Here is a 57,671-nt window from a genome sequence, read left to right on the forward strand (position 1 = left end):
CGGATGCGCCAGCACTGCAAGTGTCACTATCGAACCAAGCCAGACTGCTGTCTCTCCTATTTTGCAGATTACGCAGCCTTCTTGTTTTTCTACCACAGGAACAATAAAAGTAACTTCGCCAGCATCTCAATATAGTTTTGATGATGGCGCTACTTGGCAGACAAGCAGCATAAAGAACAATTTATATCCTGGAACCTATTTAGTAAAAATAAAAACCGTAAATGGATGTACTTCCTATTCTCAAAGTGTAACTATTACAGCTGCTTCTACTTTGTATCCAAATTACAATTATACTAATCCTTTATTTTGCGGAGATACCGGCAGTATTACCATTATAACTCCAGCTGCATATTATAGCTTTGATGATGGTGTAACCTGGGTAACTAACCCTACTGCTAATAATCTTTTACCGGCAAATTATAAAATTCGTACCAAAGATTTACAAGGTTGTATTTCGTCGGCAAACAATGTACTTATTAGTAGTAATACGCTGGAAACTCCAACTTATACAATCGAATTACCCGCTTGTACTGTAAAAGGAAGTATTACGATCCATACTCTTTCAGATTTTTACACTTTTGATGGAGGAACTACATGGGTTACAAATAACAAAATGAGTAATTTAGATGCAGGAAGCTATTCTTTAGGAATCAAAAATGCTTTAGGCTGTACTTCCTACTATACTTACGCTTATTTAACTGATTTTACAAATTCATATCCTGAATATACAACTGAACAGCCTGTGTGTGGCACAGATGGCAGCATTACTATAACTACAGTTGCAGATTCTTATAGTTTTGATAATGGCGCAACTTGGACTACTAATAATGTTAAAACCCTTCCTTTTGGAAATTATCAAATAAAAATTAAAAACAGTGCTGGATGTATAAGTGGTACAAGTTATGTTTCTTTAAATCAACCTTACTTGAGTCAGCCAGTTATTAGCACGGAACAGCCAACTTGCGGTACAAATGGAAAAATCACTGTCAACTCACTATCTGATTTTTATAGTTTTGACAATGGTGTAACTTGGACAACTCTAAATTCTAAGTCATTACCTCCTGGTATTTATACCATACTTACAAAAAATAAGCTTGGCTGTACCTCTTATCCAAACTCTATTTATTTAAGTAATCCATATATAGACATACCTGATTATACTGTAGTTCAACCAACTTGTACATCCTCTGGCAGTATTACAATAAATACAACTGCTAGTTTCTATAGTTTTGATGGAGGCTATACTTGGGGGACTTCTCCTACTTTATCAAATCTTACTTCTTACGTATATTACAGCATTGCTGTAAAAAACAATTTAGGATGTGTTTCTAACTCTGTAAATGTTTTAATTAATAGCGCAAATCTTCCTGATCCGGACTATACAGTTACCTATCCAAGTTGCGGAAATATTGGAAATATAACATTCAACACTACTGCAGATTATTACAGTATTGATTATGGTACAACTTGGAATAAAAGTAATGTTTTTAATAATTTAGGAGAAGGATATTACAATTTAACGATAAAAAAAGGTAATTGTATATCCAAATACATTTCCATTTATATGGATTCTTTTAAGTTAGCACCGCCCAAAGCAACTATTGTTCAGCCAGGATGTGGAACAAAAGGCAGTATTACCATTACTACTACCGCAAGTTCTTATAGTATAGATGGAAATAATTGGGTAACAAATCCTGTTTTTTCGAATCTCGCTTCAGGATATTATTATCCAATGATTAAGAATGCTCAAGGTTGTGTCTCTAGCTACAACTCGGTATGGCTGGAAGATTTTTATCTCCCAGCTCCTACTTTTAAAGCAACACAACCTACTTGCGGGGTTGGAGGAAGTATAACCTTTACTTCAACTGAAGCACAATACAGTATCGATGGAGGCAGAACCTGGAGTACCAATCCTGTATTTACTAATCTAAGCCCAAACACTTATTATTTAGTAGTAAAAAATGCTTCTGGGTGCACATCTTCCTTTTACAGTACATACACTAACCTGCAAGAATATTATTTACCTAATCCCGATTTTACATTAATCCAGCCAACATGTGGTGTCAATGGAAGCATTACTATTGCAACTGTTGCAAGTTCTTACAGCTTTGACAATGGTAATACTTGGACAACTAACCCAGTTCTTTCAGGGCTTACTTCCGGTTATTACAGCATCATGATAAAAAACGCTGCCGGTTGTAAATCTTATGGTTTATCAATATTCATTACTCCTTACTATCTTCCTAATCCAAACATAAAAGTAGTACAGCCCAGCTGTGGAAATGGAGGAAGCATTACCGTTACAACTCCTGCGGACAGTTATAGTTTTGATGGCGGCAGCACTTGGACTGCAAATCCAATTTTATTAAATCCTGCAAGTTCATCTTATAACGTTCTTATCAAAAATGCAGCGGGTTGTATGTCAAATTCACAATATGTGTACATAAACACTTATTATCTACCTTCGCCAAATGTAAATGTTATTCAACCTACTTGTGGTACTCCAGCTGGAACTATAATAGTAAATTCTACTGCAGACCAATATAGTTTTGATGGAGGAATAACTTGGACTACAAATCCTGTAAAGAAAAATTTAGCTAGCGGCTCATACAATGTATTAATAAAAAACACTTTAGGCTGTACTTCTTCTGGTAGTTATGCCTATATATATACTCCTCCCGCAATTCCAGCTGCACCTACTGTTAAGATAGTTCAACCTTCTTCCTGTGGCGCCACTGATGGCAGCATCACCATAACAACATCAGCTATAAGTTATAGTTTCAATGATGGAAACAGCTGGACAACAAGCCCAACGAAAATAAATGTTGGGGCCGGTACCTATATTATTAAAATCAAAACAGATTCTTATAGCTGCGAATCATCAACAACTGTTGTCAATTTGAGCTCTGGTACTACAATTGCGGCTCCAAATTTTACTACTACTCAGCCAAGCTGCGGCTCATCAAAAGGTTCTATTACTATTACAACAAATGCAGCAACTTACAGCTATGACAATGGATTAACCTACGTTTTTTCTAATACAAAAACAGATCTTTCTCCAGGTACATATTTTATAAAAATTAAAAATCCAACAGGTTGTGTTTCAGATGCTGCTCCAGTCACGATATCGCCATTATCACCGCTTTCAGCTCCTGCTTTTACAGCAACTCAACCCACTTGCACCGATTTTACAGGATCAATTTCAATTAATACTGCTGCCGATTTTTATAGTTTTGATAACGGAATTACGTTTGGAACATCTAATACAAAATCTAATCTATCAGCAGGAACCTATAATTTAATGATTAAATATAATTCGGGTTGTATTTCTCTTGCTGTACCTGTCACTATACAAGCTGCACCTATAATTCCTGAAGCGCCACAAGTTGTAGTCACAGACCCAACTGGTTGTAATTCGTCTACAGGCAGCATTATGGTTTCTACAGTTGCGAATCTATATAGTTTTGATGATGGCATTACCTGGAATACCAATAATACAAGTAGTTTACCTCCTGGAAATTATTCTATCCGAATAAAATACACAAATGGCTGCGCATCTGCTGCATATAAAGCAATCATCAAAACAGCACCAAATGCTCCTTCAATTCCAACTTTAAATGTTACGCAGCCTATTACTTGCAGTAATCCTTTTGGTTCAATTTTAATTACAAGTACAGCAGATCAATATAGTTTTGACAATGGCAAAAGTTATTCAGCCAATCCAAATTCAGGAAATTTACTAGCTGGAACCTATATGGTTCGCGTTAAAAATAGCAGTGGCTGCGAATCTGCTTCAATATCTGCAGTCATTAATCCTCCAACAGATTATCCGAGCAATCCTATATTTACAACTATACAGCCCGATTGCAATAATCCTAAAGGCTCAATTACAATTACCAATGCTGCATCAGAATATAGTTTCGATGATGGTGTTAGCTGGACTACAGTTGCAACGAAATCAAATCTTGACCCTGCTACTTATTTTATTAAGGTAAAGAATAATAAAGGCTGTGTTTCAAATGCTTCCACAGTTACCATAACTCCTTTTACAAATTTTACCCAAAAGCCTACTATAACGAGCCCTCAAACTTTCTGTGTTCAGGTAAATGCAACTTTAAATGACATTCAAATTACCGGACAAAATATAAAATGGTATAGTAACCTAACAGCAGGAACACTTGTATCACCTACAACTGTAGCTCAGGATAAAGCAACATATTATGCTTCACAAACCATAAACGGATGTGAAAGTGAAAGAGTTCCGGTTACAATTAATATTCAGGTTACTTATCCTCCAGCAGGAAATACAAATCAATCCTTTTGTTCAGCACAAAATGCAACAATTGCTGATATTCAAATTACAGGAACATCAATAAAATGGTATGATGCAGTGAGTAACGGAACTTTATTAGCAGAAAACACAAATCTTGTAAATGGTCAAACTTACTATGCTTCACAAACAGAAAATAATTGTGAAGGTCTAAGATTAGGAATAACAGTTTCGATTGTCAATACACCTTCTATTCCAACTGCAAACGGAAATCAATCTTTCTGTAAAAATGAAAATGCAAATTTAAGTAATATTCAAATTTCTGGGCAGAATATAAAATGGTACGACACCAATTTCTCGGCTGCAAATTTACCAATTACAACTTTATTGGAAGATAACAGGACATATTATGCTTCACAAACCATTGGATGTGAAGGCGACAGAATTCCGATTTTAGTTCGTATTTATGATACTCCTTTACCAACAGGAAGCAGGAACCAGCAATTTTGTATTGATGAAATTGCAACTATCGAAAATCTTGTGATTACTGGAACAAACATAAAATGGTACGATGCAGCTGTGGGTGGAAATATTTTAAATGGAACAGATTTATTACAAAGCAACACCTATTACGCATCGCAGACTTTAAATAACTGTGAAAGTCAAAGACTTGCTGTTAGTGTAAGAATTCAGGACACTCAAAATCCAATTGCTGATTCACCGCAGTTATTTTGTATTCAAAAAAATGCTTCTATTAGAGATATCGAAATCACCGGACAAAATATAAAATGGTACGAAAGCAGCTCTTCAAACATGACATTATCAGAATCTGCACCTCTTGAAAATGGAGTTATTTATTACGCTTCGCAAAGCATAAATAATTGCGAAAGTGACAGAATTCCAGTTTCCATAACTATTCTTGAGGCAACAATTGGCGATTGTATCAATTTTGTTGATGAGCTTCCTTTTCCAAAATTCTTTACACCAAATAATGACAACTTTAATGATCACTGGACAATTGATTCAGCTTATTTAGCTCCAAATACAGGAATTAGAATATTTGACCGTTACGGAAAATTAATAAAAGAATTAGCCTCAGGCGCTTCATGGGATGGAATGTATTTAGGGAATCAAGAACCCGCATCAGATTATTGGTTTACTGTTACAAGATTAAACGGAACAGAATTTAGGGGACATTTTAGTTTAAAAAGATAATTCAAATAAAAAAGGCGAAAGTTATATAAAACCTACGCCTTTTTTTATTTCAAGAAATTTAGAAATTCTATTATTTAAAATTTATGTTCCTCCTTGCTAATTACCAAAAATGAAACTAAAGAAATAAATGCTGCAATCGTTAAGTATAAACCAACATAACTTACATCATAAGTTTTGGCTAACCAAATAGCTATCATAGGCGCAAAAGCTGCACCCAGAATTCCTGCTAGATTAAACGTTAGTGATGCACCCGAATAACGAACATTTGTTGGAAACAACTCAGACAAGAAAGTTCCCAGAGGACCATAAGTAAATCCCATTAAAGCCATTCCAATGCAGGCAAAAGCGGTAACTAAAGCAATATTTCCAGAACTTAAAAAATAAGAAAAGAAAAACCCGAAAACGGCAATAGCCGCAGTAGCTATAATAAGCATTTTACGACGGCCTATTTTATCTGCAACTACTGCTGAAACCGGAATAAAAATGGCAAAAAACAATACAGAAAACAACTGTATTAATAATCCGTCTCTTTTTACAATTCCTAAATCTGAAGTAGCCCAGCTTAATGTAAAAACAGTCATTAAGTAAAAAACTAAAAATGTTGTAATAGCTGCAAAGGTTCCAAAAATCAATTGATTTTTATACGATTTCACAAGTGTTAAAAAAGGAACTTTAACTTCTTCATGTTCTTTTTTAGAATTTTCGAAAGATGGAGTTTCAGTAATTTTCGTTCGAATATAAAAACCAACTACAACCAATAATGAACTGGCAATAAACGGAATTCTCCAGCCATAATCCATAAAATCTTCATTACTCATAGAATCGGTTAACAATAGAAAAGTTCCGCCAGAAAGCAGCAATCCTATTGGAGCTCCTAATTGCGGAAACATCCCGTACCAGGCACGTTTATGCGGCGGTGCATTTTCTATAGCCAATAAAACCGCTCCTCCCCATTCTCCTCCTAAACCTACGCCCTGCCCAAAACGGCAAAGCATCAATAATAAGGGAGCTGCAACACCAATACTCGCATAACTTGGCAAAAATCCTATTGTAACGGTTGAAATACCCATTGTTAATAAAGCGGCAACCAAAGTAAATTTGCGCCCAATTTTATCCCCGTAATGTCCAAAAAAAGCAGAACCTAACGGGCGAGATAAAAAGGCGATTGAAAAAGTTGCTAAAGATTCCAGAGTAGCCATTGTCGAATCTGAACTCGGAAAAAATAATTGCGGAAAAACCAATACTGCAGCATTGGCATAAATATAAAAATCAAAAAATTCAATTGTGGTGCCAATAAGGCTTCCAAAAAGAACATGTTTTAATGAGTTCTTTTTTTTCGGGTTAGTTTCCATGTAAAATAGATATATCTTTTTTTGGTTACAAAAATATAGTTTCGTTATTAATATTACACATTTAAAACAATTAGTTTTAGAACTCTTCTTTGTTTTTAACAAATTTGATGCTTTTTATATTTTTAACACCCTCCATTTTAATCAAATTTAAAACGCTGATTATAGGAGCTTTAAAACAAAAAATAAAAATCAATCTTAAGCAATAGTTAAAACCGTATTTAACTGCATATTTTCATTAAATTTACAGCTGTCAAAAATAAATTTACAATTATGCCAACCGACTGTATCAGCTATCAAACTTCAGGATATTTTTCTAAATTGATACAAGATTATTTAGATCAGAAATCAGAATTGAAACCGCTGTACAACAATTTCCCAACATTAGAAAACTTCGAAAAGCAAATTGCTGAAAAAGCAGACAACTTTGATAACAATAACCGAATTCCTTTGATTACAGCTTTAAAAAAGCAATATCAAAATATTGAAATTTCTGATTCAACCAAGCAAAACATTGAGCTTTTAGCACTCAAAAACACCTTTACGATAACAACCGGGCATCAGTTAAATTTATTTAGCGGTCCCTTGTATTTCTTATATAAAATCATTTCGACCATAAATCTTACTAAGGAATTAAAATCGAAATATCCATCGTACAATTTTGTTCCAATTTATTGGATGGCGACAGAAGATCATGATTTTGAAGAAATAAACTATTTTAATTTTAAAGGAAAAAAATTCAGATGGAATAAAGAAAGTAACGGTCCTGTTGGACGGCTTTCAACTAAAGGTTTAGATGAATTCTTTGAAATTTATTCATTAGAATTAGGCTCAAGCACAAATGCCAATACTTTAAAAAAGCTTTTTGAAAATGCTTATTTAAAACATGATAATCTGGCCGATGCAACACGCTTTTTAGCCGACAGCTTATTTGCTAATCATGGTTTAGTGATTATAGATGCTGATGATGCCGATTTAAAACGTGCTTTTATTCCGTATGCAAAAGAAGAATTAGAAAAACAAACTTCATACAAAGCAGTTCAGGAAACTATTGAACAATTGAAAGAGTATACCGTTCAGGTAAATCCACGTGAGATTAATTTATTTTATATTGAAGATAATCTGCGCGAAAGAATCATTTTTGAGGAAAACAAGTACTTCGTAAACAACACAAAAATCTCATTTTCTAAAGAACAAATTCTTTCTGAATTAGAAAATCATCCTCAAAAATTCAGTCCCAATGTTATTATGCGTCCGCTTTATCAGGAAATTATTCTCCCGAATCTATGCTACATAGGCGGAGGCGGAGAAATTGCTTATTGGCTGGAATTAAAATCCTTTTTTGATATTGTAAAAATTACTTTTCCAATGCTTTTAGTTCGTAACTCTGTTCTTCTGGCAACCGAAAAACAAGAAAAAAAAGCAGATCAATTAAACTTAAGCTGGAAGGATCTTTTTACCAAACAAGAAAATTTAATAAATACTATTACACACAAAATTTCTGCATTTCCAATTGATTTAACACCTCAAAAAGAAATATTGAAAAACCAATTTCAATATCTTTATGAATTAGCCAATCAAACTGATAAATCTTTTTCCGGGGCTGTAAAAGCACAGGAAACGAAACAGACAAAAGGTTTAGAAAATTTAGAAAAACGTTTATTAAAAGCTCAAAAAAGAAAACTAAGCGATCAATTGCAGCGTGTAACAGATTTGCAATGCGAACTATTCCCAAATAATAGTTTACAAGAGCGCCAGAGCAATTTCTCTGAATTTTATCTGGAAAAAGGTGAGCAATTAGTACCGCTTTTACTGCAAAAACTGAAGCCTTTAGAAATGAATTTTAACATCATAACAATATAAAAAATAGTCTGCCACAAATTACACGAATTACCACGAATTATTTTTTTATTCAAAGAATATAAATTAGTGAAAATTCGCGTAATTCGTGGCAAAAAAATATAATAATAATTCTCGAAAACCAAATAACCATCTATTTTCAAGATTATTATTCTCCAAACCAAATAGCGATTTTTAAAATTATTAACTAACCAATTTACCCAAAACCAATGGTAAAAGAACGCTTAATTTCGCTAGATGTCTTTCGTGGACTAACTATTTTATTGATGACAATTGTAAACAACCCCGGAGACTGGGGCAATGTTTATCCGCCATTATTACACGCCGAATGGCACGGCTGCACCCCAACCGATTTAGTATTTCCGTTTTTTATTTTTATAATGGGAGTTGCCGTTCCGCTTGCAATGCCAGACAAATTTTATGACGGCACAACATTCAACAAAATTTTAGTTCGCTCTTTGCGAATGCTTTGTTTGGGGATTTTCTTCAACTTTTTTGGAAAAATCCAGTTATTTGGACTTGAAGGAATTCTGCTTTTAATTGGCCGGCTTGCCATTACTATTGCTACAGGTTATGCCTTAATGGGAAGTTTCAGTTCAAAAATCAAAAACATTTTAGCATTTTCAATTCTGTTTATTTATCTCTTTCTCGCTTACAGCGGTATCGAAGCTTATAGTGATGTAAGGCTTCCGGGAGTTTTACAACGAATTGCAATTGTTTATTTTGTAGTTTCTCTTTTATATTTAAAAACATCTCAAAAAACGCAGATCATAACCGGAATCGTTTTGTTATTAGGATATTGGGCAATCATGACTTTAATTCCTGTTCCCGGAATTGGCGACGCAAATCTAGACAAAGGAACAAATTTAGCCTCTTGGCTGGATGGCGTTTTATTAAAAGGACATATGTACCGCGGAACAGTAACCTGGGACCCGGAAGGCATTTTAAGCACATTTCCGTCAATAGTAAACGGAATTATTGGTTTATTAATTGGTCAATTATTACAGTTAAATTTTCCTAAAACTAAAAAAGCACAAAAAATGACAATTGCCGGAGCTGCATTAATTATTGGAGGCTTAATTTGGAATATTGTTTTCCCAATAAACAAATCCCTTTGGACAAGCAGTTATGTTTTATACACCACCGGATTAGCCACAACATTTTTAGCGATTTTATACTACATAATTGATATTGCCGATTATAAAAAAGGATTCAAACCATTCTTGATCTGGGGTGTAAACCCAATGATCGTTTTCTTTACTTCGCAGATAATTCCGCAGGCATTGGTAATGATCGAATTTCAAAATCCACATAAAACAGAAGAAAAAATCAATTTATTAAATTATTTATATAGCTTTTGGATTGCGCCATTTTTTAGCAACCCAATGACCGCTTCATTAGCCGGCGCATTAGTTTACGTTTGTATCTGGACTTTTATTTTGTGGATATTCTACAGAAACAAATTAATATTCAAAGTATAAAAAACATTTCATCATATACATAGAGACGCACCGCAGTGCGTCTTTTTTTTATTAAATATTTACTTTGTGTTAGATGCACTGCAGTACATCTCTACTATTACTTATATCATTTAAAAAAGCTTTTCTTACTCAAAACATCATTCTACCATGTTTTAATTGTGAATTTATTAAAATCAATTCACAAAAAAAGTCTACTTTTGCACAAAATTTAATAAAATATAAAATGGCAACAAATAGAACTTTTACAATGATTAAACCAGATGCTGTTGCAAACGGACACATCGGGAATATCTTAGCAATGATCACTAATGGTGGTTTCAAAATCGTTTCATTAAAATTAACTCAATTAACTGTAGCTGATGCAAAAGCATTTTATGCAGTTCACGCAGAAAGACCTTTCTACGGAGAATTAGTTGAATTTATGTCTCGTGGACCAATTGTTGCTGCAATTTTAGAAAAAGATAACGCAGTAGAAGATTTCAGAACTTTAATTGGAGCTACAAATCCGGCTGAAGCTGCCGAAGGAACTATTCGTAAAGCATACGCAGCTTCTATTGGAGAAAATGCAGTTCACGGATCTGACAGCGACGAAAATGCTGCAATCGAAAGTTCATTCCACTTTGCTGGAAGAGAGCAATTCTAATAATTTTAGATTGTAGAGTTCAGATTTTAGATTGCTGAACTACACATATAAATCAAAAAAAAGAGGCTGTCTCAAAAGGACAGCTTCTTTTCGTTTATAAAAAATTAAGATAGCTATAAAAAATTAATTCGGTTTTTCGGAATTCGGCTTTAAAGATGATTTTCCGATTTTTTGACCGATTTTTAGGCAAGAACGGATTGTCTTTACCCTGCAAGTGCCATCTTTTGTAAATTATGGGCAATAGAAAGCAATCCGATTTCTACCTCGGCCTTGTTTTGTCCTCGAAGCATAAATCGTTTAAATCCTTTATTGTGCTTGATCTGGGCAAATACGGGTTCTACATCATGACACCTTTGCTTTCTGAGCTGTTCTCCCCGTTTTGTTTTAAGTAAATCAAATGCCTTTTGCCTTATTTGAGCCAATTCAGGATTGTTTTGCGAGGCGGTCACCTGTTTGGTTTTGCAGTCTCTGTCAAAATAATTGTACTTAACAAAGGCTTTTATTTTTCTGGCTTTTAACAAGTTGTAGTTTTCCTGCGAACCATAGCCAGCATCGGCAACTAACTCTTTGGGAACTTTTTTGTATGATTTTTCAAAACTATCAATATGCGGGCTAAGCGTTTTTGTGTCAGTAGGATTCGGATGCAGGCTGTAGTGCAGAATGAACTGCTTATTGGTACTGATCTGCAGATTGTAAGCCGGTTTTAACTGGCCGTTTAGCATATGGTCCTCTTTCATGCGCATAAAAGTGGCATCGGTATCGGTCTTGGAGAACGAGTTTCTGTTTTGAAGAATTTCTTCTTGCTGTTTGTACTTTTCAAGGTTCTTTGGCCAGTTCTTTTTGGCATAATTGAGCTTCTGGCGTACTTTCGAAGGAACTTTTTTCTCTTTCAAAACTGCATTGATCGTGTTGATTGCAGCTTCTACTTTTTCTTTATCAATAGCCCTAAAATCAACAGATTCTGTATTTTTGAGTTCTTCTTTGGCTACACTCTGTGCATAATTCCAAAGTTCTTCCAGCTGTTGTTCAATACGTTCTTTACTCTTTTTAATAGCCTTCCCCCATACAAAAGTGTAGCGGTTGGCATTGGCTTCAATCTTTGTGCCGTCAACAAAGGCAGTCTTAAGGCTTACGATGCCCTCCCTTTCTAGCAAAAGAACAATTTGGGTAAAAATTTCTTTAATCTGCCCATTTAGACGTTGACTTCTAAAACGATTGATCGTATTGTGATCCGGCTGGCTCATACCGCTGAGCCACATAAAATGGATATTTTCTTTAAGGGCCTGTTCAAGTTTTCGGCTTGAATAAATATTGCACAAATAACCATAGACCAACACTTTCAAAAGCATTTTAGGATGGTAGCTTGAAGTGCCTCCTGGTTTGTAATTGCGCATTAAACTTGTTAAATCTAAACCATCAACGATGCCAGAGACTACTCTTACAGGGTGCTTACTATCAATCAGCTCCGATAAATTCGGAGGAAAAAGCACATTTTGGTTGGGAATGTAATCTTTAAAGACTACTTTTGAAGCTATACACACACCGCAATTTAATCAAATTGCAAGAATTAGGAAAGCGAAAGCTTTCCTTTTTTTATGCCACAAAAAAAGCTGCCTCACTTTTGAGACAGCCTCTTTTTTTTGATATCCTGTCCCGTCCTGAAATAGCGATACACAAAAAAGTATCGCATGGACAATTATTCAAAACGCACACAGAAAGATTACACACTTAGTTTTAAACTTGAAGTTGTTAAAGAAGTTGAGTCTGGGATTTTCTCAGTAACATCTGCACAAAGACATTATGGAATCCAGGGGCGCTCGACCGTTGTAAATTGGCTCAGAAAATATGGTAACTTTGATTGGGAGAATCAAACACCATCAAATATGCCCAAGACACCTGAACAAAGAATTATGGAGCTCGAAGCCAAGGTAAAACTTTTGGAAAAACAAAAAGCCCTGCTTGAAAAACAAAATCATATCTCTGATTCTAAAGCTATTATTTTTGATATGATGATAGACCTGGCTGAAAAGGAATATAATATTGATATTCGAAAAAACTTACCACCCGGACAATCCAATCCTTTAGGAAAAAAAGGCAGGAAAGCATAAGCTTTAGCTGTGGCTTGTTCGGGATAGACAGACAGGTTTATTATCGAAGCATTAAGCGTATTAAACTCAGGAGAACCTTGGCAGAACAGGTTGTAGAGCTTGTAAAAGAACAGCGTAGAGCTCAGCCCCGGCTTGGCACACGTAAACTATATCATATCCTCAATCTAAATCTTAAAGCCTTAAAAGTGGGAAGAGATAAATTTTTTAATATTTTAAAAGCAAATCATTTGCTGATCAAACCTAAGAGAAGTTATCACCTTACCACATGGTCGCACCATCGTTTTAGGAAACATCCCAACCTGATAAAAGAGTTAAATATAAAAAGACCTGAACAGGTATGGGTCTCAGATATTACTTATATCGGCAAACGTGAGAAACCCTGTTATTTAAGTTTAATAACCGACGCTTATTCAAAAAAGATAATGGGTTATGAGGTGTCTGATTCCCTTAGTACACAAGGATGTATTAATGCTTTAAAAATGGCTCATAAGAATAGGGTCTTTAGAACTGAACCATTGATACATCATTCAGACAGAGGCATACAATATTGTTCGGATGAGTACCAGTATTTTTTAAAGAAATGCAGTCTAAAATGCAGTATGACACAAAACTCAGACCCTTATGAAAACGCAGTGGCTGAAAGAATAAACGGAATATTAAAACAAGAGTTTAGGATTGATGCCTATCATCTTGAACTATATTTAATGAAGAAACTGGTAGCTGAGATTATTAATAAATATAACCAGATTAGACCACATTGCTCAAACTATATGCTGACTCCTGATCAAATGCACTTACAGAGAAGTATTAAAATGAAAACTTATAAAACAAAAAACAGAAGTAACTCGGAAGTTACTTCTGTCTAAAAAAATGTATTTTTACTGTTATTAATCCTGTATCGTTATTTTAGGACTAGACATCCTGAAAAATCTAAAATCTAAAATCTAAAATCTAAAATCTAAAATCTAAAATCAGCGCAAAACCACATCTTTTACCACTTCACGCCCAAGCTCCTCATTAATCATTTTAACTATTTTAGATTTTCCGTGACTTAATTCCTCTCTTAAAACAGCAGATCCAAGTTCAACATACAACGTACTGCCCTTTAAAACGACATTTTTAGTATACGTTTTTACACCATTTCCCATTAATTGCGTCCAGGCTTCTTTTACATCAATCTGATCCATTCCGGGCTGTAATTTATTAACCTGAATAATTTGTTGTAAAACAGCTCCAATTGTACTTTCGTTATTTAGTCTTTTTGCCATCATTTAAAATATTTATTGGTCCCGTTTTTTTATAATGATATTCCTTATTCTGATCATTTTTCACCACAAATTCTTCATCCGAAATCGAAATTAATTCCTCAGTCCATTTAGCATAATCCGTATTATAATCCAGAAAAGTTCCTTTATCAGTAAATCTAACCGAAACATTTTCAAAAGTGTCTGTTGTTAAAAAAGTGCCGTCAAGCTGTGCCATTACTTTTGTCCGAGTTCCTTTAGTTCCTTTAATTTTAAAAAAATCAAAATTCTCATTCATTCCGTACACCTTCTCCTCTCCTTTATCAAAAACCACTTTTTCAATTTCCCAATAACCATTTAGTTTTGCAATATCTGCCGGTTTTATTTCTTCTTTACAGCTTACAAGCAAAAGCGATAAAACCAAAAACATAAAAGCGTTTTTCATAATAGTATAATATTAATAAGGAGCTGTTCCTGCTGTACGCTATATCTTTTCCCGGCTAAAGAAGCCAGAAAAAGGATACCGCTGCCATCAGGGCCAGGACTCCTGTTTTCATAAAAAAATTAGTAATCTACAAAGTTAACTTTATAAATTTCAAAAGAAATACTTTAGTCGATAATTATCTCATTTTTCTAAAGAGTTTATGTTCTAACTATTTGCAGACAATAAAAAAAAACTATTTTAACAATCTTATGTCATATTAAGGCAGATATTTTTATGGAAAAGGAAGATGCAGCAAATTTACTAAAGCCTGATATGATCGGCTCAAAAATTTGGGAAGATTTTTCGACAGATGCAAACGGTATTATAAAAGTAAGAGCTTACTATGCAGTTTTACAGATGGAACAAAATGGGAGTTTAAATAAAAACTTCGTGGTTAAATATGTAAAATAAGTTTTCCCACTCATTAAACTATTTTACATATTTTTGGTCAAACCCCAAACCAAAAAACAAGAAACCATGACCAAAACTATTTTTACAATCCTGACTACCTTATTATTGATAGGCTGCAGTAAAGATTCAGCAGAACCAGATCCGGTTCCAGCTCCATCAGAAAGTATGTATTTCCCTCCACTAACCGGAACAGCCTGGGAAACAAAATCCATAGCCGATTTAAAATGGAATCAAGGTGCCGTACAGCCTCTTTTAGATTACCTCGAACTCAAAAATTCTAAATCTTTTATCATTTTAGTCAACGGCCGTATTGTTTTAGAAAACTATTTCAACGGACATACCGCTTCAACAAACTGGTATTGGGCGAGTGCCGGAAAAACATTAACTTCTACTGTTACCGGAATTGCACAACAGGAAAATTTGCTAAACATCGACAATAAGGTTTCTCAATATATTGGCACCGGCTGGACAAGCGAAACTCTGGCACAAGAAAATCAAATTACCTGCAAACATTTATTAACAATGACATCTGGACTTGATGACTCAACTGATGATGTAGACCCTGCCAGTTTAATCTACAAAGCCGATGCCGGAACAAGATGGGCTTATCACAATGTTTATGTAAAATTGCAAGATGTCATTGCAAGTGCAAGCGGACAAACCTGGGAAAATTATTTCAATGCTAAATTAAGGGATAAAATCGGGATGAATGGTTCTTGGGTACAGCTTGGTGTAAACAACGTTTATACAAGTACTTCAAGAAGCATGGCGCGCTTTGGGTTATTAATGCTGAATAAAGGGAAATGGGAAAACAATATCATTTTAAATGAAGCCTATTTCAATGAAGCAACAACAACTTCACAAAACATCAATTTAGGATATGGTTATTTATGGTGGTTAAATGGTAAAAGCTCTTATCATTTACCACAATCACAACTTACTTTTCAGGGAAGTGTAATCCCAACGGGACCAAATGATATGTTTATGGCTTTAGGAAAAAATGACCAAAAGATTTATGTAATTCCGAGCAAAAAAATGGTCGTTATCAGAATGGGAGATGCCGCAGATAATGTAAATCTGGCTTTATCTGATTTCGATAAAGTTTTATGGGAAAAAATTAGCGCATTGTATCAATAAAAACTTCCTTATTTATCTCGTAGAGATTTTATATCGGTAGTAATTGAATGATTTTACAGTTTTGTCCCGTTAGGGACTAAATATTAACAAATAGATTAAATCCCTAACGGGATAAAATATTTAAAAAATTGAATTACTACCGATATAAAATCCCTTTGGGATATTCATATTGACAGAACACTATTACGAAGTAATGTAATTACTGCTTAGTTCGCAGTCTTTTAAGAACTCCCATAAAGAAGAAACCTATGCCCAGAACCAATAAAACATAATAAAAAGAAAGACTATTATCTCTCAAAACATTTGCTAAAACAAAACATATAATGCTTGCAAAATAAAAAACAACAGCCGATATATTTTTAAAAGAAGAAAAACTCATTATAAATTATTTAAAGAAACTGTCTACGAATTCATATTTATTAAAGACCTGTAAATCTTCAATTCCTTCACCAACGCCAATATATTTTACCGGAATTTGAAACTGGTCTGAAATACCTATTACAACACCGCCTTTTGCTGTTCCATCTAATTTTGTTACTGCTAATGAAGTTACTTCAGTCGCAGCAGTAAATTGTTTAGCCTGCTCAAAAGCATTTTGACCTGTTGACCCGTCTAAAACCAGAAGTACATCGTGTGGCGCATCGGCAACTACTTTCTGCATTACGCGTTTTACTTTAGAAAGCTCATTCATCAAATTGATTTTATTGTGTAAACGTCCGGCAGTATCAATAATAACAACATCGGCATTTTGAGCCACAGCAGACTGTAAAGTATCAAAAGCTACAGAAGCCGGATCACTCCCCATATTTTGTCTTACGATTGGCACATCTACTCTATCAGCCCAAACTTGTAACTGATCGATTGCAGCGGCACGAAAAGTATCGGCAGCGCCTAAAACCACTTTATAACCGGCTTTTTTAAACTGATAAGCCAGTTTACCAATTGTTGTAGTTTTTCCAACACCATTTACCCCAACAACCATTAAAACATAAGGCTTTTTATCTTTTGGAATATCAAATTCGGTTGCTTCACCTCTATTGGTTTCAGACAATAACCCGCCAATTTCATCACGAAGAATTTGGTTTAATTCGTCAGTTCCTAAATATTTATCTTCAGATACGCGTTTTTCGATTCTTTCGATAATTTTCAATGTTGTATTTACCCCAACATCAGAACCTACCAAAACTTCTTCAAGATTATCTAAAACATCATCATCGACTTTAGATTTTCCTGCAACTGCTTTGCTTAACTTAGAGAAAAAAGTAGTTTTTGTTTTTTCAAGACCTTTATCTAAAGTCTCTTTTTTTTCGGTAGAGAATAATTTTTTAAAAAAACTCATTTTTAATTTATTGTTAGTTTTAGACTGTTTCTAAGAGTTTTGAAACAATCTTAATGTTTATAGAATGCCTTTTGTTTTTAATTTAACCCCAACCCAACTGCATCGATCTTTTTATTGTCTTCTTTAAACAAGTAAAGATATAGAGTATGACGCGAACTAATGTTTAAAAAAATACAAATTGCTTAGTTTCTACAAAATTTTAAACAAATATAAAAAATAAAAAAGCTACTTCCGAATGAAAGTAGCTTTTCTATATATTGTAATTGTAATTATTTCTTTTTCAAGAATTCATCAACCTCTTCAGGAGCCATAATAGATTCTACGAATGTATATGCACCAGTTTTAGGAGATTTTACCATTTTGATGGCTTTTGATAATCTCTTAGAAGATGTTTGTAACGATGCTACGGTTTTCTTTGCCATGATTCAAATGTTATTTGAAGTTTTTTATAAAACTCTAAATGGCAAAACCATTTGAGATTTACAAAAATCTCTAATTATTACTTAATTTCTTTGTGAACAGTTACACGTTTCAAGATTGGATTAAATTTTTTAATCTCTAATCTATCCGGAGTATTTTTTTTGTTCTTAGTTGTAATATATCTAGAAGTTCCCGGAACACCAGAAGTCTTGTGCTCAGTACATTCTAAAATTACCTGGATTCTATTACCTTTCTTTGCCATCTTGCTATATATTTATTTAGGAAAAGATTATTTGATAAATCCTTCTGACTGTGCTTTTTTCAAAACAGCAGTGATTCCATTTTTATTAATTGTTTTTATCGTAGATGCTGCTACTCTAAGAGTAATCCATCTATCTTCTTCTGGAAGATAAAAACGCTTTTTAACTAAGTTTACAGAAAACTTTCTCTTAGTTTTGTTCATAGCGTGAGAAACGTTATTTCCTACCATCGCTCTTTTACCTGTAAGGTCACAAACTCTTGACATTATACTTATCTTTTATCGTTATTCAAAATCAGGGTGCAAAGAAAAGAAAAATAAACCATTGTAGCAAAAATTTATTGCACAATTTTTAAAATTTCTTTTTGTAATATTTCTAAACTCTTAATAGTTGCTCTATCTATCACTTTTTCACGTGGTTGACCAAAGTTAAATTCTTCTGTGATTACTCCCTCTGGTGTAGCCAAAGCGATAAAAACAGCACCAATTTCAGCATTCGAGTCTCCTTTTAACGGGCCAGCGTTCCCGGTTGTTGCGATTGCATAGTCGGTTTTAAGTATATCTTTCACATTCAAAGCCATAGCTGCTGCAACCTCAGCACTTACTACTGAAAATTGATCTATCAAGTCCTGCGAAATACCCAAAACATTGACCTTGGCTTCTGTTGCGTATGAAACCACACTTCCTTTAAAATATCTTGATGCTCCTTGCACAGATGACAAAAGTGACGCAATTTTTCCTCCGGTGCAGCTTTCTGCTGTCGAAATCGTTTTATTATTTTTAGCAAGCAGTTTGCCGACTACGGTTTCAATCGTTTCATTTTCTTCATACCCTACTATAATATCATGAATTATAGCATCTAATGACTGAACATTCTCTTCAATTGCTTTTTCTAATTCTCCTTTATCTGTTCCGCGGGCAGTCATGCGTAAGCGAACTCGTCCGGGATTTGGCAGATACGCCAATTTGATAAATTCAGGCAGATTATTTTCCCAGTTTTCGATACGTTCTGCGACTAAACTTTCACCTTGACCGTACGTTAAAATGGTTTTATGAATAATATAAGGACGTTTATACTCTTTTACAATTTTTGGGATTATCTCATTTTCTACCAGATATTTCATTTCGTACGGAACACCCGGAAGCGAAACAAATACGGTATTTTCCTTTTTCATCCACATTCCCGGCGCAGTTCCCATTTTATTATGAAGAACAGTACACTTTGAAGGAACAAGTGCCTGATCTTTATTCAACTGAGAAATGGGTCTTTTATAAAAACCTTCAATAAGTTCTGTTACGTGAGCGAGAACTTCGGGATTTACAACCAGCTGATCGTCAAAATAATCGCAGAAAGTTTTTTTGGTGATATCATCTTTTGTCGGTCCTAAACCGCCGGTTATAATTACAACATCAACTTTATTCTGCAGCTGCGCAAAAGTGTTTAAAATATGCTGTTTGTTATCACTTATTGAAATCATTTCATAAGTTTCTACACCAATTCGATCCAGCTCTTTGGCTATAAAATTTGAATTTGTATCTACAATTTGACCAATTAAAATCTCATCTCCAATGGTAACTATTGTTGCTTTCATATTTGTAAAATATTTTACTTATAAATTATTCTATAAGCATATTATGAAGTAGGTTGTGGAAATGATCTGCGGCAGAAAACAAAATTTCTATTTTGTTTTTAGTGAAGTAAAAACCTTAAAGCAGATAAAAATTTATTCCGCTTTTTCAATTTTAAAAAAACGGAATAATCTGAATTTAGACGTCAAAATCTTTTTTGATTTCTTTAATTGCCTCTTTTACCTGTACTTTTATACTTTTAAAAGTCTCGATAATATCTTTTTTCTTTCCTTCTGCTTTTGTCCACGCCTCGACTTGCAGAATTTCTTCAAATGCTACATTCAACCCCATCAAGTCTAATGTAGGTTTAATTTTATGCGCATACGAATAAGCGTATTTATGATCCTTTTTCTTGATTCCTTCCTTGATTTGTTTTAAATCCTCAGGAACTTCTGTAACAAATAGTTTTAGAATTTCGTTTACAAATTCGGGGTCATTGTCTGAAAGCGCATACACTTTCGAAAGATTATACTTTAAAGCCATTATTTTATTTGTATTCTGAATAATTTTTTATCTTCTAAAAAGCCTTCCAAAACATCATTTGGTTTAACCGGCGCAACACCTGCGGGTGTCCCTGTAAAAATAATATCCCCAATTTTTAAGGTAAAAAACTGAGAAACATAAGAAACCAATTCATCAATTTTCCAAAGCATAAAACTTGTATTTCCTTTTTGAACTGTTTCAGAATTATTTTTGAGTTCAAACGTAAGATTTTCTAACGAAACAAAATCACTTTTTGGCAAAAAATCTCCAATTACTGCTGAACCATCAAATGCTTTTGCCTTTTCCCAAGGCAGTCCTTTTGCTTTTAATTTATCCTGTAAGTCTCTGGCAGTAAAATCAATACCTACACTAATGTCGTCATAATATTTGTGTGCAAACTTAGGCTCAATATATTTTCCAACCTTATTAATTTTCACAATTATTTCTAATTCGTGATGAACTTCCTCAGAAAATTCTGGAATTACAAACGGATGCTGCTTCAATAAAACCGCCGAATCCGGTTTCATAAAAACAACAGGTTCGTCTGGACGATCGTTTTTTAATTCTTCAATATGATTGGTATAATTTCTACCGATGCAAATGATCTTCATTCCTTTAAGTGTTCAGTTTTCAGTTTTTAGTGTTCAGTTTTCAGTTTTTAGTGTTCAGTGTTCAGTGTTTTGAGTGCTAAATTCTACTAAACACTAAAAACTGAACACTGAATACTTTATTTCGTATTTAATTTTCTCAATTTAATTCCTGTTAAAACTTTTTTGGTATACAAAGGAAAATCGGCGTTTTGAATCCAGCTGAAATATCCCGGTTCTGTTTCCAGTACTTTTTCAACTTTTGCTCCTTTGTGTTTTCCGAAAGTAAAAATTTCTTCGTCATCTTTATCAAAAGCAATCATTCCGGCAAAATCGGCGATTTTTTTACGGGTTGTAAATTCAGATAATGATTTCATATCGTTTTCTAATTCAGGATAACGATCTAACTGCGCTTTCAAAATCTCATAAGTTGCCATTGTATCTGCTTCTGCTGAGTGGGCATTTTCAAGGCTTTTCCCGCAGTAAAATTTCAAAGCTGCACTCAAAGTACGTTCTTCCATTTTATGAAAAATAGTCTGAACGTCTACCGAAACCTTATTTTTCATATCAAAATCGACCCCGGCGCGAAGCAATTCTTCTGCTAATAACGGAATATCAAAACGATCTGAATTGAAACCTCCCAAGTCGCTGTCTTTTATCATATTATGAACCAGTGGTGCCAGTTCTGCAAAAGTTGGCTCATTAGCTACTTTTTCGTCAGTAATTCCATGAACCGCGGTAGTTTGTGGAGGAATTGGAATTGTTGGATTAACCAGCCATGTTTTACTATCTTTATTTCCGTTTGGAAAAACTTTAAATATCGAAATTTCTACTATTCGATCTTTACCGATATCAATTCCAGTTGTTTCAAGATCGAAAAAGCAGATTGGTTTGTTAAGTTTTAATTCCATTTTTAATTTTTATAAGATTACAAATGTAATTTTTAAAGCCGAATTTTCCTCCCCAATTTCTATTTTTTTTTGACCAAAAAAGGCTTTATTTTTCGATTTTAACTTTTAAAATTAAATCTAAATCGGCTTATTTTCTGTTTTCTTACAAACGAAAAAACCCGAAAAACTTTTAATTTTTTTTCGGGTTTTAAATTTATTTATGAATCGATTAGAAATCTCTGTCTACATCAAAAGCTTCTAAATATTCTGCTACTCTTTTTACAAAACTTCCACCTAATGCACCATCAACAACTCTATGATCGTAAGAGTGAGACAAGAACATTTTTTGACGGATTCCGATAAAGTCTCCTTCCGGAGTTTCGATAACCGCAGGAACTTTACGAATCGCTCCAAGTGCTAAAATACCCACTTGCGGCTGATTGATAATTGGCGTTCCAAAAACACTTCCAAAAGTTCCAACATTTGTAACGGTATAAGTTCCGCCTTGCGTATCGTCTGGTTTTAGTTTTCCTGCTTTTGCACGGTTTCCTAAATCGTTAACCGCTTTTGCCATCCCAACAAGGTTTAACTGATCTGCATTTTTAATTACAGGAACAATTAAATTTCCGTTTGGCAATGCAGCCGCCATTCCTAAGTTAATATTTTTCTTTTTGATGATATACTCGCCATCAACAGAAATATTCATTCCAGGAAAATCTTTTAAAGCTTTTGCAACTGCTTCCATCATAATTGGTGTAAAAGTCAGCTTCTCGCCTTCTCTCTTTTCAAAAGCTGTTTTAACTTTATCCCTCCATTTTACAATGTTCGTTACGTCAACCTCAATAAACGACTGAACGTGAGCCGAAGTTTGCACAGAAGCCACCATGTAACCAGAAATCAGTTTACGCATTCTGTCCATTTCGATGATTTCGTCACCGCCATTTACAGAAACCGGAACTGTCTGCTGGCTTTTTTGAACTACTGGCTCTGATGCTTTCGCAGTTTCAACAGCCGCTTTTGGAGTTTCAACCGCTGCTTTTGGTGCTTGTTCAACTACTTTTGGAGCTTGAACTACTCCCGCTTTACGGTCTTCTATATATTTTAAGATATCATCTTTCGTTACACGGGCGTCTTTTCCCGAACCTTGAATATTATCTAATTCAGCAAGAGAAACACCTTCTTCTTTTGCAATGTTTTTTACTAAAGGAGAAAGGAATTTTTCAGATCCAGAAAAATCCTGAGGAGCAGCAACTTCTTCTTTTACTGCTTCAATTGTTTTTTCGATTTCTACAGCTTCTGCAGGAGCAGCAGCTTCTGCATCTGGAGTTGCAGCAGGCGCATCACCACCTTCAGTTTCGATAATTGCAATAGTCTGCCCTACCTGAACTAAATCATCTTTGCCAAATAATTGTTCAACTAAAATTCCCGATACTTCACTTGGTACTTCGCTGTCAACTTTATCAGTTGCAATTTCAAGTACAGCTTCATCAGCTTCAATTTTGTCTCCCACTTCTTTCAACCAGTTGGTAATGGTTGCTTCAGCGACACTCTCTCCCATTTTGGGAAGCTTTAATTCAAATCTTGCCATATTATTATTCTAAAGGATGATTTTGATTTTCTGATTGCGAAATTACTGAAAAATTTAAATATAAATTAAACTTAATATAATTTTTACTGAATTTTTCTGATTTGCCCTCTGTCATTTCTTGAATTACTTCCAATAATATAACTGGTGTTTTTGGGGAAAATCTTAAAAGTAATATCCTTATCTTTAAGAGTTTCTATGATATTGATACATTTTTTGAATGAAACATACTGATTATCCAAAATGATCTCTGTCTTTTTTCCCTTTAAAATCAGCGACGAATTTACCATTTTTTCTTTTTTGAAATCTAAAAAACTGACTTTATTTTCTAAAATCGAAGCCAGCTTTTCAGACAAATTCTCATTTTCGGAGTATAAAATATATCTTTCCGGCAAAGGTTTTGTTTTTGATTTTCCCTGAAACATTTTTACAAATGAAAAAAACCATGTTCCAATTTGAATAAAAAAGCTAAAAAACCATGATTTCTTAAAATGCTTTTGGTAGAAAAAATTCATTGCATCCTGAAAACGCTGCATATACAATTCATCTTTAACGGTACTTTCTCCTTTATAGTGTAAGACTGTCGTTTCATGAAAGTAATAATTGTTCTTTTTTAGCCGAAGTACTCTATACGACAAATCAATATCATCTGCGTACATAAAGCAATTTTCATCAAAGCCATTTAATTTCTCATACAAATCTTTTTCTAAAAACATAAATGCACCCACCAGAATCTCGACTTTTCCGGTTTGGTTTTCATTTAAATGCTGTGCATAATATTGATTAAAAAGATTCCATTTTGGGAACACTTTATACAAACCAAAGATTTTCGTGAAAGCTACCCAGGGCGATGGAATTCCGCGTTTACTTTCGGGCAGAAAATCTCCTGTTCCATCAATTAATTTACAGCCTATAATTCCTAAATCTTGTTTTCCTTCGGCGAAAGCCAAAATTTTAGTAAAAGTATCTTCGGCAACAACAGTATCAGGATTTAAAATGCAGATGTATTTTCCGCCGGCTTGTTTAACTCCAATATTATTTCCTTTTGGGAAACCAAAATTTTCTTGGTTTTGAATCAGTTTCACTTCCGGGAATTGGGTTTTCATCATTAAACAGCTGTCATCAGACGAATTATTATCTATAACAATAATTTCGGCATCAAGACCTGCAATTGCTTCCTGAACACTTAAAACGCATTGTTCCAGAAAGTAACGCACATTATAATTAAGAATGATAACCGATAACTGCATTGAATTTTTTGTAATTGATTTTGGGGAAAGTTAGAAATTTTCAGCCAATCCTAATCGCAATGACCAATCGTTTTTACTAATTCCGTAATCAAGCACTAAATTGCTGTTGTTTTTTTTGTTCCATTTAATACGTAATCCGGTTCCAACGGCTGGATTCCATTTTTTAAACTGATACGTATCTAACTTCGAAACAGAGGAAACATTGGTAAAAAACACAGCACCCCAAAAACCGTTTTTTGAGATATCAGTTCTGTATTCGGTTTCAAAATAAATCAGCGCATTGCTGCGAAATCTGTTTCGGGTAAAACCACGTCCCGTTCTTCCATCGCGATCCCAGCCTATGCTTGGCAGATCTAAATAATGTGGTTTTCCACCAAAAGTTGACCAATAAAAAGCTCTGTAAGCCAAAACCCGATGTTTATATTTATGGAAAGAATGGTATTTGCGGGCATCAAAATAAATCGAATTCCATTTTTTGCCTTCAACTCCGCTTGTATTGATTCGGTAATCTGCCTCTACATACAAGCCTTGTTCGGGATTTACATTGTTTTCTCTGGAATCATAAAGCCCTTGAATCGCAATTCCGAAGGAACTTTCATTAGAAAAATCCCCATCCATATATTTAGAATAATCGGTTTCATCCTCAATATAGGAGTCCTCAGAAATATTTTGATAATTGTCGAACAATAAACCTAATCCTAATCGAAAATTCCCTATTACTTTTCGGGTTGCAAATTGATAAAAACGCCATTGCTGATAATCTAAAGTCGACATTTTTTCATCGGTATTATGTCCGCCTAAACCATAAGTATCCTGCGGATAAATCATATATCGATAATCGCCAATGAAATTCCAGTAATTATCCTTCGTATAAATATAGGTTTGAATAGGAAAAACATATTGTTTGGTGAAACTAAAATAAGGTGAAAACGAAACCTGAGACATTTTGGTCGTTTTACTGTCGCCGAGATAAAAAGTGGTTAAAAATGAAACTACCAAACCGGCATTTTTGTTAGCATCAATTGGAACCGGAAGCAATGAAAATGCTATTTTTTTATCCTGGTTTTTTCTAATAGAATCATTTTTATGAAAAAGCTTGTACAAAACATCCAGAATATCTTTGTTGTTGTTGTTGTTGTTGTTGTTGTTGTCGTATGAAATGGTATCGTTTTGGCAATAGCCGAAATGCATTTGAAAAAAGAAAAAGAAACCTAACAGAAGCTTTGGATTTCTCATAATATAAATTTTATAGAAATAATATCTTACAAATTTAAAATTTTATTGAGAATAGTCACTTTTAAAAAAGAATAAAAAGAAATCTTATTTTTGAAAGAAACAAAAAATACTTTTTATGAGAGTCAAAAAATTGATTTTAACTAATTTCTTTCTTCTAATACCTATATTGTTTATAATATTAAGCTTCGCTTCTCCAGAAGAAATTTCAAACTCGCATATAGATCTTGTAAAAACCTCAACCTGGTATATCGCCGGTCCAGCCAAAGAAAATCAGGAAACAATTAATAAAATCCGAAAAGAAAAAGGCATAATTAAAGTTACGGCAAAAGATAATCCAGTTGGAGAAATCGAACTGAATTTGATGATTACAGAAGCTGATTCGAACGATGGCAAACCAACAAATTTATCTGAAAATTCAAAATATGTGAACATAACTTATAAATCATCGCAGCCTATAAAACTGCAAGCACGCGAAGGAAACGCAGAGGGAACCGGTTGTGTACATGGCGGTTCGCACCCAAGAGTAGATTTACCTGTATCTGCTAAAAAGTTCACGACAATAAAAATTCCGTGGACAGATTTTAAACAAGACGGCGATCTAAATGGAAAGACTTTGAACATTCATAAGCTCTGTAAATTCAATTTTGTGAATTATAATCCGGTTTCTGGTGCGACTTTGGAGATAAAGTCTGTTTTTATAAAATGAGAATATTTTACCGCAAAGTTCGCAAAGCTTTGTATTGATAAAGCTTTGCGAACTTCGGCTAATTTTTTAGCCACAAATTAATAGATTAAACTTTGTGCACTTTGCGTAAAACCTTTGCGAACTTTGCGGTAAAAAATATTATAAGTGAAGCTGAATCTTAAACCTATTAAAGATTTTCATTACAAATAACATTATAGTAGAGAAAACCAATGACCAGATAATTCCCGGAACTCCTTCTTTAAAATATTCTGGAATAATGGAAATTTTAAAAGCTAAATTAAAATAATAAATAACGCCCGGCAGAATATAAATCAATAACGGATTTGCCGCTGCAGGCATAAAAAACTCACTCCATTTGGTTTGTTTTTTAACCTCCATTAACCAATACAAAAAATAAAATAAAACGGTGCAAATTCCAGCCGAAATTAATGTCCAAGATGGTGTTCCTTGTATTTTTGAGATTCCGTAATGTGGCCGAAGGAAAAAGCCAACAGCGAAAAACAAAACAATGAATCCTATTACAGGCCAATTAATTTTATTTTCTATTTTCTTATCAAAAAAGAGCAGTGAAATTATTATTCCGGCGGTTACTAAAGTTACATGCGTTAAATGTCCGGCAATAAAATGCAGCCATTCCGGTAAAACTAAACCTTTTGTCAAATTTGCCGAATTTGCCGCAACACAAACTACAAGAAAAGCAATCATTGCCCATAATCTGCCTGAAACCAGCCAATAATAAATTACAGAAATAAGATAAGCCCAGCCTATTAAACCCAGAATTCCCCACCATTTTGGCGTGATTCCTATTTTTCCGGTTTCTTCCTGAACATATAGAAAGTAAAGTGCAATTAAAACTAATATTCCGCCGTATTGAAGTATATATTTTAACCAAACTGAAAAATCTTTTGGGTATTTATTCCAAATAGGAATGGGCATTGCATAAGCTAAAAGTCCCCAAAAAGCAGGCGTGATTATCATTTTTGAAGCGTCGTAGCCATATTCAGCATTTACCATATAAACACCAATTATTATTAAAGCTACAGCACGTTTAAAAGTATGTGTCCAGATTACTTTTGGAGTGTCGCCTTTTATTAATCTGGCATTAAAGGCAAATGGAACTGACATTCCAACTATAAATAAAAAAGCAGGAAAAACTAAATCGACAAAGGTCATTGCATCGGCATCGGCGGGCATGTGTTTCATCCACTGTGGTACATTTTTGACACTTGCGAGTTCGTTTACAAATATCATTACAAAAATGGTAATTCCGCGTAAAGCATCAATCGAAATAATCCTTTGATTATACAAATTCTCTTTAATTTTCATAAAATATTACTTTTCTATCAAATATAATATAATTCTAAAATGCCGGTTACATTGTTACATAAATTTTCTTTTGCAATATTTGTTTAAAGAGAAATAAAAACAATATCAATTCTTTACTTTTGCACTTATGTTATCATTCTTTAAATCGAAACCTTTTTTAAAAGACCTTCTGGCAGGCGATTATATCGATATTCATTCTCATTTGCTTCCGGGAATTGATGATGGTGCATCATCAATTAAAAAAACAATAAAACTTGTAAAGGCATTTCAGGAATTGGGAATTTCTCAGTTTGTTACTACGCCGCACATTAATCATTTTGTCTGGGATAATGCTGAACAGGATATTTTAAACAAGCAAAAAGAAACTGAAGTTTTATTGAAAGAAGAAAATATCAATATTCCGTTTAAGGCTGCATCTGAGTATTTTATGGATGACTGGTTTGAAAACCATGTAAAAACAGAAAAGCTTTTAACCTTAAAAGACAATTATGTATTAGTTGAAATATCGTATTTAAGTGCGCCTTTAAACTTATACAAGATTATTTTTGAGATACAGCTTGCAGGATATATTCCGGTTCTGGCTCATCCTGAACGGTATTTATATTTTCATAATAACTTTGAAGAATATGAAAAACTTAAAAAAGCAGGATGTTTATTTCAGTTGAATTTATTGGCTGTTATGGGGTATTATGGCAGCGAAATCACCAAAACTGCTGCACTTTTATTAAAAAAAGGAATGTATGATTTTTCGGGGACCGATGTGCATCACAGCAATCATATAAAATCTTTAAATCAAAAAATAAAAATTGATTCAGTTGTAAACTTAAAGGAGGTTATTGCCAATAATCAGTTTTTTAGATTCTAATTTTTTCAATTTTAAAGCATAAAAAATGCTGCGGATTCTACTATTTTTTATTCTGTCTGTTTTTTCAGTTAAAGCCCAAACTTTTGGCTGTACAGATGTGCTTTCAAAAAATTATAATCCAAATGCAGTGCAAAACGATGGAAGCTGCATTTATAAAAATTTAAAACTAAAACCTGAATATTCGATTAAACTTAGCGACTCGATTAAAGAAACTTCGGGTTTAATTGCTTTTGAGAATTTATTGTGGACTCATAATGACGATTACGATAAAACCATTTACGGATTAGATTCGCTAGGAAAAATCAAAAAGAAAATCATTCTGGATCAGGCAATAAATCATGACTGGGAAGAGATTTCGCAAGACAGTTTGTATTTATATATTGGAGATTTCGGAAATAATTATAGCGGAAATCGAACGGATTTAAATATCCTGAAAATTGAAAAAAAATCATTTTTAGAAGGAAAACCAATTATCGAAAAAATTTCATTTCAATATGCTGACCAAACTGATTTTTTGGCTCAAAAACCAAATTCGACCAATTTTGACTGCGAAGCTTTTGTAGTTTCTAAAGACAGTATTTATTTGTTTACCAAGCAATGGAAATCGTCTAAAACCAGTATTTATGTTTTGCCCAATCAACCCGGAAATCATATTGCACAATTTAAAAACACTTTAGATACAAAAGGTTTAGTTACAGGCGCAACGTATTTTGAAGAAAAGAAAATTGTGGCTCTTTGCGGTTATTCTAAAACGGGAAAAACATTTCTTTATCTTTTATACGATTTTAAAAACAATGACTTTTTATCGGGAAATAAACGAAAAATTGATCTAAAACTTCCTTTTAATCAAATAGAAGGAATTGCGACAAAAGATGGTCTTCATTATTTTATTACCAATGAATCTTTGGTTCGAAAACCCATTTTAAATAATCCGCAGCAAATTCATTATTTAGATTTGAGTTCGGTTTTAAATCAATATGTTAATCGGCAGAAATAACGTTATTTTTCGCTCCCATTATTAAAAACCACAAACACGTTCCAATTTCACCAAGAGTTGCCGGAAGCCTTACAAAAGAAGATATTCCGAGTTCAGAATAATTCGAAAACAATGCATTTCCGAAGAAATTTATTAAATAACTCACACAGCCAAGCATCAATAAAATTCCTAAAAACTTCGGAATTATTGCTGATTTAAAAATTAAATATCCTAACGGAAACAGCCAAAGTCCCCAAAAAACCTGAACAATTAAATTTCCGTAATCATATTGGTTCAAATAAAACATTACCAAATCCTTTTCTTCTCCGCCTGAATTAATTATAGAAAGAACTGCAAATTTATTCTGCATGTTTATAAAAGAAATCGGCACGCTTACAATCGCCAAAACGACCATATACATCGCATACGTTTTATGAACGGGTTTCAATAATTTGTACAAAACCAAAGGCAGAAACAAAAAGAAAGTGTAACAGATTAATCCGCTTACAATACCAAGTCTAAAAAGAAATTCTGAATTAGCAATATTAGTAAAAGTTACAGCAGCATCACTCCAGACAATTAATTTTGAAGGAACGTATCCTAAACTAAAAATTCCGGTTATTACAACTACTAAATATAGCAAACCCGCGATTCTGCCTGTATTTCTAAACGATAGTTTTGATTCTTGATTCATGCTTTTATCTTTAAATTTAAACTTGTTTTGGCCATTTAAGCGCAGTCCAAAATATTATTGAAGTCAAAATACTTTCTATTATTGCGAGAAAAACGTAGAAACTCCACCAGGCTCCAGTAGTTGTAAAAGCTATTAACAGCATTATGGCAGTATAAATAATTCCGAAAATGAGATTAAGCCAGCGGTTTATTTTTGGTTTTAAAACTACCGATGCAAAAATCATTAAGGCCGGAATTGTCATTAAAAGTGCTGCCAGAAATAATTTTATTGGAGAATCCAGTAATGTATCTCCGCTAATAAAATCTTCAACTTTTTTTGGAACATAGAGCGAAAAATAATCTCCATAGATATAACAAAACATTACAGAAGTCCACAATGCAGCAAGCTTGATTTTTGTGTTTATTTTAAAATCTTCAAAACCACGGGTGTTTATTTCTTTCTCACTCATATTTAAGGAATTAAATTTTTAAATATGTCGGAGATAGTTCTAAAATGTTACAATCTGTTTTTATTCTAAAAGATAAGAGCCTGTTTCAAAAGTTGAGGCAGTCTTATACTATAACTATTTGGTTTGTTTTTTAGTGACTTAATTGATCACTTTTTGATATCCAATTTATCATTCCATAGGAATGTTTCGTAGGTAAAAAAAAATAAAGATGAGCCACATTTGCGTTCCGTAGGAACGTTTGATAGGTCAGATTATTAAAAACAGTGTAAAATCAAACGTTCCTACGGAACGTAATCCTTTATAACAATATAATTTTCTACCAATAAATGTTTTCCAGCAATGAAATGTTCCTACGGAACAAAGAAATAGGTAAAATAACAAAGCGGCTGTTTCTACTTTTGAGACAGCCTCTCCTAATTTTCATGTTCTAAAACTTAAATAAGATTAACAATTCGCAAATCGTAAGATAAAAGTTTACTTTTGCAAAAAGTTATGTTTTCCAAAACACTCATAACTCATAATTTATAACTTACAATTTACAAAGTGAATTACTTATCTGTAGAAAATATATCGAAGTCATTTGGCGAAAGAGTCCTTTTTGACAACATTTCATTTGGAATCAACAAAGACCAAAAAATCGCTTTTATTGCCAAAAATGGTTCTGGTAAAACTACCATTATGAGCATTATTAATGGCTTAGACGAACCGGATACGGGACAAGTTGTTTTGAGAAAAGGAATTAGAATGGCGTTTCTTTCGCAAGACAATAATCTGCAGGATGAACTTACGATTGAAGAAAGTATTTTCGCATCTGATAATGAAACGCTTAAAATAATCGAGGCTTACGAGAAAGCACTTGAAAACCCAAATGACGAAGAAGCGTATCAAAAGGCTTTTGACGGAATGGATCAGCATAATGCGTGGGATTTTGAAACGCAGTACAAACAGATTTTATTCAAATTAAAACTGGAAGATTTTAAGCTTAAAGTAAAAAATCTTTCGGGAGGGCAAAAAAAGCGTCTTTCATTGGCAATCATATTAATCAATCGTCCTGATTTATTGATTCTGGATGAGCCTACCAACCATTTAGATCTTGAAATGATCGAATGGCTTGAAAGTTATTTTGCCAAAGAAAATATTACGTTGTTTATGGTAACGCACGACCGTTTCTTTTTAGAGCGTGTCTGCAATGAAATTATTGAATTAGACAATGGAAAATTATACCAATACAAAGGAAATTATTCTTATTATTTAGAGAAAAAAGAAGAAAGAATTACTTCTGAAAATTCAAGCATTGACAAAGCTAAAAACTTATTTGTAAAAGAATTAGAATGGATGCGCCGCCAGCCAAAAGCGAGAACAACCAAATCTAAGTCTCGTCAGGATGATTTTTACATTATTAAAGAAAAAGCGCAAAGCCGCCGAAAAGAAAATAAAGTAGAGCTTGAAATTAATATGGAAAGAATGGGAAGCAAAATTATTGAGCTTCATAAACTTTCTAAAAAATTCAAAGACCGCGTTATTCTGGATAATTTTAGTTTTGATTTTCAGCGTGGCGAAAGAATTGGGATTATTGGTAAAAACGGAACCGGAAAATCTACTTTTTTAAATCTGCTTACGGGAACAATTCCGCCAGACAGCGGCCGCGTTGTAAAAGGAGACACCATTAAAATTGGTTATTATACACAATCTGGAATTAACCCTAAACCAGGACAGCGTGTTATCGATATTATTAAGGAATACGGCGAATATATTCCGCTTGCAAAAGGAAAAATTATTTCGGCTTCGCAATTGTTAGAGCGTTTTCTTTTTGATGCGAAAAAACAATACGATTATGTCGAAAAATTAAGCGGAGGAGAATTAAAACGTCTATATTTATGTACAGTTTTAATTCAGAATCCTAACTTTTTGATTCTTGATGAGCCAACAAACGATTTGGATATTGTAACGCTTAACGTTTTGGAAAGTTTTCTTTTAGATTATCCGGGATGTTTATTGGTTGTTTCACACGACCGTTACTTTATGGATAAAATTGTGGATCATTTATTTGTTTTTAGAGGACAGGGAGAAATCGAAAATTTCCCAGGAAACTATTCTGATTTCCGTGCCTATGAGGACAGTGCCGACGTTGCTCAAAAAGAAGAAAACAAAGCGGAAAAGAAAGATTGGAAACAAAATAATCCAACCGGAAATTTAAGCTTTAACGAGCAAAAAGAATATCAAAAAATAGAAAGAGAAATCAAAGATTTAGAAATCGAAAAAACTAAAATCGAAACATTATTTGCTGACGGAAAAGTCGCAGATGCTGATATTGAGAAAAAGGCAAATGAATTGCAAAGCATAATTAATAAAATCGAGGCAAAAGAAGAACGTTGGTTTGAGCTTTCGGCAAAGATAGAAGGATAAGTTAATTATAGAGGTTCACAAAGAAAGCACAGAGGTGCACGAAATTTTTTGTGAATCTTCGCGTTTTCTTTGTGAATCTCTGTGAAACCAAAATCTTTAATTATTTAAAAAACCTAAAATATGAAACAACTTTTAACAGTGTTACTTGCATTAGTACTATTCCTTTCTTGCTCTAAGGATAAGGATGAAGTTAAAGATTATACGGCTCAAAATGAACAGGAAATCAAAGATTACTTGGCTAAAAACAACTTAACTGCAACAAGAACAGATTCTGGTTTATATTATATTATCGAGGAACCGGGTGAAGGTGAAGATTTCCCTGAACCCAATTCAAATGTAACGGTTGTTTACAAAGGCTATTTTACAGACGGAAATGTGTTTGATGAAAGTGACAAAGATGTAGCCGAAGAAGATAAAAAAGGAGTTGCATTCGGTTTAAATCAGGTAATTCAAGGCTGGAAAGAAGGAATCAGACTTTTTAAACCGGGAGGAAAAGGTGTTCTTTTTGTTCCCGCGCATTTAGGTTACGGAAGCAGAGATTACAACGGAATTCCGGGTGGATCTGTTTTGATATTTGATATTACTTTAAAATCAATTAATTAAGGTATTTTCAAAATTTAGGCATGCTGTTTCAAATCAAATCTTATTTAAAATTTCTTTGGAATTCTAAAAACGAACACGGTGTTCATTCGCCTTTTGTTTTTAGTTTATTGACTAAATGTTTTTACGATAAAAAGCCAAAACCAGAATATCAGATTTTAAAAAACTATAGAAAATCGCTTCTTGAAAATAAAAATTTTATTGAAGTAACTGATTTTGGAGCTGGTTCAAAAGTTTTTAAATCAAACAGAAGACAGATTTCTAAAATCGCATCGACAGCAGGGATTTCAACAAAACGTGCTGAATTATTATTTAGGGTTACTCATTATTTTCAACCAAAAAATATTCTTGAAATTGGGACTTCATTAGGTTTGGCAACTGCTGCCCTTGCCCTTGGAAATACTGATGCAAAAGTTATTACAATTGAAGGCTGTCCAAATACGGCAAATGCGGCCCAAAATCAATTAGATAAATTTGACTGCAAAAATGTCGAAAACATAATCTCTGAATTTGAATCTTTTTTAATTTCAGAAAACCTGAATTCTAAAATATATGATCTAATATATTTCGACGGTAATCATTCAAAAAAAGCAACTTTAACTTATTTTGAACTTTTACTGCAAACAATAAATAATGATTCTGTTTGGATTTTTGACGATATACATTGGTCGCCGGAAATGGAAGAAGCCTGGGAGATTATAAAAAATCATCCAAAAGTAAAAGTTACGATCGATACTTTCCAATGGGGTTTTGTATTTTTTAGATACGAACAGGAAAAAGAACATTTTGTTATTAGAGTATAAAATGACTATCATTTCTGATTGTCATTTTTTTACCTTCTTTTTCCCTGTTTCCCTGCTTCATTAAAAGAAAAACATTCTTATTCGACAGTTCGTATTGTAACAAAAATCAATTTCAAACTACTCATCGTTAATTAAAAAGTGTTTTGTACTTTTAAATCCAAAATTGTAAAACGAAATGGCAAATCCATTAATTAAAATAACCGACATAAGACGTAATTTTGTACTTGGTAATGAAATCGTCTATGTTTTAAAAGGAATTAATTTAGAAATCAACAAAGGCGAATATGTTGCTTTAATGGGGCCTTCGGGATCTGGAAAATCAACTTTAATGAATTTATTAGGTTGTTTGGATACCCCAACTTCCGGACGTTATGTTTTAAACGGAAAAGATGTCAGCCAAATGCGTGATGACGAACTTGCCGGAATTCGTAATACAGAAATCGGATTTGTTTTTCAAACTTTTAATCTTTTACCAAGAACTACGGCTTTAGACAATGTAGCTTTACCAATGATTTACGCCGGATATTCAAAATCTGACAGAAATACAAGAGCTACTGAGGTTTTAAAACAAGTAAATTTAGGAGACCGAATGGATCACCAGCCCAATCAGTTATCTGGAGGACAACGCCAGCGTGTTGCCATTGCCCGCGCTTTGGTCAACAAACCTTCGATTATTCTGGCCGATGAACCTACAGGAAACTTAGACAGTAAAACTTCTGTAGAAATCATGAAGCTTTTTGGAGATATTCACGCTCAAGGAAACACTGTAATTCTAGTAACTCACGAAGAAGACATCGCAGCTTACGCACACAGAGTTATTCGTCTACGAGATGGATTAATTGAAAGTGACACAACTAAATAATTTTAGATTTCTGATTTTAGATTTTAGATTATTTTCTAAATCTAAAATTTAAGACTCTGGCATTCAATCTAAAATCATAAATCTACAATCTAAAATAACCATGAAAGTATATACAAAAACAGGCGATAAAGGAACAACGGCTCTTTTTGGAGGCACACGCGTTCCTAAGGATCATATAAGAATTGACAGTTACGGGACTGTTGATGAATTAAATTCCTATATCGGATTAATTCGCGATCAGGAAATCGATTCACATTATAAAACCATTTTAATAGAAATTCAGGATCGGCTTTTTACTGTTGGCGCCATTTTGGCAACTCCGCAGGAAAAAGAAGTCTTGAAAAATGGAGAACTTCGCTTAAAAAATCTCGGAATAATTGACTCGGATATCCAATTACTCGAAAACGAAATAGATAAAATGGAAGAAAGCCTTCCGCAAATGACTCATTTTGTTTTACCGGGCGGTCACCCAACCGTGTCACATTGTCATATAGCGCGTTGTATCTGCCGCCGTGCAGAGCGTTTGGCAGTACATTTAAGTCATAATGAACACGTTCCTGAAATCGCAATTATGTACTTAAACCGACTTTCTGACTACCTTTTTGTCTTGGCACGGAAGTTGTCGTCAGACTTAAAAGCGGAGGAAGTGAAATGGATTCCGAGGAAGTGAAATTTTAGATTTTAGTCCCGAAGCTTCGGGACAGATTTTAGATTTTTCAAGATTCTATAAATCTAAAATCAACAATCTAAAATCCGTAATTAACAGGACGTTCTTAAATTTTATTAAAATAAATCAAATTTTACTTGTCTTTTTCAGTAAAAAATTTATTTTTGCACAAACTAAACAGATAACAGATGTATTGGACATTAGAATTAGCATCTTATTTAAGTGATGCGCCATGGCCTGCTAACAAAGACGAACTTATTGACTACGCTATTAGAGCTGGTGCTCCATTAGAAGTAGTAGAAAACCTTCAGTCAATAGAAGACGAAGGCGAGATATATGAATCAATGGAAGAAATTTGGCCTGATTATCCAACAGACGAAGATTATCTTTGGAATGAGGATGAATATTAAAAAATAAACCAAAGGAAAAAGTCTCATCATAGAGGCTTTTTTTTTGGTTCAAATACATATTATATAATAAAGAAATACAAATAAATTATGAGTTTCATAAATAGCATCATTAAGGTCTTTGTAGGTGATAAATCTCAAAAAGATGTCAAAGCTTTACAACCTTACTTAAACAAAATTAAGACTTTCGAAACTAGTTTAATGAGTTTATCTCACGACGAACTAAGAGCGAGAACCGCTTATTTTAAAGAAAAAATTAAAGAAGCGAGAGCAGAAAAAGATGCAAAAATTGCTTCGCTTAAAACGGAAGTCGAAAATATTGAAGATATCGATAAAAGAGAAGATATCTATGATGCAATAGATGCTCTTGAAAAAGAAGCTTATGAAATCTCTGAAAAAACTTTATTAGAAATTCTTCCTGAAGCTTTTTCTGTAGTAAAAGAAACGGCTCGTCGTTTTAAAGAAAACTCTCATATTGAGGTTACTGCAACTGCAAAAGACCGCGAATTTTCTGCAACAAAACCATATATTACGATTGACGGCGAAAAATCTGTTTGGGCAAACAAATGGAATGCTGCCGGAAAAGATATTACTTGGGACATGATTCACTATGATGTTCAGTTGATTGGAGGAATGGTTCTGCACGAAGGTAAAGTTGCCGAAATGCAAACGGGTGAAGGTAAAACTTTAGTAGCTACTTTACCGCTTTATTTAAACGCTTTGACAGGAAACGGAGTTCACTTAGTAACTGTGAATGACTACCTGGCAAAACGTGACAGCACGTGGAAAGCACCATTATTCGAATTCCACGGTTTATCTGTTGACTGTATCGATAATCACCAGCCAAGTACTGAAGCCAGAAAAAAAGCTTATGATGCTGATATCACTTACGGAACCAACAACGAATTTGGTTTTGACTACTTAAGAGATAATATGGCACACTCGCCTAGCGATTTAGTGCAGAGAAAACACAATTTTGCGATTGTCGACGAGGTCGATTCTGTATTAATTGATGATGCAAGAACACCGCTTATTATTTCAGGACCAGTTCCGCAGGGAGATCGTCATGAATTTAACGAGTTGAAACCAAAAATCGAGAACTTAGTTGCACAGCAGCGTCAGTTAGCGAATGGTTTCTTGGCAGAAGCCAAAAAATTAATCAAAGAAGGAAATACTAAAGAAGGCGGATTCTTGTTGTTAAGAGCCTACAGAAGTTTACCTAAAAATAAAGCATTAATTAAATTTTTGAGTGAAGAAGGAATTAAACAATTGCTTCAAAAAACTGAAAATCAATACATGCAGGATAACAATCGCGAAATGCATAAAGTAGATGAAGCTTTATATTTTGTGATTGAAGAAAAAAACAATCAGGTAGAATTGACAGATAACGGTATCCAATATTTATCTGGAGATACAGATTCTGATTTCTTCGTTTTACCAGACATTGGAACAGAAATCGCCGCTATCGAAAAACAAAAATTAGATAAAGACGCTGAAGCGGAAGCTAAAGAAAGATTATTTCAGGATTTTGGAGTAAAAAGCGAACGTATTCACACTCTTACACAACTTTTAAAAGCGTATGCTCTTTTTGAAAAAGATGTAGAATACGTTATCATGGACAACAAAATTATGATTGTCGATGAGCAAACAGGTCGTATCATGGATGGCCGCCGTTATTCTGACGGTTTACACCAGGCTATCGAAGCAAAAGAAAACGTAAAAATCGAAGCTGCAACACAGACTTTTGCTACAGTTACATTACAGAATTATTTCAGAATGTACAGCAAATTAGGGGGTATGACAGGTACAGCGGTTACAGAAGCTGGAGAGTTATGGCAGATTTACAAACTGGATGTTGTTGAAATTCCAACCAACCGTCCAATTGCAAGACACGATAAAGAAGATTATATCTATAAAACAACACGTGAGAAATTCAACGCTGTTATTGAAGACGTTACCGAATTATCAAATGCCGGAAGACCAGTATTAATTGGAACAACTTCTGTAGAGATTTCAGAATTATTAAGCCGTATGCTTAAAATGAGAGGAATCGCACACAACGTATTGAACGCTAAAATGCACAAACAAGAGGCACAAATCGTTGAAGAAGCTGGTAAAGCCGGAGTTGTAACTATTGCAACAAACATGGCTGGTCGTGGTACCGATATTAAATTATCTCCAGAAGTAAAAGCAGCCGGAGGTTTAGCAATCGTAGGTACAGAGCGTCATGATTCACGTCGTGTAGACAGACAGTTACGTGGTCGTTCTGGTCGTCAGGGAGATCCGGGAAGTTCTCAATTTTATGTTTCTCTTGAAGATAACTTAATGCGTTTATTTGGTTCTGAAAGAGTGGCTAAAGTTATGGACAGAATGGGATTGAAAGAAGGTGAAGTTATTCAGCATTCTATGATGACTAAATCTATCGAACGTGCTCAGAAAAAAGTAGAAGAAAACAACTTTGGTGTTCGTAAACGTTTATTAGAATATGATGACGTAATGAATTCTCAGCGTGAAGTAGTTTACAAACGTCGTCGTCATGCATTGTTTGGCGAGCGTTTAAAACTGGATATCGCGAATATGCTTTATGATACTTGTGAGTTAATCGTAAGCAACAATAAAATTGCAAATGATTTTAAAGGTTTTGATTTTGACTTAATTCGTTATTTCGGAATTACTTCACCAGTTTCAGATGCTGATTTTCAAAAATTATCAGACATTGAAGTTACCGGAAAAGTATACAAAGAAGCTTTGGCTTTTTACACTGAAAAAACAGAAAGAAGCGCAAGAGAAGCTTTCCCAATTATTAGAGGAGTTTACGAAGAGCCAAACAATCATTTCGAAAGAATTGTAGTTCCTTTTACAGACGGAATCAAAACTTTGAATGTGGTTACAGACCTGAAAAAAGCTTATGAAAGCGAAGGAGCGCAATTAATTGCTGATTTCGAGAAAAACATCACACTTTCGATTGTTGATGAGGCCTGGAAAAAACACTTACGTAAAATGGACGAATTGAAACAATCTGTTCAATTGGCCGTTCACGAACAGAAAGATCCATTGCTTATTTACAAATTAGAAGCTTTTAATTTGTTTAGAGGAATGTTAGACAACGTTAATAAAGAAGTTATTTCATTCTTGTTCAAAGGTGATTTACCAGCTCAAAACGTTACTTCTGAAATTCACGAAGCAAGAGAAGTTCGTCAAAAAGAAAACTTTAAATTAAGCAAAGACGAAATTCCAAACAGCGAAGACATTAATCGCGAAGCTGGAGAAACACAACAGCGTCAGGTTACAGAAACGATTGTAAGAGATATGCCAAAAATCAATCGTAATGATACTGTAACTATCCAAGAAGTTGCAACTGGTAAAACAGAAACAATGAAATTCAAAAAAGCAGAAAACCTTTTAGCTTCAGGAGCTTGGGTTATTGTTAAAGAATAATTTTTTAGTATTCAGTGTTCAGATTTTTAGTATTCAGTCACAGTTTTTAGACTGATATTCAAATTACATATCAAACCCGACAGATTTTAAAAACCTGTCGGGTTTTTAGTTTTTGGTTACAAACCAGACTGAACACTAAAAATCTGAACACTGAATACTAAAAAAAACTTTTTCCCGAAACTCTTGGTAATAAATGCGAATTAAATGTATTTTTGCATTCGAAACATAGAAACAGCGTTTTTGAAACGATTTTTGATCATATTGCTTTCATGCACACTTTTACTGCCTTCTTTTGGCAGTTTCTTTGTTTATACTTCTTTCAAACTTAATCAGGAAGAAATTTCAAAAACGATTTGCGTACAGCGAAAAATGGTTTTTAATTCCTGTAACGGTCGATGCGAGCTTCAAAAGAGTTTAAAAAAATACGCTGATAACGAAAAAAGAATGCAAAACAACCTGAAAGAAAAAGCAGAAGTTGTTTACATTCAAAATACTACTACGACTAATTTTAAATTAGTAACTCCAATTGAATCAAGAGCAAAAATTTTTGCTTCTTTTGATACAAAACCAATCTCGGTTTCAAACACTACGTTTCGACCTCCATCCTATTTTATATAAATTTCTGATAACCGCTTTTCAATAGTTTTTGAAAAGATTTTTTCTTGTCGTAAAGTCAGGAAAAGCACACGTTACTTTAAAATTTATATAAATTTAAAATGAAAAAAATATACATTATCCTATTCTTTATAGGACAATTTGTCTTTGCGCAGAACAAGGTAGAAAAAGACACAACAAAATCTCAAGAGCTTGAAAATGTTTTTATAACTGCCAACAGAACTGCTGCTAAACGCAAGGAAACTCCTGTTGCCATTAGCAAATTAACAGCTAAAACTATTAACGAAACCAAGGCAGCTGCTGTTTATGAAATAATAAACAAAACGCCGGGAGTTTTAATGGTTAACTTAGGAAACGAACAGCACATGATGTCTATTCGTCAGCCAATGACAACTAATGCTTATTATTTATATTTAGAAGACGGCTTGCCAATTCGTCCAATGGGAATTTTTAACCACAATGCTTTATTAGAAATTAATCAATATAACCTGCAGAGTATTGAAGTTGTAAAAGGTCCGGTTTCTTCTTTATACGGCCCTGAGGCTGTGGGTGGAACAATCAATTTAATTTCGATAAAACCACCTGTTGATCCAGTGTTTAAATTTGGAGTTCAGGCAGATAATTATGGATACAGAAGATTTCAGGCTGCCGGAGGTGCACCCGTAGGAAAAGTTGGTTTTCATATTGCCGGAATTTCAAGTTTGCAGGAAAACGGATGGATGACTTATTCTGATTATAACAAAGATAATCTGAATGCGAGAATCGATTATAACATCTCTCCTTCTACCCGATTAATAAGTAATACGATGTATGGAAAATATTATTCGGATATGAGCGGAACGGTTAACGAAGATGCTTTCAATAACAGAACATACAAAAGCACTTCTAATTTCACCTATAGAAAATCGGATGCTTTAAGAACCCGCTTAACACTAGAACACGATTGGAACAGCAATTCAAGCAGTTATATTACAGCTTATTTACGTGACAATAAGTTAGGCCAGAATCCTTCTTACGGAATTAAATGGAGCCCGACTGTAAATCCTACAACTGCTAAAGGGGAAGTAAACTCAAATAATTTTAAAAGTTACGGAGCAATTGCCCAGCATACTCAAAAATTTGATTTTCTAAATACAAAACTTGTGGCTGGTGCTTTATACGACTATTCTCCAGTTACGTATTGGTCTTATATAATTGATTTAAAAGCCAACTTAAATCCGGGAGAAGCTGGTAAACAAACCGTTGATTCTTATGAAATAATTGCTGAACATCCAGATTCAAAATTAGCAGATTATACGGCAGATATTTTCAACTCTGCAGGATATGCGCAATTGAGCATTAATCCACTTGAACAATTAATATTTACCGTTGGCGGTCGATACGACAACATGAAAGTAGACTATGATAATGCTTTAGACAAATCTACAGGAAGTAAAGTCTACGATAAATTCACTTTTAAAGTAGGTGCAAATTTTAATCCGGTTGAGTTTGCAGGTTTTTATGGTAATTATTCTCAAGGTTTTGCGCCTCCGGGAATTACATCAATTTTTAGAACTAAACCGGGAACCGGAGGAACAACAGGTGTTCCGGCTGCTTTTTATTACAACTTAGAACCTGCAACTTTTGATAATTATGAAGTTGGCGGATGGTTTTCTTTCTTTCAAAATAAATTAAATTTTGATTACGCCTTTTATTATATGGAAGGTAAAAACGAGCTGTTAAGCATTAAACTTCCTGATAACTCAACAGATTATCGTTCGGCAGGAGAAACGCGTCATAAAGGAATTGAATTTGGAGCTTCATATCGTCCTTCACAGCAATTTAATATTCGCTTGGGTGGAACTTACGCACAGCATACGTATATCGATTTTAAACTTTCGGACAAACCAAGTGATCCTGTTCAGGATTTAAATGGAAAAGAAATGCCGGCTGCCCCAAAATGGTCTGGAAATTCAGAGGTAAGTTATTATCCAGACTGGCTTCCTAATTTAAGAACTTCTATCGAATGGCAGCTTGTGGGAAGTTATTACCAAGATCAGATCAATACGGTAAAATACGACGGTTACAATATTTTTAATACAAGAGTTGGTTATCAATGGAAAGGCATTGAAGTATATGGAAACGTAATGAACCTGACTGATAAATTATACGCTTACAATGTTTCAAGAGCCAATACCACAAACGCACAGCCAACATATACGGCGGCAGCTCCAAGAACATTTGTATTTGGAATTCAGTACAATTTTTCATTAAAAAAATAAGTTTTTGCCACAGATTAAAAGGATTAAAGGGATTAAAGGGATTAAAAAAGAGTTTTAAATTTTCCCTAAGAAATCAAAATTCATAAATCATTTAATAAAAAAAAACATTTTAATCTGTGTAATCTGTGGCAAAAAAAATAAAAACAAAAACAACTCAATTATGAGTAAAGAAATCAAGAAAAAATCTTCTAAAAAGAAAGATTCTAAAATCGTAAAAAAAATCAAGCAGCACATGTACAAATGGCATCGTGTTATTGGCTTAATTACCATTGTTCCTGTTATTTTCTGGACACTGTCTGGTTTGATGCACCCTTTTATGGCGCATTTTTTCAAACCTGAAATTGCACACGAAAAACTGGAACAGCAAATAATCGACAAAAGCCAGCTGAAATTGTCTATTCAGGAAGTTCTTCAAAAAAACGAAATCACTCAATTCAAGAATTTCCGAATTGTCACTTTCAATAATACTACTTATTATCAGGTAAAAACCATTTTTGGTGAATTGTGGTATTATGATGCTTCAAACGGAAAAAAACTGGAAGACGGAGATCAAAAATATGCCGAATGGCTTTCTCGCTATTTTCTCGATGATCAAAAAAATGTCGTAAAAAAGAGCGAAGTGGTAACCGAATTTACGTCGCAATACAAATATGTAAATCGTTATTTACCGGTTTACAAACTGACTTTTGACCGTCCTGACGCTATGGAAGTTTATGTTGAAACCTCTTCCAGCAAACTGGCTACTTACAATCCAACTTCAAGACAGGCTTTTATCTGGTTTTTTGATACTTTTCATAACTGGTCGTTTATAGATGCGATATCTAACAATAGTATCCGAATCATTACCATGATTTTCTTATTATCAATTATTGGACTTTCTGCTTTAAGCGGCATCTTGATTTACGGTTTATTGTGGAAACAATTCAAAAAAACAGATAATTCGGCTCCTAAAAAAGGGCTTAGAAAATACCATCGCCAAATTGGGGTTTGGGTTTCGCTTTTCACTTTGACTTTTGCTTTTAGCGGTGCATATCATGCCATAACTAAATGGGCACCCTATACTTTATCTCAAATGGTTTATGAACCAACATTTGTAACTAAAGAAATTCCGCTGGCCAGTAATACATTAGATTTAGACTGGGCCCGTTTTCAAAATACAAGTATTATTACTTTAAACGATACGACTTATTTCCGTTGTCAATTGCTTGAAAAAAGTAAATTCAAAACTTCAAAAGTAGATTCTAATTCAAAATGGAATAAAAAGAAAGATCAAAAATCGGAAGTGATATACATTAATGCTGCGACCAACAAAGTTGTACCAAATGTTGATCTTCATTATGCCGAATATCTGGCTTACTATTTTACGGGCGGGGCTCCACAAGCGGCTTGCTGTGAAATGATCGAAACTTCTGATGAACCGGAAGAATCAATAGAAAACGTAAAATTATTAGAGTCAAAAGTTTTAACTGATTTTGAAAACAGAGAATATGGTTTTGTAAACAAACGTCTGCCTGTTGTAAAATTAGCATACGACACTCCTGAAAAAACAACGTATTTTATCGAAACTTCAACTTCGAGATTAGCTGCTGTAGTTAAAAATGCTGATAAGGTTGAAGGCTATTCATTTGCCATATTCCATAAATTTTTATTCATGGATTGGGCAGGAAAAAACATTCGCGATCTGGCCACAGTTTTAGCTGCATTGAGTATTTTAATTGTCAGCATTTTAGGTTTTATCTTATTCTTGAAAAAGTAAAAAAAGATTCTAAGTTGCTGAGATACTAAGTTTTTTTTTTGCCGCGAAAACTCTCCCCAACTACCAAAAGTGGCTGGGGATTTTTTATATTTGGTAACTAATAAACCTTTTACAATAAAGAATTGAGAAAAAAGATTCAGTTTTCGTTATTACTAATTTGGGCAATCTGTTTTAGTTATTTCTTTATTTTAATGCTGAAGCTTACTTTGCAGTACATTCCGTTAAAAAACGACGCTGCTTTTCTCCAGATCAAACAAACGGAAGTTTCTGAAATTCCCTATTACGTTACCTTTTTTTATATTCATGTCTATTCGGCAATTTTTGTTTTATTTTCGGGATTTTTTCAGTTTAACAATACGCTTTTAAAGAAATATCCTGTTCTGCATCGAAATCTCGGAAAACTATATGTTTTAGTAATTCTGTTTTTAAGCGCGCCTTCGGGGTTATTTATTGGCTTTTTTGCTAATGGCGGATTTTATTCTAAAATATCTTTTATCACTTTATCCGTTTTATGGTTTTACTTTACTTTAAAAGGTTTTCTGTTCATTAAAAACAAAAAGATTGCACAGCACAAGGCATTTATGCTTCGAAGTTTTGCTTTAACATTTTCTGCCGTTACCTTACGTTTCTGGAAGGTGATTCTTGTATATTTGTTTCACCCTGCACCAATGGATTTATACCAAATTATAGCCTGGTTAGGCTGGATTCCGAATTTATTAATCATCGAATATTATCTTTATCATCAATCAAAAAAATGAAAAACATCCTTTATTTATTTTTAGCTGCCTTGTTTTTTTCGTGTAATTCTAAAGAAAAACAACCACAAATCAGTAATAACAAAATGCCCGAAGAAATCCGAACTGATTTATACGGTTCATGGGTTGGCGATTTTGTTGTTGCAGAACGTGACACAACCCAGCCGGAAAAAGAAAGATATAGCAATAGGATCAATATTGTTATCAAAAAAATTACCGAAACAGAAGTTACGGGACAAAGTATTGTTGCTGGTAATAACAGACCACTTTCAGGTACAATGAAAAGAACAGGAAATACTATTTCTTTTACGCTGAAAGAACCGGGTGATGATAAAAACGATGGTGTTTTTACTTTCGAAATACAAAATGATACCCTTTTAAAAGGAACATGGACAGCAAATAACCCTAAAAAAGAAGTCCGCAAAAGAAAATTTGAACTAACTAAAAAACAGTTCAAATACAATCCTACAGTAATGCTGCCGGATAACAATATGTATGTTGATTATGAAAATCCAAAAGAAGAGGAAGTAACTTATGAAGAAGAGAATGAAGGTGAAGAAACAAAAGACACAACAAAAACCGAAACCTATTTTGAAAATGTATACAGAATGGCTTCTGAAAGCATTTTAAAAATCAATTCTTCTACACAGAAATTAAAAGAATCTGATATTAAAAACTTAAAAAAGATAGATTTAGAAATTCTTAGAAATACCATTTTTGCCCGACACGGATTTTCTTTTAAAACGAAAACAGTACGTCAGTTTTTTGATGATGTTGAATGGTATATTCCGATTTCGACTAATGTTGACGATCAATTAACTTCTGTAGAAAAAGAGAATATTGCATTACTAAAACGTTTTGAAAAATACGCCGAAGATAATTATGATTCTTTTGGAAGGTGATTTTTTTTAGGTGCTGAGATTCTAAGCTGCTGAGATACTAAGTTTTTTTTCGCCGCGAATTTACGAATGTATTTGTATAAAAATTCGTGAATTCGCGGCGAAAAATTTTTCTTAAATACCTACAAGGTTTTGGAAACCTTGCAGGAAATCGCTATTTCGGATTTTCCTGATAATAACGTGCTTCAATTCTCTTAATATCTTTAATTGAATTTTTAGCCCAGACCAAACGTTTTTCCATTATTTCTTCATCAGATAAATGCCAGTCAATATCTGAATTTCGTAGTCTGTTAGTAAGATTTTGAATGATGATGGCTGCAGAAACAGAAATATTTAAACTTTCTGTAAAACCTACCATTGGGATTTTTAAAAACCCATCTGCTTTTTCTAAAATTTCCGGCGAAAGACCATCTTTTTCAGTTCCAAAGAATAAAGCACTTGGTTTAGAAATATCAAAATCCTGAATCATACAGTCATTTTCATGCGGTGTTGTCGCAATGATTTGGTATCCTTTATTTCTTAAAGATGAAACGCAGCCCTCGACAGTATCAAAACGGTTAATATCTACCCATTTTTGTGCACCCAAAGCAATTTCTTTATCTATTCTTTTACCAAAACGCTGTTCGATAATATTAAGTTCCTGAATTCCAAAAACTTCACAGCTGCGCATTACGGCACTCGTGTTATGCATTTGAAAAACATCTTCGACTGCAATAGTAAAATGTTTAGTTCGGTTTTCTAATACTTTTAAAAATTTCTCTTTTCGGTTGTCTGTCAATATATTTTCGAGAAATGCCAGGTAATCTAAATCAATCATTTTGTTTGTATTTGGCACAAAAATACATATAAATAGACAGAAAGAAAATTCAACTCTATTTTCAGTGTTCCTGATGTTCGAGAAACGTGTTGTTTAATTTTTCGTGCAGTATATTAAGCGTTGTAAAATTTATTTCTAATGGTTCTTCTTTAAAAAAATCGCCATTAAAAACTTCATTTTCGTTTTTAGAATGGGCATTTAGACGCTCAAACATTTTATCAAGTTCGGCATAAGCATAACTCACATTAATAAACGAAATAAATTTTTCTACAACCTGTTTCATTCCGTCGTTATAATAAAGAGCCGTAACATTCTGATCTGTTTCATAAAAACTCAGAAAACCTTCAAAATATTTCTCTAAAACCAAAGCCCCATATTGCTGAAAACTTATTTGATTAATTTCCTGAGCCGTAATTCCAAAAACACTCGGAGGCAGCAGATTTGGGACCATATGCATTCCCATCTTTTTTTGATGTGATTTTAAAACTTCTGTTGGGTTTCTGTAAAGCAGTGCAAAAGGTATTTCAGGAAAAACAGATCTTAAATAACCCGCATCAAAAATATGCCAGGCATCAAGTTTTAAAATTAAATTCTTTTGTTCCGGAAATCTTTTCTGCCCTAATAATTTAATCACAGCTTTTAAAAGTGCTGTCTTTTTATCTAAACCAAACAAATTACTTCGTAAAATTTCATCAACAATTGGCGCTTCAGAAACCATAATATTTTCAGTTGATGCGGCCAAAGACTGACTCAGCATTGTAGAACCGCATCTGGATACATGAAATACTAAAGATTTTAAATCGACCGAGGCTAATTCTTCAGACCATTCTACAAGATTTTCTACAGTGCTGACTACTTTAAATAAATGTGAATTATGAGCGTGGCTTCTGCATTTTGAAATTGTTTCATCAAAAAAAGGATCACTATATTTTAAGTCCCCCAGATAAATCCATTCAAAATAAATTTCATTATTTTTCTCAATTAACTTATAAGGAATCCAATTAGAAAGAGGGTGATGTATATTTTCCATTGCTGATTTTATTTTGATTGAAGGTCTGCTATAATTTTCGCTGTCATTTCTGATGGGTTCCGCAAAAGCTCGGCAATAATCTGCTGTTTTATCTCATCAGAATATCCATTTTTATTTGAAGAAGCATGAATATCAAAACCCATTTCTGCAAATAATTTATCAGACCAGTCATTCCGTATACAGTCAAGGGTGAGATGAATTCGCGGTTCGGCGCTTTTATTTTCAACACTATGCGGAAGCTGAAAATTAGCATACCAGCACTCTCCCATTTTCATAGGTACCAATTTTTTATCTACATAAAAAAAGACTTCCTGATTTGTTATTATAGGTACATGAATCCTAAAAAAACCGTCTTCATAAGAAGTATCATTATCTGTATGTTCTTTTATTTCGCTTTGAGGCCCTAACCGAAGTAATCGCACGGCTTCTTTTTCGCATTGAAACCAGTCCATAATTTCTTTAAAATAATGACAGCGGTCCAGCAGCGGTGTATTTTTATATTCTTTATTTGAAAAAGAGGTAATATCATTTACCAAACCCGATTGCGATCGTAAAGAAACACTTGTCCAGTTACCTTCATACCGATTTGTATTAAAATGCGGTGTCCATAAATCATTTTCGCAAATTGTAAGTTCTTGCTGTAGTTTTTCAATCGAAAAGGTAATAGGGAGTTTGCTTGACGAAGGATTCATGAGCTTAAAAGATTAAATTTGAGATTTGTTTTAGTCTTGTAAATATATAAAATACACAAACCCAATCATCAAATAAATAAGCAAAATTTTACAAATTCAGGAATTTGTTTTTTTAATCAAACTTCCTCCTTTAAATTATCAATAATAAAGTCGTAAAGCTTATTTGTTGAAAAAGAAACCGTTTCTAAATCGGTTTTTAAAACTAAATCTGCCTTTGCGGGAGTTTCAAAAACATCACTTATTCCCGTAAAATTTTTAATTCTATTAAGGTCATCTTCCGGCAGTAATGCTTTTTTATACAAACCTTTCGGATCTCTTTTAATCAAATTATTTATCGAGCAGTCTAAAAAAACAGTTCGTACAAATTCGTGTGTTCTTAATTCATTTCGCAGGCTTTCATACGGATTTATTACAGACATTAAAGTAATCGTATCTTCTGCAACAAAATTTCGTGCTACATTAAAAAGACGCCTCACATTCTCGCAGCGGTCTTCTTTAGAAAATCCTAGATCTTTACAAATTGTTTTTCGGTACACATCGCCGTCAACAATTTCAGCCTTATAACCGTTTTCGATTAATAAATGCTGAACATTTTGAGCCAATGTCGTTTTTCCCGAACCTGATAATCCTGTAAACTGAATTAAAATCATTTAGAATTTCTTTGTTTTTTATGAGGTATTAAAACTAAATAATCTGCAAAGTCAAAACAATAAGTATAATTACGGTTTTATTGTCTCTCAAAAATATTAAAAATAGAAAATTAAAATGCACCATTAGGCACATAATATCGGTAGATATTTAGAATTCGGTATTCGGTGGCGTGCCGTAGGTACACAACATAACGATATCTATTGCGTACCTACGGCACGATAAATCAATTTAAACTATTTTTTCTACCGATATTATGTGCCTAACGGCACAAAGTAAAATTTCAACTTAATTCTTGAAAATCACTATTTTCAATTAAAACAAACGTGCCGATAGGCACATAATATCGGCAGCCATAACGTTTGGTATCCGTTGGCGTGCCGTAGGTACGCAACAGAACAATATCTATTACGTACCTACGGCACACTAAATCAATTTAAACTATTTTTTCTACCGATATTATGTGCCTAACGGCACAAAGTAAAATTTCAACTTAATTCTTGAAAATCACTATTTTCAATTAAAACAAACGTGCCGATAGGCACATAATATCGGCAGCCATAACGTTTGGTATCCATTGGCGTGCCGTAGGTACGCTACAAAATGACAGCTATTGTGTACCTGCGGCACGCTAAATCAATTTAAACTTTTTTTTCTACCGATATTATGTGCCTAACGGCACAAAGTAAAATTTCAACTTAATTCTTGAAAATCACTATTTTCAATTAAAACAAACGTGCCGATAGGCACATAATATCGGTAGCCATAACGTTTGGTATTCGGTGGCGTGCCGTAGGTACGCTACAAAATGACAGCTATTGTGTACCTGCGGCACGCTAAATCAATTTAAACTTTTTTTTCTACCGATATTATGTGCCTAACGGCACAAAGTAAAATTTCAACTTAATTCTTGAAAATCACTATTTTCAATTAAAACAAACGTGCCGATAGGCACATAATATCGGTAGCCATAACGTTTGGTATTCGGTGGCGTGCCGTAGGTACGCTACAAAATGACAGCTATTGCGTACCTGCGGCACGCTAAATTTTATTACAATTCTTGTTTTCTACCTATATTTAGTACCTACAGCCCAACTCTTAATTCGCATAAATCATTATTTTTATCTTTTAATAAATTTAAAATGAAAAAGAAACTTGTTGTTTTAACCGGCGCCGGAATTAGTGCCGAAAGTGGTATTAAAACATTTCGTGACAGCGATGGTTTATGGGAAGGTCACAATGTAATGGAAGTTGCAACTCCCGAAGGCTGGCATAAAAACCAGAATTTAGTTCTGGATTTTTACAACAAAAGACGTCAGCAGTTAAAAGAAGTACAGCCAAATTTAGGACATCAAATTTTAGCCGAATTAGAAAAAGACTTCGACGTTTATATTATCACTCAAAATGTCGACGATTTACACGAACGTGCCGGGAGCACAAAAGTTTTGCATTTACATGGAGAATTATTAAAAGTGAGAAGCACCAGAAATCGTGACTTAATTCTAGACTGGTCAGACGATTTACTTACCGGAGATTTAGATGAAAACGGACACCAGCTGCGACCGCATATTGTGTGGTTTGGCGAAGAAGTTCCTGCATTGGAAGAAGCAATTGATATAACCGAAACAGCAGATTATTTTGCAGTAATAGGAACTTCATTGCAGGTGTATCCTGCGGCAGGTTTAATTTCTTATGCCCCGGGTACCACACCGGTTTTTTATATTGACCCAAAACCCATTTCAATTCCCAATATTCGAAACAAAGTTGAAGTGATTGCCAAAACGGCAACTGAAGGAGTTGCAGATTTAAGAGAAAAATTAAAATCGATTTAAAAACACTAATTTCACGAATTGGCACGAAGATTATTTTTTTAAATTTATTTACTATCCGTAAATTAAAAAATTAGTGACAATTCGTGAAATTCGTGTTTTGCCCTTTTAAAATACCTTCAATTGACTTTGTGATTACTTTAAATCCGCAAATTCTGTTTATATTTGCACCTTTCGAAAAACAACATAACAATGACTACTCTAAACGAATTGAATGCTATATCGCCAATTGACGGAAGATATAGAAATAAAACTCAAAATTTAGCACCTTTCTTTTCTGAAGAAGCTTTAATAAAATACCGTGTACTGGTTGAAATTGAATATTTCATCGCTTTATGCGAAATTCCTTTACCTCAGCTTTCTGGCGTAAATTCAGGTTTATTTGACAGCTTAAGAAATATCTACAAAAATTTCTCTACTGAAGATGCGCTTTGGATTAAAGAAACAGAAAAAGTAACCAACCACGACGTAAAAGCCGTTGAATATTTTATTAAAGATGCTTTTGAAAAATTAGGTTTATCTCAATACAAAGAGTTCATTCACTTCGGATTAACATCTCAGGATATTAACAATACTGCGATTCCGCTTTCTACAAAAGAAGCTTTTGAGCAGGTATATATGCCCTCTTTAATTGCTTTAATTTCTAAATTAAAAGAATTAAGTGTTGAATGGGCCGCTATTCCAATGCTGGCTCGCACGCACGGACAGCCGGCTTCTCCTACTCGTTTAGGAAAAGAAATCCTTGTTTTTGTAGAGCGTCTTGAAGAGCAGATGCGTTTATTGTTCAATATTCCGTTTGCGGCTAAATTTGGCGGGGCAACAGGAAATTACAATGCACACCATGCAGCGTATCCGCAGATTGACTGGAAACAATTTGGAACTAAATTTGTTGAAACAGGTTTAGGTTTACACCATTCTTTCCCTACAACCCAAATTGAGCATTACGATCATTTTGCTGCATTTTTTGATGGTTTAAAAAGAATCAACAATATCATTATCGATTTAGACCGTGATATCTGGACGTATGTTTCAATGGATTATTTTAAACAAAAAATCAAAGCGGGTGAAATTGGTTCATCGGCAATGCCGCATAAAGTAAACCCAATTGATTTTGAAAATTCTGAAGGAAACTTAGGAATCGCCAATGCTGTTTTTGAGCATTTAGCGGCAAAACTTCCAATCTCAAGATTACAGCGTGATTTAACAGACAGTACCGTTTTAAGAAATATTGGTGTTCCTGTTGGACATACAATTATTGCTTTTGAAGCTACTCTTAAAGGTTTGAACAAATTATTGTTGAACGAAAGCAAATTTGCCGAAGATTTAGAGAAAAACTGGGCAGTTGTGGCTGAGGCAATTCAAACCATTTTACGCCGCGAAGCCTATCCAAATCCGTATGAAGCATTAAAAGGTTTAACAAGAACTAATGAAGCTATTGATAAAAATGCGATTCATAATTTTATTGCTTCTTTAGAAGTTTCTGATGCTGTTCGGGCAGAATTAATGCAGATAACTCCCAGCAATTACACAGGAATTTAAAGAAAACCTAAAATATTTTGTCAAAAAAAGCTATCTTTATCGGGATAGCTTTTTTATTTACAAAATTTTTAAATATTATGCTCTTTATAAACCCTCAATGGCAAGGTTCCGGAATAACGAATGAATTAAAAGCCGGAGCGGAAACCTTAAAGTTATTTTTTAAAGATTATAAATTCAAAGAAATTTCTCTTTATGAAAAAGATTTAGAAACACATCATAATATTATAGCTTATAATTCTATTTTAAAACAAACTGAATTCTTCAAAAATGAAATTGCAGAACGTAAATTAAAAAAAATTGCAACTATTGGAGGAGATTGCGGAATTGAAATTATTCCTATTTCTTATTTAAACAAAATTTACAACAATGATTTATGTGTAATTTGGATTGATGCACATGCTGATTTGAATACCCCGGAAAGTTCCCCAAGTAAAACATTTCATGGAATGCCTTTGAGAACACTTCTTGGTGAGGGAAATGAAAATATAAAAAAACTTCTTTTCTCGACCATTAAACCACAACAAATAGGCTTTGTCGGGTTAAGAGATTTAGACAATCCAGAAATAGAGTATATAGCCTCAAATAATATCAAATCTGTTTTAAGATGTGATTATTCAGATTTAGAAAATACAATCAAGTCTTTTAACAACGTATATATTCACCTCGATTTAGATGTTTTAGACGAATCAGAGTTTAAATATACAATGTTTCCAACAAGTAATGGATTTAAAATAAATGAAGTTAATGATCTAATCACAGAAATCAAACAAAAATCAAATGTAGTCGGGATATGTATTACCGAATCTAAAGCTGCAAAATTAGAACAGCTTGAACCCATCAGAAAAATTCTTGAACAAATAATAATTTAGAGTATAAAAATCAAAATTACAAATAGAATTATTACCTCCTAAAATACCAATTTATGATTGCCTTGAATGCCGCTGTAGAAACTACGCACCATTTACAACCTTTAATTAGCGATCTGGGATTAATCCTGATGACTGCCGGAATTGCCGTTTTATTATTTAAATTAATTAAACAGCCTTTGGTTTTAGGGTATTTAATTGCGGGATTTTTGGCCGGAAATCATTTTGATTTTTTCCCAACTATTACCGAGATGAAAAGTGTTGAAGTCTGGGCAGAAATTGGCGTGATTATTTTATTGTTCAGTCTGGGCCTTGAATTTAGTTTTAAGAAACTGATGAAAGTGGGCGGGACTGCCTCTATAACAGCAATTACCCAGATCATCACGATGGTTGTATTGGGTTATCTGGTAGGGCGATGGATGAATTGGGGACAAATGGACAGTATCTTTCTGGGCGTAATTTTATCGATTTCTTCTACCACAATCATTCTAAAAACCTTTGACGAGCTTGGTGTAAAAGCACAAAAATTTGCCGGAATCGTAATTGGGTCATTAATCGTTCAGGACCTTGTAGCTATTTTAATGATGGTTTTACTTTCGACTATTGCGGTAAGTCAGCAGTTTTCAGGAAGCGAATTGATGATGTCGGTCCTAAAACTAATATTCTTCCTCACAGCATGGTTTATTGGCGGAATCTTTTTTATTCCAACACTTCTTAAAAAAGCCAAACATTTACTGACTGACGAAATGCTGCTTATTATTTCCCTTGCGCTTTGTTTAACAATGGTAAGCTTTGCTTCAAATGTTGGTTTTTCTCCGGCTTTAGGAGCTTTTATCATGGGGTCTATTATTGCCGAAACTACACAGGCTGAACATATTGAACATTTAGTAAAACCTGTAAAAGATTTATTTGGCGCAATTTTCTTCGTATCAGTCGGGATGCTTATTGATCCCAAAATGCTATACACACATGCATTGCCGGTAGCGGTTTTAACTTTCGTAACAATTATTGGTCAATCTGTAAGTTCTACTATTGGTGCACTATTAGCGGGGCAGCCTTTAAAACAATCCGTGCAGACGGGAATGAGTTTGTCGCAAATTGGAGAGTTTTCGTTTATTATTGCAACACTCGGAATGACCCTGAATGTTACCAGTTCTTTTTTATATCCTGTTGTTGTGGCAGTCTCGGCTGTAACAACTTTTACGACACCGTTTATGGTGAAATATGCAGAGCCGTTTTCTCATTTCCTGGAACAAAAACTTCCTAAAAAATGGGTCAAAAACATCAACCGATATAGTGTAAATGCACAAGCCATAAAATCTGTCAGTATTTGGCAAAAAGTCCTGCACGCCTATCTTATTCAAATCATATTACACACTATTATTATTACAGCCATTATTTTATTATCGGCTAAATTTGTTGCCCCTTTGGTCGAAGACACAAGATTTGGCAACACATTGGCAGCCCTTATTACTATGGTTATTATTGCTCCTCTTTTATGGGCGCTGTCGCTGCGCCGGGTAAAAGTTGACGAAGTCGAAACACTATGGGAAGAACGCAAATACCGCGGTGCACTTTTAATGCTTATTTTAATCAGAATGAGCCTCGGATTATTTTTAGTTGGTTTTTTATTGAATATTTTCTTCTCTCCTTTAGTGGCTTTTGTAGCTTTGATTATTGCAATTGGAGTATATCAGCTTTTCCCAAAAAAACTGAACGAGCAATACCATAAAATCGAAAATCACTTTTTAAAAAACCTAAACGATCGCGAAAACAAAAAAATCGACAGACGATATGCCAATTTAATGCCGTGGGATGGTCACATGTCTATTTTTGATATTGGAAAAGAATCTAACCTTGCCGGAAAAACACTGGAAGAATTGAAGATTCGGGAACTCCTCGGAATCAATATTGCTTATATCAGGCGTGGTGAAGTCACAATACCAATTCCGTCAAAAAATGAGCGTTTATTTCCAGGAGACGAAATTTCTGTGATTGGTACTGATGCTCAAATTACCGAATTCACTAAATACCTGACTCATAATGAAATTGAAGCCAAAACAGTAGAAGAATCAGAAATTGTACTGCGTCAGCTTGAAGTTTCACAGGAAGAATTTACACAAAAAAGCATTAGTCAGTTCAGAGGAAAAACCGGCGGACTGATCGTAGGGATTGAAAGAAACGGAAATCGGATCCTAAACCCGGAATCCAGCTTAATTTTACAGCCAAATGATATTATCTGGGTCGTAGGAGACAAGAAAAAGATGGCTGAACTTCTAAGGGGTTAAGTTGCTGAGATGCTGAGATTCTGAGGTTTTTAGCTTTGAGAGTATATCTTAGAAACTTTCAACATAAAAAATAAAAGTGCTGAGTTTCTAAGCCGCTAAGAGTTTAACCTCTTAATAAAAACTTAGAAACTCAGCACCTTAGTATCTTAAAAAAATCTTAGCATCTTATTTATTCGGCTGCGGTGTAATACGCAGATAAGGTCTTATCGGTGTATATCCTTTTGGGAATTTTGCCGGAATATCACTATCCGGGATCGCCGGCACAATTACTACATCTTCTCCATCCTTCCAGTTTGCCGGAGTGGCAACACTGTAATTTGCAGTTAATTGTAAACTGTCAATTACACGAAGCAATTCGTCAAAATTCCTTCCTGTAGAAGCCGGATAAGTCAATGTAAGTTTGATTTTTTTATCGGCACCAATTACAAAAACAGAACGCACGGTAAATTTATCGCTTGCATTAGGATGAAGCATATCATATAAAGTTGCTATTTTTTTATCCTCATCGGCAATTATTGGGAAATTAACTGTCGTATTTTGAGTTTCATTAATGTCTTTAATCCACTCCAGGTGCGACTGTAAACCGTCTACACTCAAAGCAATCACCTTCGTATTTCTTTTGGCAAATTCCGGAATATAATTCGCCACAGTTCCCAGTTCAGTAGTACAAACAGGGGTAAAATCTGCCGGATGCGAAAATAAAACGCCCCATGAATCTCCTAACCATTCATGAAAATTGATTGGTCCATGTGTAGTTTCTGCATGAAAATCCGGAGCTGTATCGCCTAATCTTAATGTTGACATAATTTAATTTTTTTAGTTCCTCTAAAATTACTTAAAAAATACATTTAGAAAACACGTAAAAATTAAAAAAAAGTTAAAATTCTATCTTCTCTATCTAATTAGTATTCTAAACTCATTGGATATTAATTCATAAAGATTTTATTTAACACATAGAAACATGGTTGTTTTGTAATCTTAAAAGACCTTTCACTTATTTTAAAATACACAGAGTAAGCTATGTGAAAGAAATGCATTTCTTTTTTAAGTCCCTTTTTAAGCATAAAATTACTATGTTTCTATGTGTAAAAAATAATTACATCCAACGAGAAATGTCATTAAATTAAGCATTTTTAAGATAATTATGGCTCAAAAAAATTGTGTAAAAACATCACTTTTTTGAGTATTAAATTTATTGAATAGCCTCCTGCTTCAGCTGGAGGTGTTTAATATGAACAACAATAAGGCTTTAGCCAAATCTGTCATTTTTGGCTAAAGCCATCAGATTGATTTTATATAAACTCCAGCTAAAGCTGCAGCCAATTCAAAAAAACTTCGTTCCCGAAGCCTCAGGATTATGATTCTGCGAAAGATTTATGCGATATAGTATTAAAAAGTACTTCTCTTAACTTAATGACATTGTCCAACGGGTTTATAATAAATTAAATAAAACTCACAACAAAGTACCAAATAGCAAGGGTTACAAACGAAATGGGAATTCCAAAACCAATCATCATACTGCTTAATTTTGGCTTTAAACCATAAGTCGAAGCCAAAATTGCACCTGTAATCATTGGAGCCATTGCAATTTCTATAAT

General features: G+C 33.9%; 51 protein-coding genes (2 of these 51 running past the window's edge). 27 read left to right on the forward strand and 24 right to left on the reverse strand.

Translation table 11 applies throughout. The features are described 5' to 3' along the window. Positions 1 to 5,485 carry the 3' portion of a T9SS type B sorting domain-containing protein gene (locus AABD74_RS21705; protein ID WP_406844272.1) on the forward strand. Its footprint begins 1,577 nt before the window's first position, so only the last 5,485 of its 7,062 coding nucleotides appear in the window; its start codon lies beyond the left edge, outside the window; its stop codon occupies positions 5,483 to 5,485. 74 nt (positions 5,486 to 5,559) lie between these two features. Here AABD74_RS21705 and AABD74_RS21710 read toward each other — a convergent pair whose 3' ends face one another. Continuing rightward, positions 5,560 to 6,837 carry an MFS transporter gene (locus tag AABD74_RS21710; protein WP_406844273.1) on the reverse strand — a complete coding sequence of 426 codons (1,278 nt, stop codon included), beginning with the start codon at positions 6,835 to 6,837 and terminating at the stop codon, positions 5,560 to 5,562. A gap of 270 nt (positions 6,838 to 7,107) precedes the next feature. Between AABD74_RS21710 and bshC the strand changes: the two genes are divergently transcribed. From bshC to AABD74_RS21725, 3 genes are all read left to right on the forward strand, one after another. Next, entirely contained in the window at positions 7,108 to 8,697 is a 1,590-nt protein-coding gene (bshC, locus tag AABD74_RS21715) for a bacillithiol biosynthesis cysteine-adding enzyme BshC (RefSeq protein ID WP_406844274.1), read from the forward strand. A gap of 206 nt (positions 8,698 to 8,903) precedes the next feature. Beyond that, positions 8,904 to 10,175 carry an acyltransferase family protein gene (locus AABD74_RS21720; RefSeq protein ID WP_406844275.1) on the forward strand — a complete coding sequence of 424 codons (1,272 nt, stop codon included), beginning with the start codon at positions 8,904 to 8,906 and terminating at the stop codon, positions 10,173 to 10,175. Between the two features lie 223 nt (positions 10,176 to 10,398). Next, entirely contained in the window at positions 10,399 to 10,818 is a 420-nt protein-coding gene (locus AABD74_RS21725) for a nucleoside-diphosphate kinase (protein ID WP_406844276.1), read from the forward strand. Positions 10,819 to 11,021: 203 nt separating this feature from the next. On the opposite strand, the gene AABD74_RS21730 is transcribed toward AABD74_RS21725, so the two are convergent. After that, a complete protein-coding gene (locus tag AABD74_RS21730; protein WP_406845617.1) occupies positions 11,022 to 12,353 on the reverse strand; it encodes an IS1182 family transposase in 1,332 nt (443 codons plus the stop codon). 153 nt (positions 12,354 to 12,506) lie between these two features. On the opposite strand from AABD74_RS21730, the gene AABD74_RS21735 reads away from it, so the two are divergent. Then, positions 12,507 to 12,926 carry a transposase gene (locus AABD74_RS21735; protein ID WP_406843147.1) on the forward strand — a complete coding sequence of 140 codons (420 nt, stop codon included), beginning with the start codon at positions 12,507 to 12,509 and terminating at the stop codon, positions 12,924 to 12,926. Positions 12,927 to 12,940: 14 nt separating this feature from the next. After that, positions 12,941 to 13,792 (forward strand): IS3 family transposase, encoded by an 852-nt coding sequence (locus AABD74_RS21740; protein ID WP_406843148.1) that lies wholly within the window; start codon positions 12,941 to 12,943, stop codon positions 13,790 to 13,792. A gap of 105 nt (positions 13,793 to 13,897) precedes the next feature. On the opposite strand, the gene AABD74_RS21745 is transcribed toward AABD74_RS21740, so the two are convergent. Then, on the reverse strand, positions 13,898 to 14,194 hold the full coding sequence (locus AABD74_RS21745) for a DUF721 domain-containing protein (protein ID WP_232679498.1): 297 nt from the start codon (positions 14,192 to 14,194) through the stop codon (positions 13,898 to 13,900). After that, a complete protein-coding gene (locus tag AABD74_RS21750) occupies positions 14,175 to 14,615 on the reverse strand; it encodes a hypothetical protein (RefSeq protein ID WP_232678911.1) in 441 nt (146 codons plus the stop codon). The genes AABD74_RS21745 and AABD74_RS21750 overlap by 20 nt, the downstream gene beginning before the upstream one ends. 273 nt (positions 14,616 to 14,888) lie before the next feature. Here AABD74_RS21750 and AABD74_RS21755 point away from each other — a divergent pair, with 273 nt between their 5' ends. Then, positions 14,889 to 15,065: a hypothetical protein gene (locus AABD74_RS21755; RefSeq protein ID WP_232678909.1), complete on the forward strand. Its 177-nt coding sequence runs from the start codon at positions 14,889 to 14,891 to the stop codon at positions 15,063 to 15,065. Positions 15,066 to 15,131: 66 nt separating this feature from the next. After that, positions 15,132 to 16,202, forward strand: coding sequence for a serine hydrolase domain-containing protein (locus AABD74_RS21760; protein WP_406844277.1), 1,071 nt, complete (start codon positions 15,132 to 15,134; stop codon positions 16,200 to 16,202). 385 nt (positions 16,203 to 16,587) lie between these two features. Here the strand turns inward: AABD74_RS21760 and ftsY are convergent, their stop codons facing one another. The 11 genes from ftsY to AABD74_RS21815 all read right to left on the reverse strand — a co-directional run bounded on the left by ftsY (position 16,588) and on the right by AABD74_RS21815 (position 25,880). After that, positions 16,588 to 17,541: a signal recognition particle-docking protein FtsY gene (gene ftsY, locus AABD74_RS21765; RefSeq protein ID WP_232678905.1), complete on the reverse strand. Its 954-nt coding sequence runs from the start codon at positions 17,539 to 17,541 to the stop codon at positions 16,588 to 16,590. A gap of 269 nt (positions 17,542 to 17,810) precedes the next feature. Next, entirely contained in the window at positions 17,811 to 17,963 is a 153-nt protein-coding gene (locus AABD74_RS21770) for a DUF4295 domain-containing protein (protein ID WP_008468081.1), read from the reverse strand. 77 nt (positions 17,964 to 18,040) lie between these two features. Continuing rightward, positions 18,041 to 18,223 carry a 50S ribosomal protein L33 gene (rpmG, locus tag AABD74_RS21775; protein ID WP_008253902.1) on the reverse strand — a complete coding sequence of 61 codons (183 nt, stop codon included), beginning with the start codon at positions 18,221 to 18,223 and terminating at the stop codon, positions 18,041 to 18,043. A gap of 27 nt (positions 18,224 to 18,250) precedes the next feature. Further along, a complete protein-coding gene (rpmB, locus tag AABD74_RS21780) occupies positions 18,251 to 18,487 on the reverse strand; it encodes a 50S ribosomal protein L28 (protein ID WP_008468080.1) in 237 nt (78 codons plus the stop codon). A gap of 71 nt (positions 18,488 to 18,558) precedes the next feature. Further along, positions 18,559 to 19,812, reverse strand: a complete 1,254-nt coding sequence (locus AABD74_RS21785) for a CinA family nicotinamide mononucleotide deamidase-related protein (protein WP_406844278.1) — start codon at positions 19,810 to 19,812, stop codon at positions 18,559 to 18,561. Positions 19,813 to 19,987: 175 nt separating this feature from the next. After that, positions 19,988 to 20,332, reverse strand: a complete 345-nt coding sequence (locus AABD74_RS21790) for an Hpt domain-containing protein (protein ID WP_073417072.1) — start codon at positions 20,330 to 20,332, stop codon at positions 19,988 to 19,990. After that, positions 20,332 to 20,943, reverse strand: coding sequence for a fumarylacetoacetate hydrolase family protein (locus AABD74_RS21795; protein ID WP_232678900.1), 612 nt, complete (start codon positions 20,941 to 20,943; stop codon positions 20,332 to 20,334). Before AABD74_RS21795 ends, AABD74_RS21790 begins: the two co-directional genes overlap by 1 nt. 116 nt (positions 20,944 to 21,059) lie before the next feature. Next, positions 21,060 to 21,830: an exonuclease domain-containing protein gene (locus AABD74_RS21800; protein ID WP_406844279.1), complete on the reverse strand. Its 771-nt coding sequence runs from the start codon at positions 21,828 to 21,830 to the stop codon at positions 21,060 to 21,062. A 208-nt stretch (positions 21,831 to 22,038) separates the two neighbouring features. Further along, the gene (locus AABD74_RS21805) at positions 22,039 to 23,397 is read right to left on the reverse strand and encodes a dihydrolipoamide acetyltransferase family protein (RefSeq protein ID WP_232678896.1); all 1,359 of its coding nucleotides are present in this window, start codon (positions 23,395 to 23,397) and stop codon (positions 22,039 to 22,041) included. Between the two features lie 83 nt (positions 23,398 to 23,480). Next, the gene (locus AABD74_RS21810; RefSeq protein ID WP_232678894.1) at positions 23,481 to 24,644 is read right to left on the reverse strand and encodes a glycosyltransferase family 2 protein; all 1,164 of its coding nucleotides are present in this window, start codon (positions 24,642 to 24,644) and stop codon (positions 23,481 to 23,483) included. Between the two features lie 30 nt (positions 24,645 to 24,674). Next, the gene (locus AABD74_RS21815; protein ID WP_406844280.1) at positions 24,675 to 25,880 is read right to left on the reverse strand and encodes a hypothetical protein; all 1,206 of its coding nucleotides are present in this window, start codon (positions 25,878 to 25,880) and stop codon (positions 24,675 to 24,677) included. A 115-nt stretch (positions 25,881 to 25,995) separates the two neighbouring features. On the opposite strand from AABD74_RS21815, the gene AABD74_RS21820 reads away from it, so the two are divergent. Next, positions 25,996 to 26,586 carry a hypothetical protein gene (locus tag AABD74_RS21820; RefSeq protein WP_406844281.1) on the forward strand — a complete coding sequence of 197 codons (591 nt, stop codon included), beginning with the start codon at positions 25,996 to 25,998 and terminating at the stop codon, positions 26,584 to 26,586. Positions 26,587 to 26,724: 138 nt separating this feature from the next. On the opposite strand, the gene AABD74_RS21825 is transcribed toward AABD74_RS21820, so the two are convergent. Next, positions 26,725 to 27,912 (reverse strand): DUF5009 domain-containing protein, encoded by a 1,188-nt coding sequence (locus AABD74_RS21825; protein ID WP_406844282.1) that lies wholly within the window; start codon positions 27,910 to 27,912, stop codon positions 26,725 to 26,727. 127 nt (positions 27,913 to 28,039) lie between these two features. Between AABD74_RS21825 and AABD74_RS21830 the strand changes: the two genes are divergently transcribed. Both AABD74_RS21830 and AABD74_RS21835 read left to right on the forward strand, forming a co-directional pair. Continuing rightward, entirely contained in the window at positions 28,040 to 28,777 is a 738-nt protein-coding gene (locus AABD74_RS21830) for a tyrosine-protein phosphatase (protein WP_232678886.1), read from the forward strand. A gap of 25 nt (positions 28,778 to 28,802) precedes the next feature. Next, positions 28,803 to 29,774: a T9SS C-terminal target domain-containing protein gene (locus AABD74_RS21835; protein WP_406844283.1), complete on the forward strand. Its 972-nt coding sequence runs from the start codon at positions 28,803 to 28,805 to the stop codon at positions 29,772 to 29,774. Here the strand turns inward: AABD74_RS21835 and AABD74_RS21840 are convergent. Next, positions 29,758 to 30,447, reverse strand: coding sequence for a DUF4386 domain-containing protein (locus AABD74_RS21840; RefSeq protein ID WP_406844284.1), 690 nt, complete (start codon positions 30,445 to 30,447; stop codon positions 29,758 to 29,760). The genes AABD74_RS21835 and AABD74_RS21840 overlap by 17 nt on opposite strands. A gap of 16 nt (positions 30,448 to 30,463) precedes the next feature. Beyond that, on the reverse strand, positions 30,464 to 30,895 hold the full coding sequence (locus AABD74_RS21845) for a DUF6326 family protein (protein ID WP_406844285.1): 432 nt from the start codon (positions 30,893 to 30,895) through the stop codon (positions 30,464 to 30,466). A gap of 543 nt (positions 30,896 to 31,438) precedes the next feature. Here AABD74_RS21845 and AABD74_RS21850 point away from each other — a divergent pair. From AABD74_RS21850 to AABD74_RS21905, 12 genes are all read left to right on the forward strand, one after another. Further along, positions 31,439 to 33,301 carry an ABC-F family ATP-binding cassette domain-containing protein gene (locus AABD74_RS21850; RefSeq protein ID WP_406844286.1) on the forward strand — a complete coding sequence of 621 codons (1,863 nt, stop codon included), beginning with the start codon at positions 31,439 to 31,441 and terminating at the stop codon, positions 33,299 to 33,301. Between the two features lie 120 nt (positions 33,302 to 33,421). Continuing rightward, complete coding sequence (locus AABD74_RS21855; protein WP_232678876.1) at positions 33,422 to 33,904, forward strand: FKBP-type peptidyl-prolyl cis-trans isomerase; 483 nt, start codon at positions 33,422 to 33,424, stop codon at positions 33,902 to 33,904. Positions 33,905 to 33,924: 20 nt separating this feature from the next. Then, complete coding sequence (locus tag AABD74_RS21860; protein ID WP_406844287.1) at positions 33,925 to 34,704, forward strand: O-methyltransferase; 780 nt, start codon at positions 33,925 to 33,927, stop codon at positions 34,702 to 34,704. 175 nt (positions 34,705 to 34,879) lie between these two features. Then, a complete protein-coding gene (locus tag AABD74_RS21865; RefSeq protein WP_232678872.1) occupies positions 34,880 to 35,566 on the forward strand; it encodes an ABC transporter ATP-binding protein in 687 nt (228 codons plus the stop codon). Positions 35,567 to 35,666: 100 nt separating this feature from the next. Further along, a complete protein-coding gene (locus AABD74_RS21870) occupies positions 35,667 to 36,236 on the forward strand; it encodes a cob(I)yrinic acid a,c-diamide adenosyltransferase (protein ID WP_406844288.1) in 570 nt (189 codons plus the stop codon). A gap of 185 nt (positions 36,237 to 36,421) precedes the next feature. After that, positions 36,422 to 36,643, forward strand: a complete 222-nt coding sequence (locus AABD74_RS21875; RefSeq protein ID WP_007138072.1) for a DUF2795 domain-containing protein — start codon at positions 36,422 to 36,424, stop codon at positions 36,641 to 36,643. Between the two features lie 87 nt (positions 36,644 to 36,730). Next, entirely contained in the window at positions 36,731 to 40,078 is a 3,348-nt protein-coding gene (secA, locus tag AABD74_RS21880; protein ID WP_406844289.1) for a preprotein translocase subunit SecA, read from the forward strand. 240 nt (positions 40,079 to 40,318) lie between these two features. Continuing rightward, a complete protein-coding gene (locus tag AABD74_RS21885; RefSeq protein ID WP_180859632.1) occupies positions 40,319 to 40,696 on the forward strand; it encodes a hypothetical protein in 378 nt (125 codons plus the stop codon). Between the two features lie 98 nt (positions 40,697 to 40,794). Then, positions 40,795 to 42,954, forward strand: a complete 2,160-nt coding sequence (locus tag AABD74_RS21890; protein WP_406844290.1) for a TonB-dependent receptor — start codon at positions 40,795 to 40,797, stop codon at positions 42,952 to 42,954. 160 nt (positions 42,955 to 43,114) lie between these two features. Continuing rightward, entirely contained in the window at positions 43,115 to 44,710 is a 1,596-nt protein-coding gene (locus AABD74_RS21895) for a PepSY domain-containing protein (RefSeq protein ID WP_406844291.1), read from the forward strand. A 122-nt stretch (positions 44,711 to 44,832) separates the two neighbouring features. Beyond that, positions 44,833 to 45,468 (forward strand): DUF2306 domain-containing protein, encoded by a 636-nt coding sequence (locus AABD74_RS21900; protein WP_406844292.1) that lies wholly within the window; start codon positions 44,833 to 44,835, stop codon positions 45,466 to 45,468. Then, entirely contained in the window at positions 45,465 to 46,367 is a 903-nt protein-coding gene (locus tag AABD74_RS21905; protein WP_406844293.1) for a YARHG domain-containing protein, read from the forward strand. Before AABD74_RS21900 ends, AABD74_RS21905 begins: the two co-directional genes overlap by 4 nt. Before the next feature lie 151 nt (positions 46,368 to 46,518). On the opposite strand, the gene AABD74_RS21910 is transcribed toward AABD74_RS21905, so the two are convergent. The 4 genes from AABD74_RS21910 to cysC all read right to left on the reverse strand — a co-directional run bounded on the left by AABD74_RS21910 (position 46,519) and on the right by cysC (position 49,553). Next, a complete protein-coding gene (locus AABD74_RS21910; RefSeq protein WP_406844294.1) occupies positions 46,519 to 47,181 on the reverse strand; it encodes a TrmH family RNA methyltransferase in 663 nt (220 codons plus the stop codon). Between the two features lie 61 nt (positions 47,182 to 47,242). After that, complete coding sequence (locus AABD74_RS21915; protein WP_232678854.1) at positions 47,243 to 48,211, reverse strand: sulfotransferase family protein; 969 nt, start codon at positions 48,209 to 48,211, stop codon at positions 47,243 to 47,245. Positions 48,212 to 48,219: 8 nt separating this feature from the next. Further along, complete coding sequence (locus AABD74_RS21920; RefSeq protein WP_232678852.1) at positions 48,220 to 48,903, reverse strand: aspartyl/asparaginyl beta-hydroxylase domain-containing protein; 684 nt, start codon at positions 48,901 to 48,903, stop codon at positions 48,220 to 48,222. A gap of 116 nt (positions 48,904 to 49,019) precedes the next feature. Beyond that, the gene (gene cysC / locus AABD74_RS21925; RefSeq protein ID WP_232678850.1) at positions 49,020 to 49,553 is read right to left on the reverse strand and encodes an adenylyl-sulfate kinase; all 534 of its coding nucleotides are present in this window, start codon (positions 49,551 to 49,553) and stop codon (positions 49,020 to 49,022) included. A gap of 1,140 nt (positions 49,554 to 50,693) precedes the next feature. Here cysC and AABD74_RS21930 point away from each other — a divergent pair. The 4 genes from AABD74_RS21930 to AABD74_RS21945 all read left to right on the forward strand — a co-directional run bounded on the left by AABD74_RS21930 (position 50,694) and on the right by AABD74_RS21945 (position 56,073). Further along, the gene (locus AABD74_RS21930; protein WP_232678848.1) at positions 50,694 to 51,383 is read left to right on the forward strand and encodes an NAD-dependent deacylase; all 690 of its coding nucleotides are present in this window, start codon (positions 50,694 to 50,696) and stop codon (positions 51,381 to 51,383) included. 189 nt (positions 51,384 to 51,572) lie between these two features. After that, positions 51,573 to 52,919, forward strand: coding sequence for an adenylosuccinate lyase (gene purB, locus AABD74_RS21935; RefSeq protein WP_232678846.1), 1,347 nt, complete (start codon positions 51,573 to 51,575; stop codon positions 52,917 to 52,919). A 77-nt stretch (positions 52,920 to 52,996) separates the two neighbouring features. Next, positions 52,997 to 53,788 carry an arginase family protein gene (locus tag AABD74_RS21940; protein WP_232678845.1) on the forward strand — a complete coding sequence of 264 codons (792 nt, stop codon included), beginning with the start codon at positions 52,997 to 52,999 and terminating at the stop codon, positions 53,786 to 53,788. A 53-nt stretch (positions 53,789 to 53,841) separates the two neighbouring features. Beyond that, positions 53,842 to 56,073, forward strand: coding sequence for a cation:proton antiporter (locus AABD74_RS21945; RefSeq protein ID WP_232678842.1), 2,232 nt, complete (start codon positions 53,842 to 53,844; stop codon positions 56,071 to 56,073). Positions 56,074 to 56,238: 165 nt separating this feature from the next. On the opposite strand, the gene AABD74_RS21950 is transcribed toward AABD74_RS21945, so the two are convergent. Together AABD74_RS21950 and AABD74_RS21955 are read right to left on the reverse strand one after the other, a co-directional pair. After that, a complete protein-coding gene (locus tag AABD74_RS21950; protein ID WP_232678840.1) occupies positions 56,239 to 56,877 on the reverse strand; it encodes a peroxiredoxin in 639 nt (212 codons plus the stop codon). Between the two features lie 638 nt (positions 56,878 to 57,515). Beyond that, positions 57,516 to 57,671, reverse strand: the final stretch of a protein-coding gene (locus tag AABD74_RS21955) for an AEC family transporter (RefSeq protein WP_406844295.1). 756 nt of this gene lie beyond the right edge of the window; the window shows 156 of its 912 coding nt (coding positions 757-912); its start codon lies beyond the right edge, outside the window; it ends in the stop codon at positions 57,516 to 57,518.

The organism is Flavobacterium soyae (assembly GCF_045348165.1).
Taxonomy (GTDB): domain Bacteria; phylum Bacteroidota; class Bacteroidia; order Flavobacteriales; family Flavobacteriaceae; genus Flavobacterium; species Flavobacterium soyae.

Bases quoted from the DNA above. Each gene is read 5' to 3' on its own strand.
- AABD74_RS21710 (WP_406844273.1), bottom strand. From the start codon at position 6,837: ATGGAAACTAACCCGAAAAAAAAGAACTCATTAAAACATGTTCTTTTT.
- bshC (WP_406844274.1), top strand. From the start codon at position 7,108: ATGCCAACCGACTGTATCAGCTATCAAACTTCAGGATATTTTTCTAAA.
- AABD74_RS21720 (WP_406844275.1), top strand. From the start codon at position 8,904: ATGGTAAAAGAACGCTTAATTTCGCTAGATGTCTTTCGTGGACTAACT.
- AABD74_RS21725 (WP_406844276.1), top strand. From the start codon at position 10,399: ATGGCAACAAATAGAACTTTTACAATGATTAAACCAGATGCTGTTGCA.
- AABD74_RS21735 (WP_406843147.1), top strand. From the start codon at position 12,507: ATGGACAATTATTCAAAACGCACACAGAAAGATTACACACTTAGTTTT.
- AABD74_RS21745 (WP_232679498.1), bottom strand. From the start codon at position 14,194: ATGGCAAAAAGACTAAATAACGAAAGTACAATTGGAGCTGTTTTACAA.
- AABD74_RS21750 (WP_232678911.1), bottom strand. From the start codon at position 14,615: ATGAAAAACGCTTTTATGTTTTTGGTTTTATCGCTTTTGCTTGTAAGC.
- AABD74_RS21755 (WP_232678909.1), top strand. From the start codon at position 14,889: ATGGAAAAGGAAGATGCAGCAAATTTACTAAAGCCTGATATGATCGGC.
- AABD74_RS21760 (WP_406844277.1), top strand. From the start codon at position 15,132: ATGACCAAAACTATTTTTACAATCCTGACTACCTTATTATTGATAGGC.
- ftsY (WP_232678905.1), bottom strand. From the start codon at position 17,541: ATGAGTTTTTTTAAAAAATTATTCTCTACCGAAAAAAAAGAGACTTTA.
- AABD74_RS21770 (WP_008468081.1), bottom strand. From the start codon at position 17,963: ATGGCAAAGAAAACCGTAGCATCGTTACAAACATCTTCTAAGAGATTA.
- rpmG (WP_008253902.1), bottom strand. From the start codon at position 18,223: ATGGCAAAGAAAGGTAATAGAATCCAGGTAATTTTAGAATGTACTGAG.
- rpmB (WP_008468080.1), bottom strand. From the start codon at position 18,487: ATGTCAAGAGTTTGTGACCTTACAGGTAAAAGAGCGATGGTAGGAAAT.
- AABD74_RS21785 (WP_406844278.1), bottom strand. From the start codon at position 19,812: ATGAAAGCAACAATAGTTACCATTGGAGATGAGATTTTAATTGGTCAA.
- AABD74_RS21790 (WP_073417072.1), bottom strand. From the start codon at position 20,332: ATGGCTTTAAAGTATAATCTTTCGAAAGTGTATGCGCTTTCAGACAAT.
- AABD74_RS21795 (WP_232678900.1), bottom strand. From the start codon at position 20,943: ATGAAGATCATTTGCATCGGTAGAAATTATACCAATCATATTGAAGAA.
- AABD74_RS21800 (WP_406844279.1), bottom strand. From the start codon at position 21,830: ATGGAATTAAAACTTAACAAACCAATCTGCTTTTTCGATCTTGAAACA.
- AABD74_RS21805 (WP_232678896.1), bottom strand. From the start codon at position 23,397: ATGGCAAGATTTGAATTAAAGCTTCCCAAAATGGGAGAGAGTGTCGCT.
- AABD74_RS21810 (WP_232678894.1), bottom strand. From the start codon at position 24,644: ATGCAGTTATCGGTTATCATTCTTAATTATAATGTGCGTTACTTTCTG.
- AABD74_RS21815 (WP_406844280.1), bottom strand. From the start codon at position 25,880: ATGAGAAATCCAAAGCTTCTGTTAGGTTTCTTTTTCTTTTTTCAAATG.
- AABD74_RS21820 (WP_406844281.1), top strand. From the start codon at position 25,996: ATGAGAGTCAAAAAATTGATTTTAACTAATTTCTTTCTTCTAATACCT.
- AABD74_RS21825 (WP_406844282.1), bottom strand. From the start codon at position 27,912: ATGAAAATTAAAGAGAATTTGTATAATCAAAGGATTATTTCGATTGAT.
- AABD74_RS21830 (WP_232678886.1), top strand. From the start codon at position 28,040: ATGTTATCATTCTTTAAATCGAAACCTTTTTTAAAAGACCTTCTGGCA.
- AABD74_RS21835 (WP_406844283.1), top strand. From the start codon at position 28,803: ATGCTGCGGATTCTACTATTTTTTATTCTGTCTGTTTTTTCAGTTAAA.
- AABD74_RS21840 (WP_406844284.1), bottom strand. From the start codon at position 30,447: ATGAATCAAGAATCAAAACTATCGTTTAGAAATACAGGCAGAATCGCG.
- AABD74_RS21845 (WP_406844285.1), bottom strand. From the start codon at position 30,895: ATGAGTGAGAAAGAAATAAACACCCGTGGTTTTGAAGATTTTAAAATA.
- AABD74_RS21855 (WP_232678876.1), top strand. From the start codon at position 33,422: ATGAAACAACTTTTAACAGTGTTACTTGCATTAGTACTATTCCTTTCT.
- AABD74_RS21860 (WP_406844287.1), top strand. From the start codon at position 33,925: ATGCTGTTTCAAATCAAATCTTATTTAAAATTTCTTTGGAATTCTAAA.
- AABD74_RS21865 (WP_232678872.1), top strand. From the start codon at position 34,880: ATGGCAAATCCATTAATTAAAATAACCGACATAAGACGTAATTTTGTA.
- AABD74_RS21870 (WP_406844288.1), top strand. From the start codon at position 35,667: ATGAAAGTATATACAAAAACAGGCGATAAAGGAACAACGGCTCTTTTT.
- AABD74_RS21875 (WP_007138072.1), top strand. From the start codon at position 36,422: ATGTATTGGACATTAGAATTAGCATCTTATTTAAGTGATGCGCCATGG.
- secA (WP_406844289.1), top strand. From the start codon at position 36,731: ATGAGTTTCATAAATAGCATCATTAAGGTCTTTGTAGGTGATAAATCT.
- AABD74_RS21890 (WP_406844290.1), top strand. From the start codon at position 40,795: ATGAAAAAAATATACATTATCCTATTCTTTATAGGACAATTTGTCTTT.
- AABD74_RS21895 (WP_406844291.1), top strand. From the start codon at position 43,115: ATGAGTAAAGAAATCAAGAAAAAATCTTCTAAAAAGAAAGATTCTAAA.
- AABD74_RS21905 (WP_406844293.1), top strand. From the start codon at position 45,465: ATGAAAAACATCCTTTATTTATTTTTAGCTGCCTTGTTTTTTTCGTGT.
- AABD74_RS21910 (WP_406844294.1), bottom strand. From the start codon at position 47,181: ATGATTGATTTAGATTACCTGGCATTTCTCGAAAATATATTGACAGAC.
- AABD74_RS21915 (WP_232678854.1), bottom strand. From the start codon at position 48,211: ATGGAAAATATACATCACCCTCTTTCTAATTGGATTCCTTATAAGTTA.
- AABD74_RS21920 (WP_232678852.1), bottom strand. From the start codon at position 48,903: ATGAATCCTTCGTCAAGCAAACTCCCTATTACCTTTTCGATTGAAAAA.
- cysC (WP_232678850.1), bottom strand. From the start codon at position 49,553: ATGATTTTAATTCAGTTTACAGGATTATCAGGTTCGGGAAAAACGACA.
- AABD74_RS21930 (WP_232678848.1), top strand. From the start codon at position 50,694: ATGAAAAAGAAACTTGTTGTTTTAACCGGCGCCGGAATTAGTGCCGAA.
- purB (WP_232678846.1), top strand. From the start codon at position 51,573: ATGACTACTCTAAACGAATTGAATGCTATATCGCCAATTGACGGAAGA.
- AABD74_RS21940 (WP_232678845.1), top strand. From the start codon at position 52,997: ATGCTCTTTATAAACCCTCAATGGCAAGGTTCCGGAATAACGAATGAA.
- AABD74_RS21945 (WP_232678842.1), top strand. From the start codon at position 53,842: ATGATTGCCTTGAATGCCGCTGTAGAAACTACGCACCATTTACAACCT.
- AABD74_RS21950 (WP_232678840.1), bottom strand. From the start codon at position 56,877: ATGTCAACATTAAGATTAGGCGATACAGCTCCGGATTTTCATGCAGAA.